Source organism: Barnesiella sp. WM24 (genome assembly GCF_004570975.1).
GTDB lineage: Bacteria > Bacteroidota > Bacteroidia > Bacteroidales > Muribaculaceae > Muribaculum.
On record NZ_SPPC01000003.1, the window covers coordinates 230,119 to 287,789 of the forward strand.

Sequence of the window (57,671 nt, forward strand, 5' to 3'; positions counted from 1 at the left end):
TTACATTCCTGATGCTATGGATGTTTTCGCCCGGGCTTAGGGCCGAAGTGATAACTATAGAGCAATGCGTGGAAAAAGCTGTGGAAAACTATCCTTTGGTAAAAAAATATGACCTTCTTGCCTCGACATGCGACATTGCCTTGTCTGATATAAACAAAGGGTGGCTTCCCCGGATAAATACGTCGGCACAGGCGACGGTGCAGAATGTTGTGCCGTCATTCCCCGATGCACTTTCCGGTATGCTCAGTCAGATGGGGCAGTCGTTTGAAGGTCTTGGCAAATTTCAATATAAGATTGGAATAGATATGTCTCAGAATATTTGGGATGGCGGAGTTTCCAGTGCTCGGCGTCGAGTGCAAAAAGCTGAAACGCAAGTGCGGCAGGAAGCAATGGACGTAGAGCTATATCAGGTAAGGCAACGCGTGGAAAATCTTTTTTTCGCAATACTTTTGTCGGAAGAGCAGATAAAACTCAACCAAAACACCGTGTCGCTACTACGCTCAAATCTTGATAAACTGCAATCAATGTTGCAGAATGGCACTGCGATGCAGAGCGATGTTGACATGCTTGAGGCGCAGGCACTTGTTATCGAACAGAATATTGTAATGGCGCAAAGTTCTGCCGACGGATACCGTAAGGTGCTTGAAATATTTATTGGTGCAAGTCTAAATGATTGCGAACTGGAAAAGCCGTATATGTCAATGCCTGAATCATCTGACTCCAACAGACCGGAACTAAATTTATTTGAAGAAAAACTCAGGTTGGTTGAAGCCGGACAACGTCTCTCCGACACTTCAATTATGCCCAAAATCGGCTTTTTTGCTCAGGCATACTATGGCTATCCCGGCTATGACTACTTTAAGAGCATGATGAATAGGGATTTATCTTTCAATATTTTAGCCGGAATCAAAGTGTCCTGGAATATAGATTCATTCTATACACGGAAAAATAATTCCCTTCGTAATGCCATTGAGATGCAGAACATCCATGCCGATAAAGATGTGTTTCTGTTCAACTCCGATATTCAATCCGCGTCTGTTATGGAAAGCATAAATGGACTGAGGAAGATAATGTCAAAGGACAAGGAGATAATTTCGCTTAGGGAGAAAGTACGCAAATCGGCAGAGTCTCAACTTGAAAACGGCGTGATAGATGCTACGGCGTTTCTTACAAAAGTGAATGATGAGAATCAAGCCGTCCTGACCGCATCATTTCATGAAATAGAGCTATTACAAGAAATATATAATCTCAAATACATCCTTAACCAATGAAGAAGTCTCTGAATCTAATAGCAATGGCTGTACTTATTACCGGCTGCAATAAAGCTCCTGACTACGACGCCACCGGAATTTTTGAGGCAACCACAGTGACTGTATCGTCAGAAACAACCGGAAAAATCCTTTCACTGGATATTTCAGAGGGAGACAGCATTAATAATGGACAGACTATTGCCGTGATTGATACAACCATGCTTGTCCTACAGCAGAAGCAGCTCAACAGTCAAAAACTGTCAGTTGAAAATTCGTCCCCGGATATTGTCGCACAGGTGTCATCGCTACGTGCTCAGATTGCACATCAAAAACATGAGTGCGAGAGATTAGGGCGCCTTCTTGCCGATGGTGCGACGACACAAAAACAATACGATGACGCGCAGTCGCAGTTGAAAGTATTACAGGCACAGCTTGATGCTCTGACATCATCGCTTTCAAACAACCGCAATTCCATTTCAGACAATGCCGTGGCGTTGCAATATCAGCAGGAGCAGCTGGAAGAGCAGATAGAAAAAAGCACGGTGAAATCTCCGCTTACAGGCACAGTTCTCATCAAGTATGCCGAACAAGGAGAATTTGCCACTCCCGGAAAACCTATTTGTAAAATTGCAAATCTCAATGACATTTATCTGCGAAGTTATTTTACTGTGTCACAGCTTTCGGATATACATATCGGACAGGATGTGACCGTGATAGCTGATTTTGGCGTAGATAAGCAATATGAATATCCCGGTACTATCACATGGATAGCTCAGGAAAGTGAATTTACACCGAAATCCATTCAGACCAAAGATTCACGGGCTAATCTTGTATATGCTGTAAAAATCGCTGTCAAAAACGATGGCAGGCTTAAACTCGGTCAATATGGAGAGGTGCGTTTATGAACAAGGCGATTGAAATATCGGAAGTCTCAAAAAGCTATGGTTACATCCATGCTCTTGACCGTGTAAATTTCACGGTTGAGCAAGGAGAACTGTTCGGTCTTATCGGGCCTGATGGCGCCGGAAAAAGTTCGTTATATCGTATAATTGCGACACTTTCTGCTCCGGATAGCGGCACAGCGACAGTGAACGGAATGGATGTAGTACGTGACTATCGAAAGTTGCGTAAAAGAATCGGATACATGCCTGAAAAGTTTTCTCTATATCAGGATATGACTGTAGCTGAGAATATGGCGTTCTTTTCCTCTCTGTTCGGCGTTTCGGCTAAAGAGAATTATGATCTGATTGCCCCTATATTCTCTCAGTTGGAGAAATTTCCCGACAGAATGGCCGGGGCATTGTCGGGAGGCATGAAACAGAAGCTGGCTCTAAGCTGCGCCCTGATTCATCGTCCGGAAGTATTGCTCCTTGACGAGCCTACAACCGGTGTTGATGCCGTTTCAAGGAGTGAATTCTGGGATATGCTTGCAACTTTACGGGAAAAAGGTATTACAATACTCGTTTCCACATCTTATATGGACGAGGCTACACGATGTGAGCGCATAGCGATGATAAACAATGGACGTATTCTTGCAGTTGACACTCCCTCCGCTCTGATTAACAGATTGGATGAGAACCTGTATAATGCGGTCGCCACTGATATGTTCGGACTCCTTTCGCGTCTCAGGTCAAATCCGGACGTGATTGACTGTTACACATTCGGGGCCACTTTGCATGTCGTGGGTAATGATAATTTTTCAGCCGGTCAGGTCGAAGAGGCGCTAAAAAAGACAGGCATGGAGGATGTGAGAATATATCACGCCACCGGCACTATTGAAGATTTATTCATAAAGCAGATTCGTGATGGAAAATAACAATCCGGCCATATCCGTACGTGACCTTACAAAGAAATTCGGAAATTTTACTGCCGTTGACCATATATCGTTTGATGTCGGCAAAGGTGAGATTTTTGGCTTCCTTGGTGCGAATGGAGCCGGAAAAACCACAGCGATGCGCATGCTATGCGGACTTAGTTTTCCTACGTCCGGGCAGGGACAGGTTGCAGGATATGATATTGTATCGCAATCCGAAGATATCAAACGCCACATAGGATATATGAGTCAGAAGTTCTCCCTTTACGGTGAATTGACAGTAATAGAGAACCTTCGGCTGTTTTCGTCCATCTATGGAATGAATCGACAGAGTTTTCGCCACGCTTCATCAAGACTATTGGAAGAACTTGAAATGACCGATATGCAAAACGCGTTGGTAAAAGATATTCCGGTGGGGTGGAAACAGAAACTTGCTTTTCTGTCTGCGACTATTCACTCTCCTGAAATAGTATTTCTTGATGAACCTACCGGCGGAGTTGACCCGGTGACACGCCGTAAATTCTGGGAATTGATATACAAGGCATCATCTGACGGTATGACGGTGTTTGTTACGACCCATTATCTTGATGAGGCAGAATATTGCAATCGTGTTTCCATTATGGTTGATGGTCACATAAATGCCTTGGATGCGCCGGCAGCTCTCAAACAGAGATATAATGTTTCCTCAATGGATGAAGTTTTTAGGATTGTAGCCAAAGATTCGACAAGAAGCGATTAAATACTGATAATATGTCAATACTCCAATCCCTTATAAAAAAGGAAGCTCTACATGTATTCAGAGATCGGCGCACGATGGTAATAACTCTATTGATGCCGGTGCTCTTGCTGTTGCTGTTCGGTTTTGCAATATCAACCGAAGTCAACAATGTGAATGTGGTGGCAGTCGTTGACCGACATACCGATGAAACAAGAGAAATCATAGAGCGTTTCAGTGTCAATCCATACATAACGTTTAAGGGCGTTACAGATAACAGTAATGCTGACAATCTGCTGAGAACCGGCACGACAGATGCTGTGGTAGTACTGAAAACAAGTAATGGCAGACTGTCAACGCAAATCATCGTTGACGCGTCCAACACAACTGTAGCGCAAGCCTCCACGGCCTATATTCGAGGCATAATATCAGGCTCTGACATGATGTCTCCTGTATTGACGCAGACCCTATACAATCCACAGTTAAAAAGTGCATATAATTTTGTGCCCGGAATTATGGGCATGATATTTATCCTTATATGCGCCATCATGACCTCTGTCTCAATTGTAAGCGAGAAGGAAAACGGAACTATGGATTTATTGCTTGTTTCACCGGTCAGACCGGGAACGGTTATATTGGTAAAACTCATTCCATACTTTATCCTGTCATGCACGATTCTTGCCGTGATGCTCATAATTTCCTATACCGTATTGGAATTGCCGTTGTCTTCAAGCATAATAAATGTAATACTGCTTTCCATCATATACATTATATTATCATTGTCAATCGGTTTGCTCGTATCAACTGTTGTCGACACTCAACTTACAGCCCTGATTGTTTCGGCGGTGGTGTTTATGCTTCCGGTAATCATGCTGTCAGGTATGATATTTCCGATAGACAATATGCCGGTCGTATTGCAATGGTTGTCCTGTATTATCCCGGCAAGGTGGTACACAGCGGCTATGCGCAAACTTATGATACAGCAGCTTGAAATAAATTATGTATTACAGGAGATTTCCATATTGCTATCAATGACCGGATTGTTACTTCTGTTCGCTCTAAAGAAATTTAATACAAGAAAATGACCGGACAATGAAATTACAAATATTACTTGCGTTACTGCAAAAGGAAATTGCGCTCATGAAACGCAATCCGATAATTCCAAAGATAGTCTTTGCAATGCCGGTTATGGTAATGCTTATCATACCGCTTGTGGCAAATCTTGATGTGAGAAATGTCAATGTCACAGTTGTCGACAACGACCACAGTCAGTTATCTCGCAGAATTATAGCCGATATTGCCGCATCGGAGTATCTCGATGTCTCATCAGTGTCCAATACACATAGCGAGGCAATGTCAGCCATTGAAAACGGCAATGCTGATGTTTTACTTACAATTCCACCGGATTATTCTGAAAACGCAATGTCAACAATGCCACAGGTTGATGTTGAGGCAAATGGCGTTAATGCTACCAAAGGTATGATAGGCTCTCAGTATGTTGCGCAAGCAGTAGCCGGGACGCTCTCTCAGTGGTATGCAGAAAACGGCATAGAGATGCCCCGCGTAGATCAGAGCGTCATATATCGTTTTAACCCGACACTTGATTTCAGGAATTACATGATTCCGGCATTGATGGTAGTGCTTTTGATTATAATCTGCGGTTTCCTCCCTGCATTGAATCTTGTGAGCGAAAAGGAATCCGGAACTATAGATGCAATGAATGTTACTCCGGTCAGCAGATTTACATTCATTCTTTCTAAGCTCATCCCTTTTTGGGTAATAGGGGTAATTGTTGTAACCGTTGGACTGTTGATAGGCTGGCTCGTCTATGGACTTGTGCCACTCGGAAGCCTTTTTGCAATCTATCTGGCGGCTGTCTTGTTCAGTCTTGTGATGTCTTGCTTAGGAGTTACGATTGCCAACCGGTCATCAACTATGCTTCAGGGCATATTCGTGATGTTCGCTTTCATAATGATTTTCCAGTTGATGAGTGGATTGTTTACCCCTATTGACTCTATGCCACAGTGGGCTCAATACGTAACATGTCTGATTCCGCCGCGCTACTTCATAGAGATAATGAGGTCGGTATATCTCAAAGGAGCAACCGTAATAGAACTTGCTCCGCAATACCTCGCGCTTCTCATCTTTGCCTCGGTGTTGTGTTGTATCGCGTCGATATCTTATAAGAAGCAAGTGTAATATACATTGATAACTAACTAAAAAATAGGGGTATAAGAAAAGCGGCTCGGAAGCCGCTCAGTATGCCCGTGGGGAGTCGAACCCCAATCGACGGAACCGGAATCCGTAATTCTATCCATTGAACTACGGGCACATTTCTGGTTAATTCGCATGCAAAAGTACAAAGTTTTTTGTAGTTTTGCAAATGTAAGTATAGGAACTATCGTAAATGAATGTAAAAATAGATGACACATGGCGCGAAGAGTTGGCTGCGGAATGGGTAAAGCCTTATTTCGTTACGCTTACTGACTTTGTACGCCAGCAATATAGTGATCGTGCGCATCCGGTATATCCTCCGGCTTCAAAGATTTTTGCTGCCTTTGACGAGTGTCCCTTCGATAAGGTGAAGGTTGTGATTTTGGGGCAGGATCCCTATCATGGTCCGGGACAGGCAAACGGTTTATGCTTTTCGGTCGGAGCCGGTGTCCCGTTGCCGCCTTCGTTAATCAATATTTTCAAGGAGGTGCAGGATGACCTTGGTCTTGACGACTGCCCGGTCGACGGTGACCTTTCAAGATGGGCGCGTCAAGGGGTGTTGCTTCTTAACTCTACATTGACTGTCAAGGCTCACCAGGCGGGGTCACATCAGGGACGCGGCTGGGAGACGTTTACTGATGAAGTAATCATGCGTCTCAATAATGACCGTGATAACCTGGTGTTTATCCTATGGGGCTCATATGCGATTAAAAAAGGCGCGTTTATCGACCGTAACAGGCATTGTGTACTTACGTCGCCGCATCCTTCGCCACTTTCCGCTTATCGTGGCTTTTTCGGCTCCAAGCCGTTTAGCCGCGCCAATAAATATCTGATTGAACATAACGAAACACCGATTGACTGGAAATGAATAAAGTGACTCTTGAGGCGCGTTTAGAGCGTGCACGACAGTTGAGAAAGGAGGGATACACATGTTCCCAATGTGTATATATGGTTTTTGATGATCTCCACGGGCTTCCTGAAGAAAAGGCAGCCGCGGTTTCCTGCGGTCTTGGTGGCGGAATAGGCGGTCAACACAATGTATGCGGCACTGTCTCGGCTCTTTCCCTCGTGGCAGGCGATGTTTTCTATGACAATCCTAAAAGCAAGATGGTTGTATATTCGTATATAAAGGATTGCAGTCGTCGTTTCGCTGACGAGAACGGGTCAATAATATGTGCGGAGCTGCTTGCCGATACTCCACGGCGCAAGCCATGTATGAGCTATATTGAAGATTCGATAACGATACTTCATGAGAGCCTTGACAAAGAGTAGCGCGAGTGTGCTGTTATTTGTGGCGTGTATGTTTGTCTCGCCGGGAGCCTTTGCCGAAGATACCCAAACGGGAATCTTTGACCCGGATTTTCACGCTCTTGAGGTCAAGGTTGAGGGCTACGAGATGTATCCTCCGGTAATTTCTGTCGGCAGTGCCGACAGAATTGTAGTCAGCTTTGATGAGATTTCTGATGAACGCAGTTATCTACGCTATTCGCTTGTGCATTGCGATGCTGCATGGAGGCCTTCCGGACTTGTTGAAAGTGAATTTCTTGACGGCTTTAATCAGGGAGAGGTGGAGGAATACCGGTATTCCGATGCTACCACGGTTAATTATATCCATTACAGTATAGTGTTGCCAAATGAGAAGATGCGCTTCACGATATCAGGTAATTACCTTCTTCGCGTCTATGACGAGAATGACCCTGACAAGACCTTGCTTCAGGCGCGCTTTTCGGTCAGTGAAAATGCGGTAAAGATACTCGGAGAGGCAACTTCACGCACCGATATTGACTATAACGGCAGTCATCAGCAACTCAATTTCATGGTGGATGTGGACCGTGAGCCGATACATAACATGTATACCGACCTGAAGATTGTGGTCACTCAGAATGGCAGGGAGGATAACCGGAAGATGCTTACCGCTCCTCAGCGTGTTTCCGGAACTGCAGCTTATTACGAGCATCTGAGAGAGCTCATATATCCTGCCGGTAATGAATACCGACGGTTTGAGACGGTATCGGTCACATATCCAGGCATGAACGTGGCGGAGATTGTATATTCTGACCCGTTTTATCACATGAGACTCTATGATGATGTGCCGAGAGCCGGGATGCCGTTTGTATATGATGTGACACAAAACGGCCGATTCAAAATCAGAGAATATAATTCGGTAGACAGTGATGTTGCCGCTGATTATGTGGTGGTGCATTTCAAACTTGATATGCCGCCTATGACCGGATATGACATATTTATTGAAGGCGACTTGACCAACAGACGCTTTTCTCCGGAAAGCCGCATGCATTACGACTATACCGACAATTCCTATAAAGCGTCTATGCTCCTTAAACAGGGAGCCTACAATTATCAGTATCTTGCCGTGCCGTCAGGGTTGACACAAGGGGCTACCGCTCCTGTGGAGGGTGATTTTTATCCCACGGTCAACGAATATCTGATTGAAGTATATTATCGCGAACCGGGTACACGATACGACCGTCTGCTCGGTTTCACAACCGTATTTTCCGGTAAATAAATGGAAACAGAAGAGATTATGTTACAGATACAGGATGCGCTCGTGTCGCTTGACCTTGCCGAGCGCTTTTTTTGCTGCGATTTGGATAAGTGTCTCGGTGAATGCTGCATTGAAGGTGATGCCGGCGCACCAATCACCAGAGACGAGTATGATAAACTGAAAGAGATACTCCCGTTGGTCTATGACGAGCTGACCCCGGCGGCGCAGCGGGAGATTGACGAGAATGGAGTGGGGTATATCGATGAGGAGGGCGACCTTGTGACATCGATTGTCGATGGCAAAAACTGCGTGTTTACTTGCTATGCTCCGGGAGGCATGTGTCATTGTGCCATTGAAAAAGCTTACAGGGAAGGCCGTATAAGTGACTTCCGGAAGCCGGCTTCCTGTTATCTGTATCCAGTGAGGCTTACCAAGTATCCCTCGTTTACGGCGGTAAACTATCACCGGTGGAAAATATGCAAGGCAGCTGAATTGCTCGGAAAAAAAGAGGGCATAAGGCTGTATAAATTCCTTAAAGACCCTCTTACAAGTTATTTCGGTAAAGAATGGTATGATGAGCTTTCGACAGCCTGCGAGGCTTATCTCGAGCAGTATGGCGATGACGCTCAGTGAGGATTGGCGTAATACTCCAGCAGGCGTGTTCTCAATATAAGTTCGTAGCCTGCCTGTATGCGTTCGGCTGTTGCTCTCAATGCCTTAGTCTTGCTCTGTTCATATTCGCTTGGGGTGGCTCTGCCGAGATTGTATTTCTCTCTCATTGCTTCAAATGCCTTGACCGCAGTTTCCTCAGCCACCTTACCGGCGCTTAGCTTGTGGCGCGCTCCGTCGGCTTGATAATAGACCTGCTGGATTGTCTTGAATAGACGCTGGCAGGCATCGTCATATTGAAGCCGTGCGTTTACGCTCTGCACCTTCGCGCGGTTGATGGAGTTGCGGGTGTTGAATGCGTCAAAAATCGGAATGTTGAGTGAGAATCCGAAATATGTGCTGTAATTATTCTTCATCTGCTTCCCGAAAGTGTCATTGGGGATTCCTGATATTTTGTAGTAGGAACTTCCGAGCCCGGCATTGAAGTTGACGGTTGGGATATATCCTGTCCTGGCGAGTGATATGTTCTTTTCTGAAGCGGTGATGCCGTTTCGGGCGGCAAGTATTGAGTGGTTGTGCTGCAATGCTGCGGCATACACATCGTCGGGTGTCATCATCATAATTGCCGATTCGTCGTCAAGCGGGGCGATGTCAAATCCGTTTATGTCGTCAAGTTCAAGCAATTGTGCAAGATCTACAAGCGCGAGGCGTGTGTCATTGGCTGTCTGCGTTTTATTCAGTTCGTCCTGTGCGAGCTGTGATTTTGCTTCAAGCATGTCAATTTCAGGTATTTTGCCGGCTTCAAGAAGAGCCTCGCGTCTTGACAGCTCATATTGTGACAGCTCAACCTGACCGGAAGCCACCTCGTGCAGCTCTTTGCAGTATAATACCTGTAGATAGGCGGTTATCACATTAAGGGATATGTCATCTTTCGCCGCCTCATATTGCTCGATGACGGTAGCAAGGTTAGCCTTGGCATATGCGACCTGGCGTGTGGTCGACAGTCCTGAAAACACAGGCAGATTGAATGATGCACCCCACTGGAAATTGGATGTGTTTCTGTCAGCATAGGTGTTTTCTGCTGTAAGACCGCGACCTAAATTCCACGATTGTCCGGCGTTGGCGGAAAGGGTGGGCAGATAGCGTGATTTCGCGTCAGTCACACTCTGCTGCGAGGACGCCACGTCGTTGCGACGTGATTTTACGGTTATGTTATGCTCGACGGCATAGCTTATACAGCTGTCCAGACTCCACGTCTCTCCGGCTGCCGAAAGCGCTCCGGCGATTAATGCCGATGTCAATAATAGATGTTTCATGACAGTAAGTTATCAGTCTTTTTTCTCGTTGCCTCTTAATTTTGTTGTCTTCTCAATGCCCGACTTTACCTCGATATTTATTCCGTCGGAGAGACCGGTCACGATACTGCGGCGTTCAAATGTCTGAGTAGGTTCTTCGGCTGTCAGGCAATATACAAAGGTGCTGTCGCCCGCCCATTCGATGACACCCTCCGGAATTGTGAGCACGCTGTCAGCACGGTTAAGGCATATTGACGCATTTGCACTATAACCGGCACGCAGATTTATCGAGTCGGGCACCTCTATCGCAGCTTTAATTTCAAATGTGTTTGAACCGTTTTCTTCGGTGCTTTTGGGAGCGATATATTCGATTACAGCCGCCGGTGTCACATCGGGCAGCGCTCCGATAGAGATTGTCGTAGGCATTCCGGCTTTTAGCAGCCCGACTTCAGTCTCGTCTACTTTTCCCTTGAAAATGAGATTGGTCATGTCGGCGATTTTTGCCACTGTCGTTCCATCGTTCATTGTGTTTGCCTGAATCACTGAGGTACCAACTTTTACCGGTACCTCAAGTATGAGTCCGTCGATTGTGGCGCGTACAAGGGTGTTACTCTGCTGGGCATTGCTTGTCGATATACCGTCTTTCACGATTGACAGTGCGTCAACAGCTGCTTCATACTCGGCACGTGCCTTGTCAAGAGTGACTCCCGACTGCTCATACTCTTCTCGGCTTACAAATTTTTTGTCATACAGTGACTTTGTGCGGTCATGCTCGACCTGAGCCTGATTCATGGAGATACGCGCCACTTCCACTCTGTTCTGAGCCGACGAAAGCTGCGATTCTTCCGGTATCACCTTTATCTTGGCAATAATGTCGCCTTCCTTGACAAGATCTCCCGGCTCTACGTTGATTTCTGATATTATGCCCGATATCTGCGGCTTGATTTCAATCTCGTCGCGAGGTTCGATTTTACCGGTGAGTATCGTGTGGCGTTCGATATTGCCTGTCACCGGTGACACAATTTCGTAGACAGTCTCTTTTGATCTCGAATTGTAGAAAAGATAGACAAATGTGCCTATGAATACCAGGGCTACAAGTGTCCAGATTAAAATGCGGATTACTTTTTTCATTATAGTGATGTTTTATTATTTGTCATTTAAAGCTTCAATAGGTTTTATCCTCATTGCCTTGATTGCCGGGATGATGCCTGCCGCAGAGCCGAGAGTGAGAAACACGGCGAGTATCGTTACCGCATGGCTGAATGAAAGCTGGAATCCTGGGGTGACACCCTCGCTTGTCGTTGCCTGTGCCACGACAAAAAGTATGATTACGGCAAAACAGATGCCTGCTATTCCTGCTACAGTCGTCAGCACAATGCTTTCTGAAAGTATCTGCATGATGATGTCACGCGGCTTGGCGCCTATCGCGCGGCGCACACCTATCTCCTGTGTGCGTTCCTTGACTATTATCCACATGATATTGCCGACTCCGATTATTCCCGCAAGAAGCGAGCCAAACCCGACAAATAGCACAAGTATGTCGACTCCGTTAAACATGTTGTCGACCATGGCAAACTCTTCCGACACGTCCCAAAATTCGATAGCCTGGCTGTCGTCGGGATGAATGGGGTGGCTCGCCCTGATTACGCGCTCCACGCGAGGACGTACCGACGTTGGCGTGACTCCGTTGCGGCAAGAGAAAATCATCATGTCTATGTTTTGCCCCTTGTTGTAAGCATGCTCAAGGATTGAGTGAGGCACAAGAATCATTTCATCGATTTTGCCGTTTATGTTGACTTGTGAAGTCTGTCCCGCCACACCGACAATGTAATAGTAGATATTATCCACCGCGACATATTTCCCTAATGGCGACGCGCTGCCAAACAATTCACCGGCGACGCGTTTGCCTATGACACACACTTTGCGTGCATTGCTGCAGTCGGAATCATTTATAAACCTGCCTTCATAGAGCACCGGCTTATTGATCGAAGGATATTGGCTCTCTATTCCTTGCAGCCTGGTGGCGTAGCTTTTGTGTCCGCGTATAGCTGTGGACGAGATGGTGCTTACGGCAGATGATGCGCTTATCTCGGGGATGCTCCTGCGTATGTTGTCAACGTCACTCTGCGTAAGGGACCACCACATCCCCTTGCTGAAGCCTTTGTAGGGCATACCGGTGTTCCCTGCAAAAACAAGAGCTGTGTTGGTCGAGAATCCGGCAAAGTTTCCTCGCAGCAGGTCCTGCAGCCCTTGTGCGCCTCCCCAGAGCAATGCAAGCATCGCAGTGCCCCAGAATATGCCGAATGCGGTAAGAAATGTCCTGGTCTTGTTTCTGCCGAGGGTGGCGGTGATTTCTTTCCAGTTATCTATGTCAAAAACGGGATTTCTCATCTCTTTTCTTGGGTTATTCGGTTCTTAATGCCTCTACGGGACGTATTTTCAGCGCTCTCATTGCCGGAAATAATCCGGCAAGCGCCCCGGCTATGATTAATACAAGCGTGACTTCAAGAGCGAGGGAGACATCGACCGTAGGGTCTTTGATAAAATCGGAGCCTTCAAATACATGGGCAAGAATCTCTGTGCCGACAGTGCCGAGTAATATGCCGATATAGCCGAATACCGTTGTCATTGCCACGCTTTCAAGAATTACCTGTTTGAGTATTTTAAGAGGCTTGGCTCCGATTGCACGGCGTATGCCTATTTCATGAGTCCGTTCTCTTACGGAGACAAACATGATGTTGCTTACCCCTACAATGCCTGTAATCAGCGTGAGCAGCCCGATGACCCACATCACCGTATTGAGTATGCCCATCGCTTTCTGATTGCTGATATAATTGGAAAAGCGGTTCCAGATCCATACCGCACTTGAGTCGTCGGGGTCAAAAGACTCTGCTTTCCCGAGAGTGGCACGCACGTTTTTCTCAAGCGCCTCCGCCTTTTCCATGGTGTTGATGCCTGTCGCCGAGACTCTTATGGTAGTGACTTTCCCATCATATCCTTTAAGCGCATATGCCGTGGTATATGGGATGTATATGTCGTTTTTCCATTTGTGGTCATATACACCTATTACTGTAAATGTCAGCCCTGCCATATTGACTGTGTTGCCCACAGCCTTGTCGTCACGCCCAAAAAGTATGTCGGCTCTCTTTTTATCGATTACGATTACCTTTCGTTTGGCTTCAAGGTCACGCTGATTTATGAATCTGCCATGACTCATCACCAATTGCTCTTGAGCTTCAGGGAATGCACCTATATATCCTGAGTTCACATAGTCCCGTGATGTGGAAATGACAGTACTTGGCATGTTAATCATTGCTGAGGCATAATCCACTTCGGCTGCGTTCTCGCGCTCAATTTTTTCGAGATCGGAATTACGGATGCTTATAGCCCTGCCTTCTTTAAGCCCGTTGTAAGGTAATGACGCATAACCGGGCCACACTTGCACGATATTGGCTGTCTTTGCAAAGTCACCGTCGGCAAACGAGTTATAGACACCTTTGGCAAGTCCGACAAGCATTATGAGCATAAAAATGCCCCATGCGACAGATATGCCGGTCAATAATGTGCGCAGCTTGTTGGTGCGCATCGTCTGCCAGATTTCGTTGATAAGGTCAAGCATGGGTTCAGTTAACAATAAGTCCGTCGGAAATTCTGATTATACGGTTGGTCTGCGCGCCTACATTAGGGTCGTGAGTGACAATGACTGTTGTCATTCCCTCTTCATTTAATTGCCTGAATATCTTCATTACCTCAACCGAGGTCTTGCTGTCAAGTGCGCCGGTCGGTTCGTCGGCAAGTATTATTGCCGGGTTGGTTATGAGCGCACGCGCTATCGCCACACGTTGTTTCTGTCCGCCCGACAATTCGCTTGGAAGGTGATGTGACCATTCTTTCAGCCCCATGCGTTCAAGCTGTTCAAGTGCCATCTTGTTGCGTTTCCGTCTCGGTACTCCCTGGTAGAACAGCGGAAGTGCGACATTCTCCATCGCATCTTTATAGTTGATGAGATTAAATGACTGAAACACAAATCCTATTAGCTTGTTGCGTAGTTCGGCAGCCCGGTTTTCACTGAGCCCTTTTATCAGAGTCCCGTCAAGTATATACTCACCGGTGTCATAAGAGTCAAGTATGCCTAATATATTTAGTAGCGTGGATTTTCCCGAGCCTGATGCTCCCATGATTGACACGAGCTCACCTCTGGCGATGTCGAGATTTATGCCTTTAAGCACGTGCAGAGGCACAGCGCCCGGATAGGTCTTGTTAATGTCAGAAAGATGTATCATAGCTTTGCTTTTTCTGCTTTTTAACGGTTAGATGACTTGACTCGTCAAAAAGTTGCAATGAAGTATTTATTTTTTATAAAAGTAATGTGACTCTCTTTTGGTGAATTTTTATTTAGTATAAAAAGTTGCAAGATTCTTGTTTAAGCTAATTGAAATCATGCAGCTTTGGCTATTGTCAGACAATCTGCCGAATATTCAGGATAGCTTTTTGATGTATAAAACAATGTATTTCAGTGAATTATTCATCTGGCGGCTACGTATGGTCTTTTAGCTTAAAACCTCTTTATGACAAAAGTAGTAAAGCTTGTCGATAGATATGTGAGAAATATGCTTTAATTGTGTATTTTTAACAGATATTTGCCGTGGCTGTAATCAATTCAATATTTGCCTGACTCTTGGCTAATGGTTATCTTTGTGGCGGAATTAACAAATAACCGATAATTAATGATAGAATATATAAAAGGACGACTCGTAGCTCTGACTCCTACCGACGCAGTGGTGGAGACATGCGGCATCGGCTATCGTCTTGAAATATCGCTCTCGACCTACACTTCTCTTGAGGGTAGCGATGATGCAAGACTTCTTGTTCATGAGGTGATAAGGGAAGATGCCCATGTGTTATTTGGGTTTGCTGAAGAGCGTGAACGCGCCCTGTTCCGCCTTTTGATAGGCGTGTCGGGAGTAGGGGCAAATACGGCGCGTATAATTTTGTCTTCGATTCCTGTTGCCGAACTCGAGATTGTCATAACCTCAGGCGACCATGCGCATTTGAAAAATGTAAAAGGAATAGGCATAAAAACCGCGCAAAGAATAATTGTTGACTTGAAGGATAAAATAAAACCGGGTGATGACACGTTACTAATTCAGCCGTCGGTCAACAACGAGGCGTTTGACGAGGCGCTTGCAGCCTTGTTGATGCTCGGTTTTCCGCGTCCGCAGTCGCAGAAAGTGCTTAAAAAATTGTTTGACTCTGACCCTGCATTGAAGGTTGAGTCGGCAATCAAGAAAGCTCTGTCGATGCTTTGATTCTGTCAACTGTGGATGTCGCGGTGAGAATTTTGGTGGTAATCCACTTGCGATGTTAAGAGTTAGACGTAGATTTACAAGAATATTGCTATGTGCTGTCGTCCCGGGCTTCCTTTTAGGCTCGGTGAATGGCTTTTTTGCCCGTGCGCAATATCATGAGTCCAGCCTGCTCCCACCACCGCCTCCCCCCGGAGGTCCTGTCGTGACCGAAGATTCTACCGGTCTGCCTTTCCCTGTGCAGCCTACAATCCCGCCTGATTATGAGTCGCTTGCGGAGGGTGAGCTCGCCGCCGACCTTGAGACCCCGTCAAATGTCAGAACTGAAGCTGAGTATGACATTGAGTCGGGTTGCTATATAATAAGGACAAAAGTAGGCGATTTTGAAGTGGCTACTCCATTCATGCTCACCCCTGAGCAGTATGCCAACATGGAGTTGCGCAAATCCATGCAGGGATACTTCAACAAGCGCAATTCCGAACTGATGCAAGGCGAGAAAGAGAAGGAGCCGTTTAATGTGCTTGACATGAACTTCGCTCTCGGACCGCTTGAAAAGATATTCGGGCCCGGAGGTGTGCAGTTGAAGACACAGGGATCAGTGCAGATTTCAACCGGAATAAAGAGTAATAAGACCGACAATCCTGCGTTATCGCTGACAGCACGCCGAAAGACATATTTTGACTTTGACCAGAAGATACAGGCGACGGTCAATGCCTCGGTGGGCGACCGTCTGAAATTTAACATGTCCTATAACACTGACGCCACATTTGATTTTGATTCAAAAAACATCAAATTACAGTATGAAGGCACAGAGGACGACATCGTAAAGAGTATTGAGGCGGGTAATGTAAGCATGACTACCGGCTCGTCGCTTATAAGGGGTAGCACGGCGCTGTTTGGTATAAAGTCGCAGCTTCAGTTTGGCAAACTGACTGCCACGGCACTCGTGTCGCAACAAAACAGCGAGTCAAGGACTGTCAACACAAAGGGTGGAGTGCAGACTACTGACTTCAGTATAAATGCTGATGAATATGACCAGAACCGCCACTATTTTCTCGGGCATTTCTTCAGGGACAATTATGATGCGTTTGCTTCAAAGCTTCCTTATGTAAGTTCAGGAGTGAACATTACGCGTATTGAGGTGTGGGTCACCAATAAGAGCGGCAATTACAACCAGTCGAGAAATATAGTGTCGTTTATGGACCTTGGCGAAAACAGGGTGCTTGCCAACAATTATTGGACTACTGACCCTGCATATCCCAATCCAAGCAACAACTCCAATAATCTTCTTTCCGTCATAAAAAACGATTATCCGGGAGCAAGAAACATTAATACCGTGACTCAGGCACTTGAGCCTTTGGCGGCTTATGGCATAGATGGCGGAAAGGATTATGAGAAGGTAGAGAGTGCGCGTTTGCTCCAGTCGTCGGAATATACGCTGAACTCTACACTCGGATATATCTCTATAAAGACTGCGCTGAATGCCGACGAGGTGCTTGGCGTGGCTTACGAGTACACTTATCGCGGACAGGTCTATCAGGTGGGCGAGTTTTCTGCCGACATAACCACTACCGACCAGTCGCTATATGTCAAGATGCTCAAAAGTACCACCGTTGCACCTAAGCTCCCAATGTGGGATCTTATGATGAAAAATGTCTATTCTCTTGGCGCCTATCAGATACAAAAATCCAATTTCCGCCTTAACATAAAGTATCTTAACGATACTACCGGCACACAGATAAATTATCTGCCTGTAGCCGGACTGTCAGATAAATCCTTGCTTCAGGTGATGAATCTGGACCGCATTGACGCAAGCGAAAATTCCAATCCCGACGGATTTTTTGACTTTATTGAAGGCTATACCATCCAGTCGTCGACAGGTAAGGTAATATTTCCGGTCGTTGAGCCGTTTGGCTCTCATCTTGCTGAAGTGATTACTGACCCTGTTGTGAGAGACAAGTATCTGTATCAGGAACTTTACGACTCGACGATTGTGGTGGCACGTCAGTTTGCCGATAAAAACAAATTTATACTTACCGGTGAATACCAGGCGTCAAGCGGCTCGCAGATACGCCTGAACGCGATGAATGTGCCCCGAGGCTCGGTCGTGGTAATGGCTGGCGGTGTCAGGCTTACAGAAAACAGTGACTACACCGTTGATTATTCAATGGGTATAGTCACGATTACCAACCAGAGTATAATAGACTCAGGGCAAAGCATCAGTGTGACGCTCGAAAATCAGTCAATGTTCAGTATGCAGCGTAAGACATTGCTCGGTCTTGACCTGAACTATAAGTTTAACAAGGATTTTAATATCGGCGCGACGATAATGCACTTTTCCGAGAAGGCGCTGACTGAGAAGGTCAATATCGGAGATGAGCTGATCAACAATACTATGTGGGGAGTGAATCTCGCCTACAACAATCAGTTTATGTGGCTTACCAATCTTGTAAACAAGATACCGACAGTCAACGCTACCCAGCCGTCTACCATCAGCCTGCAGGCTGAGTTTGCGCAGCTCGTGCCCCACAAGCAGAAGAGCGGCTCCAATAAGGGTAGTTCATATATTGATGATTTTGAATCGACACAGACGGGCATTGACCTCAGGTCGCCTTATTCATGGGTGCTTGCATCAACGCCCTACGAATCGGGTAAAAACGCGCTTTTCCCTGAAGCGGCACTATCCAATAATGTGGATTATGGAAAAAACCGTGCGCTTCTGGCTTGGTATTACATAGACCGAATGTTTACACAGCGTAACTCTTCGCTTGCGCCGGGGTATATCAGTGCCGACCTGAAGCAGCTTTCCAATCCATATGTCAGGGAAGTCACCTCTACCGAGCTTTTCCCTGACCGCCAGCTCGGTTATGGGGAGTCCAATATAATCCAGACTCTGAACCTGTCATATTATCCTACTGAGCGAGGCCCATATAATCTTGATGCCACCAATATCAACGATCAGGGTGAACTGCTTAATCCGGAATCACGTTGGGGCGGAATCATGCGTAAAATGGATAATACCAATTTTGAACAGGCCAACATCGAGTATGTCCAGTTCTGGCTGATGAATCCGTTTCTTGATCCGGAGAATCCTAATTATGATGGTGGCGACCTTTACCTTAACTTCGGTGAGATAAGCGAGGATATACTTAAAGACGGTCTTAAATCTTATGAAAACGGTATACCCTATGACGGCAATGACCAGTTCCTGACCGAGACAGTGTGGGGTAGGGTTTCAAAGCAAAATTCGCTGACATATGCGTTTGACAATAATGCCGGGGCACGTCTTGTGCAGGACGTCGGTCTTGACGGATTGAAAAATGACGAGGAGTTTCATTTTGACTCTTACTCCACTTATCTTGACCAGTTGCGTGCAAAGCTTGCACCTTCTGCAATAGAAAGAATGCAGGCTGACCAGTTTTCACCATTTAATGACCCTGCCGGTGATAACTACCATTTTTATCGCGGCTATGACTATGATGAAGAGCGTCTATCTATTCTTGAACGCTATAAGCATTATAATGGAGTGGAAGGCAACTCTCTGTCGCCTGACGATGCTCCTGATCCATTATACCAGTCGGCCCGAACATCTCCTGATGTCGAGGATATCAATCAAGACAATACTCTTAACGAGTATGAACGATATTTTCAATACAAGGTGTCGATACGCCCCGAAGACCTCGTGGTGGGTAAGAATTATATAACTGACAAGCAGGTGGCTTTGGTAAGGACCCGTGACGGAAGCGACCAGGAGGTGGAGTGGTATCAGTTCAAGATACCCTTGGATGACTATGAGCGCGTGGTCGGTTCAATCAACGACTTCTCGACCATCCGTTTTGCCAGAATGTTTATGACCGGATTCAAGCAGGTGACACATCTGCGTTTTGCAACTCTGGAGCTTGTGCGTGGCGAGTGGCGTCCCTACGATTTCAATCTGAACAGCCGCGGCGATGCGCCTGCCGAGGGACAGCTTGATGTGTCGGTGGTTAATATTGAAGAGAATGCCGGCAGAGAACCGGTAAATTATGTGTTGCCTCCGGGTGTGTCGCGTATTACCGACCCGGGGCAGTCGCAGATTACCCAGCTCAACGAGCAGTCGATGTCGCTCAAGGTTACCGGGCTTCATGCCGGTGATGCACGTGGTGTATACCGTAACACATCTCATGACCTGCGTAATTACAAGCGCATGCAGATGTGGGTGCATGCTGAAAGCCTCATAGACGACGCGACCAATCTGAAATCGGGGGAATTGTCGTTGTTTATCCGCCTTGGTACTGACATAAAGAATAATTACTACGAGTATGAGATACCTCTTACTCTGACGCCACATATCACATCGGCAAACAAGTATCATGATTCGGGCGATGACCTTTATAAGGTGTGGCCGCTGTCCAATCGTCTTGACTTCGCCCTTCAGAGTCTTGTGAACTTGAAGAAGGAGCGTAATATGGCGCGTCATCAGGCTAATTCCACTGTCAGCTTTACGACGCTTTACACCGGCCGTGACCCTGATAATGAACAAAACCGCATTGCCGTGATGGGAAATCCGTCGCTAAGTGATGTCAGGGTCATGCTTATCGGTGTGCGTAACAACGCCAGCTCTACCCGTGACGGCATTGTGTGGGTCAATGAGCTTAAAGTTACCGACTTTGATGAAAGCGGAGGCTGGGCGGCGAAGGCAAATGTCAATCTCGGGCTATCGGATCTTGCGACTTTCAATTTCGGAGTGCATAAAGAGACTGCCGGTTTCGGAGGTGTGGATCAGCCTTTGAATGCCCGTCGCATGGATGATTACGAACAATATAACTTTGCGATGCAGGTTGATGTGGGTCGATTCATCCCTGAAAAGGCAAAGCTTAAAGCTCCGGTGTATTATTCGATTTCTAAAGAAAAGACATCGCCTAAATATAATCCTCTTGACCAGGATGTGTTGCTGAAGGATGCCCTCGACGAGGCGGCTACCAAGCAGGAGCGTGATTCGATTTCCAATTATGCGGTAGAGCGGTCGACGGTTCAGAGTTTCAGTATCTCGGGACTTAGATTTGATATTCAGAGTGCCAACCCGATGCCTTGGGATCCTGCCAACTTCACGTTTAATTTCTCTTTCAACAAGAGAAACGAGATGAACCCTACGACTGAATACGAGAACACCAATGATTACCGTGGTTCGTTCCAGTATTCATGGACTCCCTATGTCAAGGGATTGAAACCCTTCAGCTGGGTGAAGTCAAAGTCTAAAAACGCAAAGTTTATCAAGGAGTGGGAGATTAATTACCTGCCGGCAAATATATCGTTCCTGACCACCATGTCACGCTACTATTACGAGCAGCAGACCCGCAGCGAGATTGACCAGATGTTTCAGCTTCCGGTGTCGGTTTCCAAGAATTTTATCTGGGACCGTCAGCTTAACCTCTCATGGAATCTTACAAAGTCGCTGAATGTATCATTCTCATCCAATACATCAGCGCGTATCGAGGAGCCGATAGGGGCGGTGAACCGCAAGCTCTTCCCCGACCGGTATAAGGAATGGAAAGACACGGTGTTGAACAGCATATTGCATCTCGGCACCCCCTGGTCCTATAATCAGAGCTTCGTTGCATCTTATCGCGCCCCGTTCAACCGCATTCCTGTAATTGACTTCTTGACCGGTTCGGTCAGCTATAACGCTACATACCGCTGGGATCGCGGGGCGACAGTTGACGGCGTGAACATAGGTAATACGATTGCAAATCAGGCTTCCTGGAATGTTGACGGCAGAATAAATCTTGAGGGGCTATACAATAAGTTTGGCTATCTTAAAAAGGTCAATCAGCGGTTTAGTTCGACAAGACGTGCGCCTGTCTCTACCAAGCCTAAGAAGTTTGAGCGCACATTCAAGCTTCTGCCCGACACTACTCTTGTCATAAAACACAACCTCCGTAATAAGAAAGTAAAGGTCACAGCGACTACAACCGATGGAAAACCTTTTGCAGTAAAGACCGTGGTCAAGGATAATAATACTGTGGAGGTATTGACCCGTGGCGACCAGAATATCAAGTTCACCATTGTCGAGCAGCTAAAAGATGAAAAGTCGACCTGGCGTGAAATCGGCGAGCATGCGACCCGTTTTGCCATGCTTGTAAGGAGTGTGAATGTGCGTTTCCGCACATCTCACTCGCTATCGTTGCCGCTCTTCGCCCCCGAAATAGGTGACGGATTCGGGCAGACACGAAGCTACGGACCTCTTGCCCCGGGTCTTGATTTCGCTTTCGGATTCATCGGAGAGGGTTATGTCGACAAGGCAAAAGAAAGGGGCTGGCTGATATGTAATGATACTCAGACATCGCCATCTATATGGTCCAATACGAATGAATTTAATTTTGAAGTCGACCTTGAACCCCTCCGCGGATTGAAGATTAAGCTTACCAACAATCGCACTGATAACCGTAATTCGCAGACACAGTTCATGTATGACAACATGCCTGTCACACGCAGCGGAAGCTACACAAAGACGCATTGCGCCATAGCAACAGCATTGCGTACAGCAAAGGCTGACGATGGTTATCATAGTGAGGCGTTTGACCAATTCCTTGCCAACATACCTGTAATTGCCGACCGTATCGAGCGCAAATATATCGGTGTAAACTATCCTGTCGGAGGATTCATGAAGGATAATCCAAATGCCGGACGACCCTTTGACCCTGAGGTCGGAGGTGTCAACCGTGCCGGAAGCGATGTGCTGATTCCTGCATTTCTTGCCGCATATACAGGCGTTGACGCGTCAAAAATTTACCTTACGCCTTTCCCGTCGCTTGCTCAGATGCTTCCTAACTGGAGAGTGACCTTTGACGGGTTGATACGTATGGGTAATCTTGGCAATATATTCAAGAGCATTACCTTGACTCATGCCTACCAGTGTACCTACTCTGTAGGAAGTTATTCGTCGTTTCTTAACTGGATGGCTGTTGACGGCGATCTCGGTTTTACTGTCGATGAACTTACAGGAGAGCCTGTGCCCTCATCTCCCTACAATATCTCGTCGGTAGCTATCACTGAGAAGTTTGCTCCTCTTTTTGGAGTGCAGGTGACGCTTAAAAATGACTTGAAATTTAACGCAGAATATCGTGACAGCCGCACCCTCACTCTTAATTCCGATGCCGGGCAGCTGGTAGAGGCGCAGACACGCAATATTACAGTCGGTGCGGGTTACAAGTTTGTCGGATTCAATACCGTGCTTAAAATGAAAGGCTCAGGCAGAGGTGTCAGCAATGACCTTACTCTAAACGCCGACTTCTCCCTTGCCCAGAGTCATGCCTTGATACGCCGTATTGAGAGCAACTATGCACAGGCTACTTCCGGAACACGTTCGATAAGCGTCAATTTTACCGCACAATATATCATGAGCAGGCGTGTTACGCTCGGTGCGTTCTTTGACCACCAGATTAACACCCCGCTTATTTCATCAAGCGCATTCCCCACTACCAACAGTAGCTATGGGCTGACATTCAATCTTAATCTTGCCCGTTAAATCGGTTGCCTGAGAGTAGGGTATGGCGGGAACAATTATAAGGTGAATGGCGTTATTTCAACTGAACAGAAATATGTAGATATGAAAACAGGACCGGTTGAAAAGATATATGAGGCATTTAGCGCCATTGCCGATGATAGGGTTAGATTTATCTCAGAAGAGGGTTGCCTTATGCCTACAGCTCAAGGTGTCGCAAAAGTGACTTCATCCGATGGAAATAAAACCTATACTGTCACCTGGCAAGGTGAAGACTATACATCAAATGATAATGCCACTTATTGGCAAGGTTATGCCGGCTATCCGGTGATAGCTGTTTTGATGCTGCAGGGCAGGCTGCCGCTTGACCGTAGCATTTCCGACCTTTTCAAAGGAATAAACTGGACTGAACTTAACAATGCACATAAGCGGGATTATTCAGCCGCCCTTGACGAGATAATAGACAAGCGTGGCATAGACCGTTCGGTCATTAGTGGGGTGGTCCAGGAGACCTATTCATTGCTTGGCGCACTTCCTGTAAATATCGGGAAAGGTAAAATGAGGTGATATTTGTGACTATATGCTTTTAAAACGTTCGGTTTGCTGTCAATATTTGATTGAAATTGGTAAATTTGGTGCTATTTGCCATAATTATTTTGTTTTTTGAAGAAAATTTTTCAAAAAGCATTGCGGTTTATGACAAAATGTATATCTTTGCATCAAAATACGATTACAATCATGTCGATGAACCCGATTAGATTCACCAAGATGCATGGCATCAGCAACGACTATATATACATCAACTGTATGAATGGTCAGCCCGAGTACCCGCAGCATCTGTCGGTCGAGATGAGTGATCGCCACACAGGAGTAGGAGGAGACGGGATTATTTTGATATGCCCCTCCGAAATTGCCGATTTCAAAATGCGAATATTTAACGCCGACGGTTCCGAGGCAAAGATGTGTGGCAATGGAAGCCGCTGTGTCGGCAAATATGTCTATGATTACGGTCTTACCGACAAAACCCGGATTACACTTGAGACTCTTTCAGGGATAAAGGTGCTTTCGCTGCATCTGCGCGACGGGAAGGTTGATACGGTCACGGTCGACATGGGTGAGCCGGTTCTTACTCCTTGTGAAATACCTGTACGCCATTCTGGCGATTCAATGATTGACCATAAGGTCATATCAGCGGGTAAGGAATACCGGCTGACGGCGGTTTCGATGGGCAATCCTCACGGTGTTATATTCGGAGCCGACCCTGACTCTTTGCCGTTGGAAGCTATTGGCCCCGGACTTGAATGTCACGACATGTGGCAGGACAGGGCTAACATAGAATTTGCGTCGGTCCTATCTCCTTCAGAGATAAAGATGAGAGTATGGGAACGCGGAAGCGGAGAGACAATGGCGTGTGGCACCGGAGCTTGTGCTACGGCTGTCGCTGCAGTGTTGAACGGTCTTACCGGAAGAAGAGTCACCGTCCATTTGCGGGGCGGCGACTTGACTATCGAGTGGCGCCCCGACGACAACCATGTTTACATGACGGGAAGTGCTACTACGGTTTTTGAAGGGACCTATGAAAGACAGATATAATTAATTAGATAAAGATTGTTTTAGTGATGATAAAAGTAAATGATAATTTTTGTAAGCTTCCTGCCGGATATTTATTCTCGGAGGTGGCGCGCCGTATAGAAGCATACCGTAAAGCCCATCCCGATGCCGCCATTATACGTATGGGTATCGGTGATGTCACTTGCCCGATATGTCAGGCGGCTGTTGACGCGATGCACCGTGCGGCTGACGACCAATTGTCGGAATTTACTTTTCATGGCTATGGTCCCGAACAGGGTTATGCGTTTCTGCGTGAAAAGATTTCTGAATATGATTATAAGAAACGCGGAATCAATATCGGGATTGACGAGATATTTATCAGTGACGGGGCGAAAAGCGATACCGGCAATATAGGTGACATACTTTCACCTGACTGTAAGGTAGCTGTCACCGACCCGGTATATCCTGTTTATGTCGATACTAATGTGATGAGTGGCAGAGCCGGAGAGCTTTGTGACAATAAATGGTCGCGCATAGAATATCTGCCCTGCACGGCTGAAAATAATTTTGTCCCCGCTCTTCCTGTCGGGAATCCGGATGTAATTTATCTTTGCTATCCCAATAACCCTACTGGCACAACTCTTAATCGCAAGCAACTTGCAGAATGGGTTGAGTATGCTATCGGTCATAACGCGCTGATTATGTTTGACTCTGCCTATGAAGCGTATATAACGGATGACGATGTGCCGCACAGCATTTACGAGATACCTGGCGCTGAAAAGGTGGCTATCGAGTTCAGAAGTTACTCTAAGACAGCCGGATTCACGGGATTGAGATGTGGATATACTGTAGTGCCTAAGTCGCTGAAAGGTGTTGACTCTAATGGAGCGGAGGTGTCGCTTAATTCATTGTGGAACCGCCGTCAGTGTACAAAATTCAATGGCGCGAGCTATATTGTCCAGCGCGCTGCGGAAGCCCTTTATACACCAAAGGGTCAGAAGCAGGTACGCGAGACTATCGACTATTATATGCGCAATGCTTGTGTGTTAAGAGAGGGATTGACTGAAGCCGGATTGACTGTGTTTGGTGGGGTTAATGCACCTTATATATGGATTAAGACTCCCGGTGACATGTCGTCATGGGACTTTTTCGACTTGCTTTTGGCTGAAAGTAACGTTGCCGGTACTCCGGGCTCTGGCTTTGGACCCTCCGGAGAAGGATATTTCCGTCTTACCGCATTCGGCAGATATGAAAACACGGTCGAGGCGGTTGAAAGGATTAAGAAACTGAAGTTTTAGAACAGCATATTATTCATCATATAATTATTTATTTATGTCAAAGTTGAGATTTAAAGTTGTAGAAGAAGCATTTGACCGTAAGGCGATGCCTGTGGAAATCCCCACGGAACGCCCGACAGAGTATTATGGAAAGTATGTATTCAACCGTCAGAAGATGTTTGAGTATCTGCCCAAAAATACTTATGATGTATTGGTCGATGCCATCGACAACAAAAAATCGTTGCCTCGTGAGGTTGCCGACAGTGTGGCTGCCGGCATGAAGCAGTGGGCAATTGATAATGGCGCGCGCCATTATACCCATTGGTTCCATCCTCTGACCGACGGTACAGCAGAGAAGCATGACGCTTTCATTGAGCATGACGGTAAAGGGGGTGTGGTCGAACAGTTCAACGGAAAGCTGCTTGTGCAGCAGGAACCCGATGCTTCAAGCTTTCCTAACGGAGGTATCCGTAACACCTTTGAGGCTCGCGGCTACTCGGCGTGGGACATTTCGTCTCCCGCGTTTATAATGGACAAGACCCTGTGTATACCTACTATTTTTATCTCTTACACGGGTGAGTCGCTTGACTATAAGACTCCGTTGCTTAGGGCGCTTAACAGTGTTGACAAGGCAGCTACAGCTGTAGCTCAGTATTTTGACCCTGAGGTTAAGCATGTAAACTCTTATCTCGGATGGGAGCAGGAATATTTCCTTGTAGACGAGGCTTTATATTCGGCACGTCCTGACCTGGTAATGACCGGACGTACTCTGATGGGACATGAGAGTGCTAAGAACCAGCAGCTTGAAGACCATTATTTCGGTGCCATACCTTCGCGCGTAGAGGCCTTCATGCTTGATCTCGAGATTGAGTGTCATAAACTTGGCATTCCGGCAAAGACTCGCCATAATGAGGTTGCTCCTAACCAGTTTGAGCTTGCGCCCATATTTGAGGAAACCAATCTTGCCAATGACCATAATCTTCTGTTGATGTCGCTTATCGCTGAAGTTGCCCGCCGTCATAATTTCCGAGTGCTCCTTCATGAAAAGCCATTCTCGGGAATCAACGGCTCTGGCAAGCATAATAACTGGAGTCTCGGCACTGACAAGGGTGTCCTTCTCTTTGCTCCGGGCAAGACTCCTAAAGACAACCTTCAGTTCATAACATTTGTGGCAAATGTCATGGCGGCGGTTTATCGTCACAACGGATTGCTGAAGGCTTCAATTGCCTCAGCCACCAATGCTCACCGTCTTGGAGCCAACGAGGCCCCTCCTGCCATCATTTCAATTTTTGTGGGTACACAGCTTGCTGAAATTCTTGAAAATCTTGAATCGAGCGACAGCAGTGACCTTATCAATCTTGCCGGCAAAAAGGGCTTGAAACTTGATGTGGACCAGATTCCGGAGATTATTGTTGACAATACTGACCGAAACCGCACGTCTCCGTTTGCTTTCACCGGCAATCGCTTTGAGTTCCGTGCCGTAGGCTCATCTGCCAACTGTGCGTCGGCGATGATTGCTCTTAATGCGGCTGTGGCTGACCAGCTTAATGATTTTAAGAAAAAAGTTGACGCGCGCCTTGCTACCGGTGGTGACCTTACTCACGCTCTCCTTGCTGAAATCAAGGAACTTATAAAGTATTCAAAATCTATTCATTTCGACGGCAACGGCTATAGCGATGAGTGGAAGGAAGAAGCCGCACGCCGTGGTCTTGATTGCGAGACATGTGTGCCTAAGATATTTGATGCTTATCTGAGCGAGTCGTCGGTTGACATGTTTAAAGCTACCGGTGTATTTACAAAGGTCGAGCTTGAGGCACGCAACGAGGTGAAGTGGGAAATGTACACCAAGAAGATTCAGATAGAGGCGCGTGTGCTTGGCGACCTTGCTGTGAACCACGTGATTCCGGTGGCGATACGCTATCAGTCGGTACTTACTGACAATGTGTTCAAGCTAAAGACTCTTTTCCCCAACGAGAAGGGCGACAAGCTCGCTCAGCTTGACCTTGACACAATCGAGCGCATGTCGGCTCACATGGCTACCATCATGGAAGAGGTCAAGAAGATGGTTAATGCCCGCAAGTCGGCAAACCGTATCGAGAATGAGCGTGAAAAGGCTATTGCCTATCATGACACAGTAGTTCCGTGCATGGATGTCATCCGTTATCATATCGACAAGCTTGAGCTGATGATTGACGACGAGATGTGGCCATTGCCCAAGTATCGTGAACTCCTCTTTATCCGTTAAGCGATTATTATTAGATAATATTATACAAAATTACCGGCACGCGATGTCGATTTGAGATGTAACTTAACATCGTGTGCCGGTTCTGTTTTTTTTTGGAAGTTTATTACGTATGAGAAGTCCTATTCTTAAACCTGAAGGGCTCTATGACCCGCGCTTCGAGCATGATGCGTGTGGAGTGGGGCTGCTTGTAAACATAAGGGGCATAAAGTCCCACCAGCTCGTAGAGCAGGGTTTGCAAGTGCTTGAACACATGGTACACCGTGGCGCAGAAGGCGCCGACCCCAAGACCGGTGACGGTGCCGGCATAATGGTGCAGATTCCTCATGAATTTATTTTGCTGCAGGGTATAGCCGTTCCTGAAAAGGGACGTTACGGAAGTGGTCTTGTCTTTATGCCTAAAGATGAAGACACTCAGCAGATTATGCTCGACATTATAGAGCGCGAGGCTATTGAGCTTGGCCTGTCGCTTATTGCAGTGAGAGATGTCCCTACCAACAATGAACAGCTTGGTGTTGTGGCGCGAGAGGCGGAACCTGCTATCAAGCAGATTTTTGTCGCCGATGAAAAGACCAATGAAGAGATAGAACCAAGGCTGTATGTGCTTCGTCGCAGTGTAGAGAAAAAGATTGCAGCCTCGTCGCTTTTAGGGAAAGAGGCTTTTTACATCGTGTCACTGTCATCCAAGGTGATTGTGTACAAAGGCATGCTTTCAAGTCTTCAGCTGCGCTACTATTTCCCTGACTTGATGAATCCGCACTTCACAACCGGTATGGCGCTTGTACATTCGAGATTCAGTACCAATACATTCCCGACATGGTCGCTTGCCCAGCCTTTCCGTATGCTCGGTCATAATGGAGAAATAAATACTATACAGGGCAACCGCATGTGGATGAAGGCGCGTGAGTGTGTGCTTCATCCGTCAAAATTCGGTGGTGCCGACCTTACTCCGATTGTCCAGCCCGGCATGAGTGACTCCGCGTCTCTTGACAATGTGCTTGAGTTTTTTGTAATGAGCGGTATGTCGCTGCCTCATGCGCTTGCAATGCTTGTCCCTGAGTCGTTCAATGATAAGAATCCTATATCGCCTGAACTGAAAGCGTTTTACGAGTTCCATTCCATTTTGATGGAAGCCTGGGACGGTCCCGCGACATTGTTGTTCAGCGATGGAAGATATGCCGGCGGCATGCTTGACCGCAACGGTCTGCGTCCTGCGCGTTATCTTATCACCAACAATGACACAATGGTTGTTGCCTCTGAGATGGGTGTGTTGCCGTTTGAGGCTTCGGAAGTGAAGGAAAAAGGTCGTTTGCGTCCGGGAAAGATGCTGATGGTCGACATGGAAGAAGGCAAAATATATCATGATGCCGAACTTAAAGAAAAACTGGCTTCCGAATTTCCTTACCGCGACTGGCTGTCGCGCAACAGGATAATCCTTGATAAGATAAGCAGCGGACGTAAGGTATCGTATGAAGTGGATGACTTCGGGCGACTGTTGCACACATTCTTCTATCATAGGGAGGAAGTAGAGAATATTATAACGCGAATGGTGGTTGATGGAAAAGAGCCTGTCAATTCGATGGGCTGTGACACTCCTCTTGCCGTACTTTCCAAAGAGCCTCAGCTGCTTTATAATTATTTCCGTCAGCATTTTGCCCAGGTGACAAATCCCCCGATCGACCCGCTACGCGAAGAGCTCGTCATGAGCCTTGACAGTTATATCGGCGCTATTGACCTGAATCTTCTTGAGCCGAATCCTGAGTTATGTAAGATGGTTTTGCTAAAGCGTCCTATCATAACCAACCGGGAGCTTGACCTTCTCTGCAATCTTCGCTACAAGGGATTCAATACCCGCAAGCTCGATATGACATTCCCCGTGGCGGAAGGCACTGACGGTCTTGCCGAGGCTATAGACCGCTTGTGTCGTGACGCCGAGACCGCTGTTGACGAAGGCTGTAATTATATCGTGTTGAGTGACCGCAGCGTAAGTGCCGACCGTGCTCCTATACCGTCGCTGCTTGCCACCTCTGCCGTTCATCACCATCTGATAGAGTGCAAGAAACGTGTACAGACCGCGCTTGTCGTAGAGACCGCCGATGCGCGTGAGGTAATGCACTTTGCTCTCTTGTCGGGTTATGGCGCGAGTGCAATCAATCCTTATCTTGCATTTGCGGTAATCAACGACCTTGTAGAGAGAAAGGAGATACAGCTTGACTTCCACACAGCTGAAAAGAATTATATCAAGGCTATCGACAAGGGATTGCTTAAAGTGATGTCAAAGATGGGCATCTCAACGATTACAAGCTACAAGGGTGCGCAATTGTTTGAGGCGATAGGCGTATCTGACGACATGGTGAAGCGTTATTTCGGCAATACCGTAAGCAAGATTTCAGGTATCGAGCTTGACGACCTGTGTCGTGACATCCTAAAGTCTCATTCCGAGGCTTATTCAGAAGATTTCGACAGCGAGTTGCCGTTGCGTCATCTTGGACAGTATTCTTTCCGCAAGGATGGTGAGTCACACGCGTGGAACCCCCTTGCGATTACTACGCTTCAACTTGCCACTCGTCTTGGCAGTTACAAGAAATTTAAAGAATTCACATCGCTTGTCGACAATAAGCCGGAGCCTATATTTATACGTGACTTCCTTGACTTTAAGAAAGGTACACCTGTGCCTATTGATGAAGTCGAGCCGATAGAGGATATAATGCACCGTTTTGTCACCGGAGCGATGTCATTCGGCTCTATAAGTCGCGAGGCTCATGAGGCACTCGGTATAGCGATGAATGCTATCGGTGCCCGAAGCAACACCGGTGAGGGCGGTGAGGATCCTGAACGATTCAAGCAGCGCGAGGATGGTTCGTCGGCGCGTTCTGCTATAAAGCAGGTTGCCTCAGGCCGTTTTGGCGTTACAGCCGAGTATCTTGTGAACGCTGATGAGATACAGATAAAGATTGCGCAAGGCGCAAAGCCGGGAGAGGGCGGTCAGCTTCCGGGATTCAAGGTTGACCAGATTATCGCTAAGACTCGTCATTCTATTCCCGGCATATCGCTTATCTCGCCGCCTCCTCACCATGACATTTATTCAATTGAGGATTTGGCGCAGCTTATATTTGACTTAAAAAATGTCAATCCCGATGCAAAAGTAAGCGTGAAGCTTGTTTCTGAAAGTGGAGTCGGCACTATTGCCGCCGGTGTGGCAAAGGCGAAGAGCGACCTTATAACCATAAGCGGAAGCGACGGCGGAACCGGTGCATCTCCTGCAAGCTCTATCCGCTATGCAGGTCTGCCCGTGGAGATTGGTCTGTCGGAGACGCAGCAGACTCTTGTATTGAATAATCTGAGAGGACAGGTGAAGCTACAGGCCGACGGTCAATTGAAGACAGCGCGTGATGTTGTTATTATGGCGATGCTCGGTGCTGAAGAATATGGATTTGCGACAAGCGCGCTGATTGTGCTTGGTTGCGTGATGATGCGTAAATGTCATCTCAACACGTGTCCTGTCGGTGTCGCCACTCAGAATGAAGAGCTGCGTAAGCGCTTTGTCGGAAGGTCGGAATATGTGATTAATTTCTTCCGTTTCCTTGCGCAGGAAATACGTGAGACTCTTGCGGAGATAGGAGTGCGTCGTCTCGATGAAATAATCGGTCGCACCGATATGCTTTTTGTGAAACCTGACCATTCCACTTACAAGACTTCACATCTTGACTTCTCAAAGATATTATACACGCCTTCTGAGGCAAAGGTTAATGCAATATTGAATGTTGTTGACCAGAAGCACGATATTGCCAATGTGCTTGACCGCAAGCTGATAAGCCGTTCATTCCCTGCAATTGAGTCAAAGATGCCTGTCGGACTCGAGTTCCCGATAGCCAATACTGACCGCTCAGTGGGCGCGATGCTGTCGGGTGTCGTTGCAAAGCGCTTCGGCGACGCGGGATTGCCCGATGACATGATTGCCTGCACTTTCCGTGGGTCGGCAGGACAGAGCTTCGGTGCATTCCTGGCTCATGGTGTTTCTTTCCGCCTTGAAGGTGATGCCAACGACTATGTGGGCAAGGGTCTTTCAGGAGGCAAGATTGTCATTGTGCCTCCGGCAGGAAGCACATTCCCGCCACAGGACAATATTATAGCCGGCAACACCATCCTTTACGGAGCCACTTCCGGTGAGATTTATATCAATGGACGTGTGGGCGAACGATTCTGTGTTAGAAATTCCGGCGCCACCGCAGTAGTGGAAGGCGTTGGCGACCATTGTTGTGAGTATATGACAGGTGGCCGTACAGTAGTGCTCGGAACGACCGGACGTAATTTTGCCGCAGGTATGAGCGGCGGTGTGGCTTATGTGTGGAATCCTGAGGGAGACTTTGACTATTTCTGCAACATGGAGATGGTAGAGTTGTCGCTTATTGAGGATATGTCTGACAATCGTGAGCTTTACCGCCTTATCGGCAACCATTATAAGCACACTCACAGCCCTCTTGCCGGTAGAATGCTTGATAACTGGCAGGAATATGTGGAGCAGTTTATAAAGGTAATCCCTATCGAGTACAAGAAGGTGCTTCATGATGAGAAGATGGCGCGTTTGCAGCAGCGTCTTGCAAACGTGGAGAGAGATTGATGACATTTAATTTTTGAACCGCTTAATATTACAATATATATTATGGGAAATCCTAAAGCGTTTCTGACCATTCCTCGTAAAGAGGCTGGTTACCGACCGGTCAGTGACCGAGTGCGTGATTACGGAGAGGTCGAACAGACACTTAATCCCGAAGACCGCCGTCTTCAGGCATCCAGGTGCATGGAGTGTGGCGTCCCGTTCTGTCACTGGAATTGTCCGCTTGGAAACCGACAGTCGGAATGGCAGGACCGTCTGTATAAGAATGATATAAAGGGCGCGTATGCCTTGTTGATTGCAACTGATGACTTTCCTGAGTTTACAGGCAGGGTATGTCCTGCCGGATGTGAGAAAGGCTGTGTGCTCAACAAGCAGCATGAGCCTGTGACAATACGAGAGAATGAAGCGGCTATCGTGGAGCGAGCCTATAATGAGGGATATGTCTATCCACGTGTGCCGAAGCGTCGCACCGGCAAGAAAGTTGCCGTAATCGGCTCCGGCCCTTCAGGACTTGCCTGCGCCAACCAATTGAATCAGAAAGGTCATTCGGTGACTGTATTTGAGAAAAATGAGAGTGTCGGCGGGCTTCTTCGGTTTGGAATCCCCGATTTCAAACTTAACAAAAGTGTGATAGACCGTCGCATCGACCTGCTTAAAGAGGAGGGCATCGAGTTTAAGACCGGTGTCCTGGTCGGTACTGATGTAAAAGCTGATGACCTGTTGCGTGACTATGATGCAGTTTGTGTGGCTATCGGAGCCGAAGTACCGCGCAACCTTAATGTCGAAGGTCGTGAGCTTGACGGCATTCATTTCGCTCTTGAATTTCTTCAGCAGCAAAACCGCGTAAATGCAGGAGTGGAAGTGCCGCGTGACGAGCGTATCTCGGCAAAAGGGAAGCATGTACTTGTGATAGGCGGCGGCGATACGGGCAGTGACTGTGTAGGAACTGCAAATCGTCAAGGCGCCCTTTCGGTCACTCAGATTGAAATCATGCCTAAGCCGCCTGTAGGGGAGAATCCCGATACCCCGTGGCCTAACATGCCTCTTATATTAAAGACATCAAGCTCTCATCTTGAGGGGTGTGAGCGCCGTTGGCTTCTTGACACCCGCAAGTTCATTGGTAAGGATGGCAAGGTTGACGAAGTTGAAATCGAGGAAGTTAATTGGGAAAAAGACCCTTCCACCGGAAAAATGAACCTTATCCGTACCGGAAAGATAGAGCGGCTGTCAGCACAGCTTGTGCTTCTTGCCATGGGCTTTACCAATCCTGTGGCGGAGGGGTTGCTTGAACAGCTCGGTGTGGAAAAGGATGCAAGAGGCAACGTTAAAGTAAATGCCTCTCAACAGAGTAGTGTCGAGAAGGTATTTGCTGCCGGTGATGCCGCTACCGGGGCGTCGCTTGTGGCTCGTTGCATCGCGTCAGGTCGCAATGCCGCAAAAGGAATTGATAAATTTCTTAAAACAAAATAATGGAACCACTAAAGCACGAGTGTGGCGTTGCGATGATACGCCTTCTCAAACCGCTTGAATATTACAAACAAAAATATGGCACCTATCTTTACGGGCTGAACAAGCTGTATCTCCTTATGGAGAAGCAGCATAACCGTGGACAAGAAGCTGCGGGTGCCGGAGTGATAAAGATGAATTCTCCCGCGGGACACGAATATGTGTTCCGCGAGAGGGCTCTCGGCTCCGGAGCCATTCAGGAGATTTTCTCAACGATAAATAGGCAGTTGGACCAGGTTCATATAAATGATCATTCCGCTGACTGGGTTGATGCCTATGCTCCGTTTGTCGGTGAGATTTACATGGGACACTTGAGGTATTCTACGACCGGTCGCAGCGGTATCAGTTATGTACACCCGTTTTTGAGGCGTAACAACTGGTGTTCGCGCTCACTCATGCTATGTGGAAATTTCAATATGACTAATGTCGACAGCATATTTCAGTCGGTTGTCGACAAAGGTCAGCACCCTCGCATATACTCTGACACAGTCATAATACTTGAACAGCTCGGTTACGCTCTCGACAAGGAAAACAACAGGCTTTATCATCAGTTTACCGAGCAGGGCCTTGACGGCATCGAGCGTGCTGTCGCTATTGAGGATAATATTGACCTTCGTCCGGTGCTGGCTTCTACGGCTCCGGGATGGGATGGGGGATATGTGATATGCGGAGCCCTCGGCTCCGGTGACATGTGGGCTTTGCGTGATCCCCATGGCATACGTCCGGCTTTTTATTATGCCGATGATGAAATTGTCGTAGTGGCTTCAGAGCGTCCGGTCATACAGACTGTCTTGAATGTCCCGCGCCGAGACGTGCATGAGCTCGCACCAGGCAGTGCAATTATCGTGACAAAGAAGGGCGATGTTGCAGTCGAAGATATACTGGGAGAGGGTAAAAACGAGCGTTGTTCCTTTGAACGCATATATTTTTCCCGTGGAAGCGATGCCGAAATCTATCAGGAGCGCAAAGCCCTCGGACGAAATCTTGTCGACAAGATACTCAAGGGGGTTGACTACGATCTGAACCATTCGGTGTTCTCGTTTATACCCAATACTGCCGAGGTCGCGTTTATCGGCATGATAGAGGGTCTTGAAAAGTATCTTGACAGGGCAAAGGCTGACCGCATATATGAGCTGTCGCAAAATGACGCTCTGTCACGTGACGCGTTATTTGACATAATGCGGACAAAGCTGCGCATAGAGAAAGTGGCAATCAAGGATATAAAACTCCGCACATTCATCGCTGAAGGTGAGTCACGTAATGATCTTGCCGCTCATGTCTATGACGTGACTTACGGTATCGTTGAAAATGACAAGGACACCTTGGTCGTGATTGACGATTCTATCGTGCGCGGCACAACTTTACGCCAGTCAATCATAAGGATGCTTGACCGGCTTCATCCTAAAAAAATTGTCATCGTCAGCTCTTCACCACAGGTCCGCTATCCCGACTATTATGGAATAGATATGTCAAGAATGGGAGAGTTCTGTGCATTCCGCGCCGCAGTGGAGCTGCTTAAAGAGAGTGGAAGGGAAGATGTGCTGAACAAGGTCTATGAGAATTGCATCTCCCTTGAGAACGCTCCCGACAGCGAGCTTGTAAACTGTGTAAAAGCTATTTACGAACCATTTTCAGAGGAGAAGATTTCTAAAAAAATAGCGCAGATGCTTACTCCTGATGACACTCATGCCGAAGTCGAGATTATATATCAGACAATTGAAGGATTGCATGAGGCGGTTCCCGGATGTCCCGGTGACTGGTATTTTTCCGGTGACTATCCTACGTCGGGTGGCATCAGGCTTGTAAATAAGGCCTATATCAATTATTATGAGGGAAATGTTGACAAGCGTTAAAATTTCCTATACAAAAATTGTGATTAATAGAATTATTTTAGTTACTTTGCATTATAGAGGTAATCATTATTGCTAACAATAAAACAGTATTCAAGATGGAAAATAATTCAAACAATTGTCCTCCTCCTTATCAGGATAGTGTATTTTCTCCGGGTCCTTCAGGAAAAAGCCGTGGAGTGGCTGCCTTGCTTGCTATATTTCTTGGCACACTTGGAATCCAGTATTTCTATGTCGGTAAGAACACTGCAGGCATAATTACGCTCATAGTGTCACTGTGTACATGTGGTATTCCTTCAATTCTCTGGCTGATTCAGGGTATATTGATGTTCACTATGTCTCAGCAGGATTTTGAACGCAAATATGTGTATTCGACTTCGACATTCCCGTTGTTCTGATTAAAAGTCAAATAAAAAAACTCCGAGGTTCAATAAGAACTCCGGAGTTTTTTTATTTGGGCATACGGGTTGATTAACCGTATTGTATTGTTCCGTCAGAGTTGCGGTAAAGGTCAAAACTCTTCTCATATTGATCCATTGCACGCAGGCTCATACCCATGTTAGAGAATCCTCCGTCGTGATAAAGATTCTGCATGGTCACCTTGCGGGTGAGGTCACTGAACATGACGATACAATAGTTGGCACACTCTTCTGCGTCAGCATTGCCGAGCGGTGACATTCTGTTTGCAAAGTCCATGAGTGAATCCATGCCTTTTACACCGCTTCCAGCCGTGGTCTGGGTGGGTGATTGCGAGATAGTGTTGATTCTCACGTGCTTTTCTCTACCGTAGATGTAGCCGAAGCTGCGGGCGATAGACTCAAGCAGAGCTTTTGCGTCAGCCATGTCGTTGTAGCCGAACATTGTGCGCTGAGCCGCGATATAGCTCAATGCGATAATGCTTCCGTAATCGTTTATGGCGTCAAGCTTCTTTGCCGCCTGAATCATCTTGTGGAATGACACAGCAGAGATGTCAAGGGTTTTATTTAGCAAGTCGTAGTCAATGTCATCATACAGACGCTTTTTACGTACATTAGGTGACATGCCTATAGAGTGAAGCACAAAATCAATCTTGCCGCCGAGAACCTCGGTAGAACGCTGGAACACCATCTCAAGGTCATCCACATTAGTTGCGTCGGCAGGGATTACTTCTGCATTAAGTTTTTCGCCAAGTTTACTTACATCACCCATTCTCACAGCAACCGGAGTATTTGAGAGAGTGATTGTCGCGCCTTCTTCAACAGCCTTTTCAGCTACCTTCCAGGCGATACTCATGTCATTGAGCGCGCCGAATATCACACCGCGCTTTCCTTTCAATAAGTTGTAACTCATTAATCTTCTATGTTATTATTCGGGGGACAAAGGTACAACAAAAAAGTGAAATATGGAAAATATAGCGTTGCTTGTTGGCTGTCACATCCTATGCTCCACGCTTTTTAAGCCATGTGTCATAAAATTTTCCGGTCTTGATGAAATGCGGTATATTTGTCAGGAAAAGTATTATTGTATGTATAACTGGATTCAATTATTGGTTTAAAAGTTTTAGGATGATGAATCATAAGATGCGACGTTTCAAGCAGCTTCTGCCTGAGAGTGATACAATGGATATATTGCGAAAAGGCAAAGTAGCGGTATGGGCTGTGGATGGAGATGAAGGTTACCCATATGCTGTGCCGATAAACTATGTGTATGATGGCAAGTGCATATATGTGCATTGTGCCAAGCAGGGTCATAAGATTGACGCAATCGCGCGTAATCCGAAATGTTCGTTATGTATTATTGACAAGGATGATGTCGTTCCGGAGAAATTTACATCATATTTCAGGAGCGTGATTGTGTTTGGAAAAGCCCGGATTGTGGATGACAGCCGGGAGCGCCTTGATGCCTTGATGATGCTGGCTGAGAAGTATTCGCCGGGGATTGACCCTCACGACGAGATTGAACGCTTTATAAAAGTGGTGTGTGTCGTGTGTATTGAAATCGATTCCATGACGGGAAAAGAGGCGATAGAGCTTACCGGTGACAGAAACCGGTAAACCCTATCGCTTTAGGTTAAGGGATAATGCACTTGGTCACATTATTACCTCGACGGACGATGTATATTCCTCCCGAGGGGTTCTCTACTTTGACTCCTTGTAGATTATAATACTCGACAGTAGAGTCATCGGTTATGGTGACTTCATTTATGCCTGCCACTTCTTTTGCGACAACAGTCTTGTCAGACCAATTGACAGTTATCGTATATGACCCCGGCGCCGACACTGTATATGCACTTGGATCTGACATCTGGTATATGGGTGACGGGGTGCCATTGTCAAGTTTTGTATCTTTTGTAGCTCCATAGCGGTTTCCGCTGTTGTTGAACGCGTTCCAGTCACCAGCCTTTCCAAGAGCCTTGGTGAAGCTGAAATAGCCTTTGACATTTACTTCTGCCACAAATTCAGCTCCTGACTTTTCCATTTTCACGCCTATTGCAGGGTCCCAGGTGTTGCCGTTGACTTCTCCTATGATATAAAACTCATCAGGCATGTCGGCGGGGGTGGGGTCGTCGTCATCACCGGGCTCAAACGGCAGGTCGGCATCATAAATCACGGCAATACCTGTTTCTCCGACACGACCGCTGATTGTCGTCGGCGTAACGGTGAATGTCGAGCCCGACACTTCATCGACATATGTACCCGAGGGAACATAGCCTCCGCCATTTGTTACCGTGACGTCACGGCTACCGCCGGCACCTACCACAATGCACGCTCCACCATCCTTTCTGGTGACACAAGCTATACCGTCGGATGAAGTGTAGTAATCGGGTCTGCCTGTCATGGCATTTTTGAAATGGTTTACTGCGGCAATTTCACGGGAAGTGAAGTGGGTGCTGCCTTTTTGTCCCATTCTTATGTTGTTGCGTTTGGTCGCTGACGGGCGGGAAAAGTAAAGAGATGTCTCTCCGTTACGGCAGGCGCCAATCGCCCACATGCGGTCGATTTTATCTTGAGCCACATTTGAACTGTTTGTCCCGTAGTCTCCGTCATTGGAATATGTGTCGTGGCTTTCTCCCCAATATACGATGCCCGTGGAGGGGACACCGTTTGCGGTCCAGCTTCCATGACCTGAGGGTACATTGCCTGAACATACCTGGTTGTATGTCCATGACGAATATTCCGAGTCGGTCACACTGATATAGTCGGTGTATTCTTTCAAAAGATTGTATTTGTCACCGCCGGGTCCATCAAGAATCTCGCCGTAGTGCCACATATCGGGCACAGAAGTCACTGCCGACCAGAATCCACATCTTTCCGAAGGAAGTCCGATATGCTTGGCTGCATCCCAGCGTATACCGGCAACGCCACATGACTTCAACTCTTCAACAAAAGCCTTGGCTCGTTGCTGTACATCCTCGCGTTCTGAATTTACATCACCGTAATCTCCAAGCTGACCATGGGTTATGCTGTAGCGGCTGTTATAATTTATGCCTCCCTGCCAACGCACGCGGTCATCGGAGTCCCACCATTTGTCATGATAGCCTGAGGCTTTGTTTACATGATTGGCGACCACATCGACCACAATCTTGATGCCATACTTTGCCGCCTCGTCGCATAACGATTTTAACTCTGTCTTAGTCGCGGCTACTCCTGAGGAGCGGAACGCGAAGTCATAGGGCATGTAGGCGTAAAACCATTCGGCGCCTGAATTGCAGTTGCCCTGTACGGGTGACAGCTGCACGGCTCCGAATCCGGCTTCTGCTATTGCCGGTAATTCTTCTTTGACCTGAGAGCAGGTCCAGTCAAAACAATGAAGGATATTGCCTTCCCGGATTTTTTCGGGTAATCCGTAATCGCCTGTCGTAGCAGCGACAATTGCCGGGGATGAGCCCAGCAACATCAATGAATAGAAAATTCCTTTTACCATTTTCAATTAATAAATAAAAAAATAAATCACAGAATTACGTATATAAGCTATAAAACATTCCAAATTTAGCAAATTATTTTAAATGGCGACAAGAAGTGTGTTGTAAAACATAAAATGAGGGATAATTGTTATTGCTATCCATTGCTATCTTTGTGACAATTTTTGTAACCTAAATATTAATGTAAAGATGAAGTACACACCGGAAAATATTACATCACTCGAAGAAGATGATATTTTTGTATTTGGGAGTAATCTTGCCGGAATGCATGCAGGAGGTGCCGCAAGGGTTGCCTATGAGCGTTTCGGTGCAATATGGGGGCAAGGGGTCGGCATACAGGGACAATCTTATGCGATACCTACCATGCAGGGTGGTGTTGACACAATAAAGCCTTATGTGGATGATTTTATCAAGCTTGCACGAGAGTGGGACCAGAATACGTTTTATGTTACCCGCATAGGTTGCGGCATAGCCGGATTTACCGACGAAGAGATTGCCCCTCTTTTTGCCGACGCGCTTGAATTGTATAATGTAAGGCTTCCCGAAAGTTTTGTCAAAATAATAGAAAGAAATAATGACGGAAAAGGATAAGATGCTTGCCGGCATGATATATGATGCCAATTATGACCCGCTGCTTATAAAAGAGCGGCTGAGATGTAAGGAGATGTGTCATGAATACAATAGCATGTCTCCGGGCGATATGCCGGCAAGGGAATCTCTTCTCAAAAGGTTGCTTGGGCATGTAAAGGGATGCTTACTTATAGAGCAGCCGTTTTATTGTGACTATGGCTATAATATAAGCGTCGGCGATAATTTCTATGCCAATGTCAATATGGTGATACTTGACGGAGGTAGAGTGACATTTGGTGACAATGTATTTGTCGCGCCAAATTGCGGCTTTTATACCGCCGGTCATCCTCTTGATCCTGAGGCGCGTAACAAAGGTCTTGAATACGCCCGACCGATAACGGTGGGAGATAATGTGTGGATTGGTGCCGGGGTATCTGTATTACCCGGTGTTACTATCGGCGATAATTGTGTTATCGGTGCGGGGAGTGTCGTAAACCGGGACATACCGTCATGGTCGCTTGCCGTCGGTAATCCATGTCGTGTGGTAAGGACTATCGAGCGAGAAAAGTAAGTTTTTCGGGATTGCTGATGCTGAATCCCTCGTACTCAAACTTAATTAGGCCAGAGATACTGTCGATTCTGTTGAGCAGTATGTAGCGTGCCATTTCGCCACGACACATCTTTGCATATATTGTGACTGTGCATTCTTTTCCTCCTTTCAGTACCTTGAAAGATGGAGTCACCACATTTACTTCTTTTTCAACGCGCTTCCAGTCAAAAAGTCCTTTCATCTCCGCACTTGCGAGATTGACAAGCGTCCCTCCCGAATCATTGACGCTCTTGATAAGGGTGTCGGTCAACAGCGGTCGCCAATACTCTGTCATTGGCCTGCCGTCGGTACAGGGAAGTTCTACATTACCTTCAAGCCTGTAAGAGCTTATTAGGTCAAGTGGACGGAGCATCCCGTAAAGAAAGGAGCAGATAGTAAGATTGTCGTTGGCATAAACAAGATCCTCGTCGTTGAAATTCTCAAGCATCAGTCTTTTGAAAACCATGCCGTTATACATGAACCCGGCAGGATGTCGGGCTGACTTGATGTCAAAATTCCGGTAGCGCATATAGTTTTCAACAGCAATGCTTCTGTTGGTTTTCAATATATGTTGCAATTCATCTACTGTGTAACCGGCAAGCTGTCGCGCTATCATTTCTGCGTTTTTTAGAAATCTTGGTTCGGTAGCGTTGATGACATGTCGGGTGGGAAACACATCGTTCATTAGTTTTGCACAGGCGAGAAGTATATGCATGGTGGTCAATCAGTGTATAAGTTCGACAAAAATAGAGTCAGACACAAGAAATGCCGCCTCATCTATGTAGACGGATGTAGGCGTATCAATTATTTTCCCCGTATTGATGAACTGACGGGACTCTTCCAATAGCGAATTGAGGGCTTTGGCGCCAAACTGATCGGAGAAGTGCTGTTTATTGATTCCTTCTGCTGTGCGCAATGCTGTGATTATATAATCATTATACAGCTCGTCGGCCGACTCTGTCTCTACGTCATAAAATGGATTGCCTGCCGAGATTGCATTTATATATGCTCCTATCCCTCGTCGGTTGGCTCGTCGGGTCGTTCCGTCGAAGCTGTGTGCCGCAGTGCCAAGTCCGAGGTATGGGGTGAAATGCCAGTATGAACTATTGTGGACCGCTCTTTTCCCCGGAAGAGCGAAATTTGAAATCTCGTAATGCTCATATCCTGCCTTCCGCAATGTTTCTGTCAGGCGAAGATACATCTCATTGACTGTTTCTTCATCGGTCTCAATTATTTTTCCTGACGATAACATTGCGTGAAGCCGCGTCCCCGGCTCGTAAGACAGTGAGTAGGCTGATATGTGTTCGACACCGCTGTCAACAAGACGGTCAAGCGATTCTTGCCATGAGCTGATTGTCTGTCCCGGAAGACCGTATATGAGGTCGCCGCTTATGTTTTTTATCCCTCCGCGACGCAGGGCGAGTAACGCTTCTTCTGCATCCTTTCCTGAATGACGGCGGTTTATCATTTTTAATTCCGTGTCGGAAAATGATTGTATGCCGATGCTGACCCGATTTATTCCAAGATTACTGATAAACCGTGTATAATCGATTGTCACGTCTTCCGGATTTGCCTCGATAGTGAACTCGGTCAAGTTGTCACATGGCAAGCTTTCAACAAGCCGCTTCAACTTCTCGGGAGGAAGTATTGACGGGGTTCCGCCACCTATGTACACAGTAGTGAAAGGTGCCGATATTTCACTTTTGCGCATGTGCCACTCCTGTATCAATGCATCCACATAGGCATCGGTGTGTTTGGTGTAGGGCATTGAATAGAAGTCACAATAGCTGCATTTTGAATGACAGAAAGGGATATGTATGTAAAGGCCTGCCATATGATGATTTATTGTGCTTGTCCACATATCTCTTTGTAATTGCAGAAATGACAATGTTCCGGGCTCGGGTCAGGTTCAAAAGGCTTATCCCGGTCAAAAAGTCCGGAAAGCCTTTCCCGTAACATCCCCATTACCTCGTCGTTCAGATTATGGTAATCAACAAGGTCGTCAGAGCCATATTTGACAGGTTGTATGCCATCGGTGCTGAATTTTTTGAAAAGATACAGAATCGGTTGCATGGGGCTGTTGTCTTTTTTTTCATAAGCAAGTCCGTTGCAATACAGGAAGAGCTGTAAAATTGCTTTTTTCTTTGAAAATATCTCATCAATATCTTTGAACGTTGAATCATCGCCACCTGTCTTATAGTCGATTATCCTCAGTGTCCTGCGGTCGGCGAGCATGTCGATGCGGTCAATCGAACCTCCGATATTGAATGCACGGTCATCATCAATCGGGATGCGTGCTTGAAATTTGTGTTCGCCCTCAATAAAATAGAAGGGGACAAGTGACTTTTCAAGATCAAACATCTTGATGATAAACTCGCGGATTACTTCTCCTATTACTTTAGCCTCACCGTGAAGCGGGGTGAGATTGATGTAGGGTTTGTCATCAGGAGCTTGTGAGGACAGATGATGGTAATGCTGATTGGTCGCGGAAGTTATGAGCTTTTCAAGCTCTGTGACCTCGCTTTTTAGACGGTCAAGAATCTCAGCGGTCACTTTCAACTCGGGCAAATTGCCTTTTAGACGATTATAAGAGTGTTCCGACACCTGATGGACTATTGTTCCGAATGTACTTTCATCCATATAATCGGTGATTTCATCTTCCGGGCGTATATGCTCGATGTAGTGGAAATAAAACTCAAGAGGGCAGTTGAGATATTTTTTTATCGCCGATGCCGACAATGACTTACGGTCACTGCCTGTTGACAGGTAACAGTTGAGCCTTGCCATGATTTCCTCATTTTTCTCAACGCTCAGACTGCTGTCGGGATTGGACGGAGGCATGTCATAATATGCGTTTCTCCTCACGATGTTTCCGCTGTCACACAGATATAGAAGCTGGTACAGGTAACGTGACATCTCACCGCCTTTAAGACCCGATGTCCGTGAGTCATATAACAGCTTCACTTTTTTTGCACGTGCTATGAGGCGGTAAAAGTAATAGGCATATATGCACTCCTGAAACTCAAGCGTGGAGAGTCCGAAACTGCGTCGAAGCACATCGGGGATGAAAGAGCGCGTATAGTGTTTACGGGGGAATATGCGCTCATTCATGGAGAGCAGAATAACGTTGTCAAAGTCAAGGGCGCGGGTTTCAAGCACTCCCATTATCTGTAGCCCTTTCAACGGTTCACCGATGAAATTGACACTTTCAGCGTTAATGGTGCGGTCGATGAGATGAAAGAATGTGTTTTCTTTCATTGTAATGCCATAACGAGATATGGCATTATGCAATAAGTCAAGAGAGATACGGTAACGGGTCAGGAAACCAAGCTCCATTGAAGTAGACCCGTTGTCATCAAGCTGTTTAAGGCGCCCGGCTATGAAATCCACAAGCCTGCACTGGTAATCAAACACGGAGTCGCCAGTGTGCTGTTCTTCCACGGGGAAAAACACGGTTGACAGCCCGTCGAAATTACTGTTTATCCAGTCAACCGGAATGGTAAACATTTTGTTAAAGTCAATCTGGTTGACAATATCCTTGCATAATTCCGGGGCTATAGCCTTGAGAAGGGGGTGAGATAACACATCCTTGACATCCTCATAGAAAAAGCTCCATATGTCGCGCACCTTTCTCGCTCTCATATGCATCATTGTGATATTGCGCATCAATGTGGCGATGGAGGTCAGCCGCAATGGGTAGCCCATCGTTATGTTGACTGAGTTTATTGATTCCGGAACTGAATGTAGCAGGTCGATGAATAAATTCTCAGACGGCAGTACAATGGCTGTGTCTATGGCATTGCCGCTATCGGCTATGTCGCCGCTTTCACTCATCTCTTCAAGCAGTTTGCCGGTGAGCTTGACCTGACCTATATTGGACGGCACACTTATAATCTCGATTTCCGGCATGTCCACCTCCGGCAGAGAAATGTCATAGAGCGACCGGAATTCTTTGACATATTTTTTCAGGAAAAATGTCGCTGACCTGTTGTCCTTGAACGCTTCCGGCAGGTCATAATCCCAATAAAAATCACCGATGCCAAGGTCACGCAATCGCTCGAATATCTTTATCTCGCTCATTGAAAGCACGTTGAAGCCTACAATGATGATGCGTTTATAGGGGAAGTCTTCAGCCTGCATTGTTTTAAAGCGCTCGGCGACTTCCTTATATTGCATGCCGGAGTAACATAATCCCCGGTCGGCAAGACTCTTGCGGTAGCCGGAATAAAGAGGGTAGAGTATCTCCCACAGCTTTACAAATGAATCGCGATTGGTTCTCGGTTCGCCTTTTTCATTAAGATGAGTCCAGAATGACTCCGGATTGCCTAACGGCAGGTCGACTCCCCAATATTGCTTGATTATTAGTTTCTGTTCATCAGTAAGGAAGTCAGTGCTTATCTCGTTATAGTCGGTGATGTTTTTGAATAGCATGGGAGCGTCTGCCATATAACGGTCAACATCGTTGAAATCAGATATAAGCATGTCGCCCCAGAATACAAAGCGGTCAAAGTCCTCGATTTCCTGCGACAGCTTTGCATATTCGTTGTACATAGTGAACAGCAGGTCGTAGCGGCTTGCCTCCACATAGTCGGAGAAATCGGCGATGAAATCACTGATAGTAGTGATTTTGGGCTCGAACACCGGCGTCGGGCCATCATTAAGCTCACTGAGAAAGTGCTGGAAAAAAGTGCCGCTTCTCTTGTTGGGAAAGATGAAGCAGTAATCGGCAAGCTTTTCTTTTTCGGCTTGAAAATATATGTCGGCAATACGTTGGAGAAATGACGTCATGATGTGTTGGTCTAAAAAATGGGTCGCTGGTATGGGCTGTCTTATTGCTTCAGAAGCAGAATCATGTGTACGGCAAGGTCAAACATCACAATTTTCCCGTTGGCGTTTCCGGCTATGTCTATAGCTGCCTTGTCAAGTTCAGCTGCAATCTGCAATACGTTGCGCTCATTGATGAATCGCGCAAAATTGCGGCTAAATGCCGCTTCATCGCGATTCAGGTAATTAAGCTCGCTTATGTTAAGATTGTAGATAAAGTTTTCGCGTATAAGCCTTTGGCAATATTCAAGAAAGCGGATTTCGCTTTCCCTGCCCATTGAGGCAACATCGCCCGCCCACTCTTTAAGTTCCTTGACGTTACGTTGATAGGCGAGGCGCATCAGAGCCATGAACCGGTCAAGATAATCGCGGTTTTCTTTGCTTAGACTCAGACTGTTGACCGCAGTTATTATGTTGCCTTCCGCGATGTGTGCTATTGCCGTTGCATCGGTGATTTCGATAGAGAAATTGTCGCTGAGATATTTTGCCACAATATTGTCGGGAAGACGCTTTAGCTGCAGCCGCTGGGTGCGCGAGTATATAGTCGGCAATATTTCCGACGGCTTATTGCTGACAAGTATAAATATTGTGTCGCTATATGGCTCTTCAATCTGTTTAAGCAGTTTGTTGGCGCCCGTGATATTGAGCCTCTCAGGAAGCCACATGATTGCAATCTTGTAGCGCGAGCTGTGGGAGGTGAAACTGAGCTTGCGTATTAATGCGTCAGCTTCGTCGGCATATATCTGAGGCTGAGTCGTGGGGGAGCCGAGAGCAATGAGCCATTTTTGAAAATCCATATAGGTATTTTCCATGAGATAGTCGCGCCACTCGCCGATGAAATCGTCGCAGTAAGAAGCCCTGTCGCTCTTCTTCTTTATAATAGGGAAGGCGAAATGGGTGTCGATGTGGTTAAACGACTGATGTTGCAGGCACGAAGGACACACCCCGCAACTGTCGCCTCCGCTACGATGTTCACAATGAATATATTGTGCCGCAGCACGGGCAAGTGCAAATTTGCCAATCCCTGCAGGACCTTCTATCAGCAAGGCATGAGGTATGCGGTCACTGTCAATCATTGACCTTAGTCGCTCTTTGGCATTATCATGATATGGTATGTCGGCAAATTTCATGGATTAAAAATTTCTGGATATATTGGTCAATAAACTGCCCTTGCCACCTGTTCAACGCTCTTTGTGGCATTCAGCGAATAGAAGTGTATGCTCGGTATGTTATGGGCAATGAGGTCGGCAGCCTGCATCTTGCACCATTCCACGCCTACTTGCTTTGCATCAGCGTCGCTCTTGCATTTCATCAGTTCGGTAGCAAGCTCCATCGGTAAGTCCACATGAAACACTTTCGGCAAAAGATTAAGCTGATTCATGGTGGTAATCGGTTTGAGTCCCGCTATTATCGGCACATTGATTCCGGCTTTGCGGCACCGGTCAACAAAGTCATAATATTTCTGGTTGTCAAAGAACATCTGTGTGACTATATATTCCGCCCCATTATCGATTTTCTGGCGGGCATATTGGATGTCAATGTCAATATTTGGCGCTTCTTCATGCTTTTCCGGATAGCCTGCGACGCCATAAGAAAACGGTTCGCCGGTCACTATGTCCATCTTGGTGCCGTCAATGAAATAACCACGGTTAAATTCATTGACCTGAATCTGTAGCTCTGTAGCATGGGAATAGCCGTTGTCGTTAGGTATAAAACGGTTTTCATGCTTTGCTTTGTCACCGCGCAGCAACAATATATTGGTGATTCCTAAGAAATTGAGGTCAATGAGAGCATATTCGGTCTCTATCCGCGAGAATCCGCTGCAGATTATATGTGGGACGGCCGGTATGCCATATTTCTGTTGTATCGCGGCTGCGACCGCCACTGTGCCCGGGCGGCTGCGTTCACTCACTTTCTGGTATAGCCCGTCGGGAGTGTTCTTATAGACCATCTCGCTGCGATGGGTGGTTATGTTGATATAGAGCGGATTAAACTCTTTCAAGACGTCAATATTGCGGAATAATTGAGATATGCCTCTTCCCTTAAGCGGAGGCAGCACTTCAAATGAGAATCCGGTTTTGCCATTGGAGGCTATTAAATCGGTGACTTTCATTGACAGAATATATAATGTGATGTTATTTACTTAATTTTGACTTTGCAACTGTAGCCTGGAACTCTTTTAGATAAGCCGGTGTGGAGTAGGCGAGATCAAGGAAGTCTTTATTGAGATAAGCCTTGTCGGCAAGTGCCATCATATTGGCTGCGGTAGGGTGTATCTCTGTGATGAAATTAGCGTTGGGGTGACCTTCAAGGAGCTGTCTCGCCTTGTCGCTGCCGTTTCCGAAAAATATTACTGGACCGCGGTCAAGATACTCGCGGTAGCTTTCCTCATCAAGTATGAGCGGCTTGGACGCGAGTACGGGACGAAGGGCATAGTCATACACGGCAGTGAACACTTCCATGCGGCGGGCGTCAATCATCGGTGCAAACATCACGTCTTCATCAAAGAAGTCACTGAACATGACTGCGACTGTCATTATCTGAAGGGTGTCTACCCCGATTAACGGCACGTCAAGAGCATAGGCAAGCCCTTTCGCTTCCGACAGCCCTATGCGCAGTCCCGTGTAACTTCCCGGTCCTATGCTCACTGCGACAGCGTCGATTTTGAGCTTTTTCTCTTTTGCCTCCTCCAGGCAATCCTTGATATATCCGCTTAGCAAGGTGGCATGGTTGTGACCTTGATAATCTTCTCTTTGAGTGATGATATGCCCGTCATATGTCAGTGCTGTTGAGCACACATTGGTAGAAGTCTCTATGTTAAGTATTACCGCCATTTCAAGATTTTTTTATAATACAAAGATACGATTTTTTGCGTGAAACATCTGTATTATCGGGAGATTTTGTAATTTTGTAGAAAATATCTGTCCATGTTACTATCAATGACCGGATTTGGAAAATCTGTAGCACAGATTCCAAATAAGAAAATCACAGTGGAGATTAAATCGCTGAACAGCAAGCAGCTCGACATATCGTCGCGCGTGCCTGCCGCTTTCCGTGAAAAGGAACTTGAATTCCGTAATTTGATCGCTTCCCGTCTTGAAAGGGGAAAGGTCGATTTCCAGATATATGCTGAATCAGTGGGCGTAGAGACCACTGTGTCACTTAATATTCCGCTCATGGCGGCTTACAAGACACAAGTAGAGGAGATGGCAAGGCAGCTTGGACTTGCTTGGCCTGATGACTGGTACAGTGTCTTGTTGCGCTTTCCGGAGACGGTGAAAAGCGAGCTGCCGGCGTCTCTTTCAGAAGAAGATTCTGCTGTGCTTATGTCGGCTGTCGGCAATGCCATTGACGGCTTGATGCAGTTCAGGGCAAAAGAGGGCGTGAAGCTGACCGAGTTTTTTACACGACGCATTGAAAACATACGCGCTCTGCTTGATAACGTCGAGCCATTTGAGAAGGAGCGTGTCGCAAAGATTCGTGCCCGCATAGAGGAGAATCTCTCGAAGATTGACGGTGTCGCGTTTGACAAAAACCGTCTTGAGCAGGAGATGATATTCTATATCGAGAAGCTTGATGTAAACGAAGAGAAGCAGCGTCTTGCCCAGCATCTCAACTATTTCATGGAGACAATGGACGGCGCGCCGGGTCAAGGCAAAAAGCTCGGATTTATCAGCCAGGAGATGGGACGCGAGATTAACACGCTCGGTTCCAAGTCCAATCATGCTGAAATGCAGAAAATTGTCGTAAAAATGAAAGACGAGCTCGAGCAGATAAAGGAGCAGGTGCTTAACGTCATGTAATCGCTCTATGGCAGGTAAGATAATTATTGTGTCGGCGCCGTCAGGATGTGGCAAATCGACCATTATCAACGCATTGCTTGAGCGTGGTGATATAGACATGCAGTTTTCCATATCGGCGACAAGCCGCAAGCCGCGTGGCGAAGAAAAGCATGGAGTTCACTATTATTTCCTTACGGAAGAAGAGTTTCGTGAACGTATCTCGCGTGACGAGTTTGTAGAGTATGAGGAAGTCTATGCCGGACGTTTTTACGGTACTCTCAAAAGTGAGATTGACCGCATCACCGGCGACGGGCATAATGTCGTCCTTGACATAGATGTGAAAGGCGCCATGAATGTCAAGCGTATATATGGCGACATGGCTCTTGCGCTGTTTATCATGCCGCCGTCTATCGAAACGCTGCGCAGCAGGCTCGAAGGCAGGGCTACCGATGCTCCTGAGGTAATTGAAGAGAGGGTGCGTAAGGCATCATATGAAATAGGTTTTGCCCCTCGATATGACGTTACCGTTGTCAATGACGATCTTGCCACAGCAATAGCCGATACTCACAGGGTTATAACGGATTTCCTTTCAAAATGAAGGCATCGTCGGTTGTCGGTGTGTTTGGCGGCTCGTTCAATCCGGTTCATTCCGGTCACATGATGCTCGCTTCCTACATAGCTCAATTTGGGGATGTCGACTCTGTTATGTTGATGCTGTCGCCGTGCAACCCTTTGAAAAAGGGGAAGAGCATGGCATCGGATTCCGACCGGTTCAATATGCTTCTTACGGCTTGTAATGATTCCGGCTGTGTATATGCATCTGACCTGGAGTTGTCTATGCCACGTCCGTCCTACACAATAGATACGCTCCGACGGCTTGAGCATGACAACCCCGGAGTAAGATTCAAGCTTATAATAGGCAGTGACAATTGGGCGATATTCAATCAATGGCGTGCTTCAGAAGAGATTCTTGACCGTTTCGGCGTGATTGTGTATCCGCGTCGTGGTTATCCGGTCTCCGGTACAAATGATTCGCGTGTGCAGTTAATAGATGCGCCCATGATTGACATATCATCGACATTTATAAGAAACAGCATATCACTCGGAAAAGATATGAACTATTTTCTTCCTTCCGGGGTATATGATTATATATGCCAACACAATTTATATCAGTCTGAATTATGAGTGATTCGATAATTAATAATAATGCGCTCGCCTTTATGGCGCTTTGTAATGAGTATTGTCATGAGGTGGAAAGTGCCCGCGAGACAGAGCACGATGCCTTTGTCGCCGCGATGCTTCGCCTGTTACCGCGTATTTATATCTCTGCAACCGATGTAAAGACCGATTTTACTCCGGTTGAAGAGCCATATATCGCCGGGGTGCTTGAAGAGGATTATTATGAGGCGGTAAGGCGCAGCATTGAGAATCTGCTCGGCCCCGACGACACATATCTGGAAGTGTTTGAAGAAGACATGAAGTATTCCGACACTCCTATTGCGGCATCGATATCAGAAGGTCTTGCCGATATATTCCAGGTGCTATATAATTTCCTTGAGGCGGTGAAAGATGTCCCGGAAGAGCTTGTGGCAATGGGGCTCGTCGCCATAAAGGAAGATTTCGGCGCATATTGGAGCCGGATACTGTGTAATGTGCTCCGTGCGCTGAATCATGTACGCTACAACAGTGTTGCCGATTAGACGATTGTCTTGCCGAAAGGCATGAACGCAAGCCCGGCAAGCTTAAAATGCTGGACTCCAAATGGAATGCCTATTATGGTGATGCAGAACAGCAGCCCGAATCCTATGTGGGTAAGCGCAATCGGAATTCCTCCGACAAACCACCAGATTACATTCATTATCAGGTTGAGGCATCCGCTTGAGGTGGGTGACGGGAGCACTTTTGTGCCAAAAGGCACAAGCGCGACACCAGCAAGTTTAAGGGTCTGAAGTCCGAAAGGGATGCCTATAATCGTAAGCATCATTGCGAGGCTCGACACCACATATTCGACTGCCACGAAGAATCCACCGAATACAATCCAGATTATGTTGAGAAACAGATTCATATAATATTGTTGTTAATCATTAGGCTGCAAAGATAGCTAAAACTTGTCGGTACCGACAAAAAATCTTGCCTCGAAAGTTGCAAAATTCAACAATATGAATTAACTTTGTGTTATAACAATGAAGGCAAGAGAGCCGAAGATATACCACATCAAAGTTGATTGGGAAACTCATCAAATTTATATGAAATACCGAGACAAGCTTAGTCGACTGATGGCGGGCCCCGACCGCTTTTCGGAGCGGTGGCTAATAACCCAGGCGGATTACAAAGGTTGGCGAGCACTCAAATCCTGTCATTCGGAGTTTCATCGCATCCTTTGGTGTGGTCCTATAAAGAAGAGACTGTCGCGTAAATCATTTACGTTGCAGTCTCTTTCTTTTTGCATGTACGCTCGTCTATACAGGAATAAAAAAATAAGCGGCATTTTGCCGCTTATTTTATCAGTTACATTTATGGTTGTTTATTGCAGAGAGCCGTTCTCAGCCTCCTTCACCATTTCAGGACTTGCGGTGATGTAGATTTCAACTCGACGGTTCTGAGCCCTGCCTGCTGCGGTCTCGTTGGATGCAACGTAGTCAGCCATAGGAATGCCCTTTGCGGTTAAGCGGGTAGGGCTTACTCCTGAATTTACGAGGTAGGTCAACACTGCGTCAGCACGCTCGTTAGAGAGCTTTTCATTTACAGCATATGAACCTGTGTTGTCGGTAAAGCCGAGAATCTGCACGTCAGTAAGAGGATTCTGCTTCAAAGATACTGCAAACTGGCTGAGATCCTGCTGTGCCGAAGTGTTAAGTGTATATTTACCGGTCGGGAACAAGATACCTCCGTCAAATGTAACCTTGATTGCCTGCAATCCATTTTGGTCGGTGGTCTGTTCGACCTGGGCATCGGGGAGGGTGGCAGCAAGTTCTTTCTGCTGATTATCCATTTTCTTACCGATAAGCGCGCCTGCGCCCGCTCCTACGGCAGCACCGATTGCACTACCGATACCTGCGCCTTTGCCGCCTCCGATAAGAGCGCCAAGACCTGCGCCGACGGCAGCACCGCCGCCACCACCGATAAGAGCGCCCTTGCCGGTATTGGTCATTGAGCTACAACCCGAAGAGAGAAGCATACATGCAGCGAGAAGAGCCGCACCTGTTAATTTAAGAACTTTCATCGTCGTATATTTAATTAATTTAATAAAATTTAAACCACAAAGTTAATAAATGCGTTTAATATAAAAAAGCGAATCGACGCTATTATTTTTAATACAAGATAAACGGAAAAAATGTTTTTAGACTTGCAGGATTTTCAGTAAGTTTGCATACATATTCAATATATAAGGGAGATGATGGATAGAAAATTCAGCATAGGTCGAGGGACTCTCGTGTGGTTTCATCTCGGCGCATTACTGACTATAATAGCTTGGGGTGTATCATTTGTTTCAACAAAAGTCCTGCTTGAACATGGATTGCAGCCTACAGAAGTGTATGTGTACCGTACATTGCTTGCCTATATGATGGTGTTATGTGTATGTCACAAACGCATTTTTTCAAATTCACTGCGTGACGAACTTCTCTTTGTCGTATGTGGACTATGTGCAGGTTCTCTATATTTTATCGCGGAGAACACGGCTCTTGAATATACGCTTGTATCAAATGTGTCGCTTATTGTGACTCTTGCCCCTCTGCTTACCACGCTTCTTGTCGGAGCCATATATAAAAGCGAAAAACCCGGCAAGGGGGTCCTTGTCGGGTCTCTGGTGGCTTTGACCGGTGTGGGGTTTGTTATCTTCAACAGCAGTTTTGTGCTTGACGTCAAGCCTCTCGGTGATCTGTTGTCGCTTGCCGCCGCACTCTCATGGGCGGTGTACTCGCTCGTATTACGTAAGTTGAATGCATTCTATTCCGTAATGTTTATATCACGTAAGACATTTTTTTATGGAATGCTTACAGCTGTGCCGTTTTTGTTTATGCAATCAAGCCATACACCTGTTTCGGTGTTTATGGAATTTGATGTATGGTCCAATTTCATGTTCCTCGGACTATTCTGCTCGATGCTCGCTTTTATAATATGGGCATGGGTCAACAAAGGGCTTGGCGCAATCAAAGCTAACAATTATCTTTATTTCCAGCCGATTGTGACACTAATCGCATCAGCATTGCTCCTTGGCGAGAAAGTGTCGATAATCGGCTATACCGGCTGCGCGCTTATACTGCTTGGCGTGTGGGTCAGCGACCGATGGGGAACAGGCTCTAATCATTAGAGCCTGTTATAAAGTCAATCTCTTCTACAAGCGCTGAGGCGATGCCGGCGGTAAGCGGATTTTTTCGCTCCAGTTCGGCCGCTGCATATGCGCGTGTTTCCGCAAGCCTTTCGGGCAGAAGGTTAAACATCAGCCGTAAAGCCGTGTATCTGTACATTTCACGGTCGGAGAGTATAAGCTCCTCGGCAAGAGTACATGCCCACGGCATTTTTTTCAATAGCTTCAGGCATAAGATGTCAGCTACTTCAGTCGTGGCGATTGTTTCGACCCATTCACGTGCCACTGATATGTCAAACTGCTCAGGCGGATACACCATTGGCGCCAATAGCCGGCTTTCGCGTGTGGAATCGTTATGCCAAAGCTCGTCGGCTATCTGTGGCGACGGAGGTATCTCTGCCGCCAATGCTGTAAGCTGAGGCAGGTTTAGTCCGAATATAATCTTATATGGAGCGCCCATCCGGCGCATTGCATCAGCGACAGCACCGTTGCGCAGTGAGTACATGCGGTGTTTTATCTCCTGAATAGGGTTGTTAAATCGTGTCATTTGAATCAAATATTTTATCCCAGTCTTTCCATACAGCCTCGTAGCCGAGACGGCGTATTCCTCCGACAACGGCTTCCGGACTTCTGTCATCGCTGACCTCAAACTGCTCCAATGAGTCGGGCGAGACAGCATATCCTCCCGGGTCGGTCTTGCTTCCCGCGCTCATCGAGGTCACACCGAGCTTCATCATGTTCTCGCGGAATACCGGGTTTTCTCGTGTTGAATAGCTAATGTCGACATCATGGTCAAAGATACGAAATGCAAATGTCAGTTGAGCGAGCTCTTTGTCGCTCATCACTACATTGGGCTGGAAATGTCCTTCAGAAGGACGCATGCGAGGAAAATTGACCGAGAATTTTGTCTGCCAATAATTCTTTCGCAGGTATCGCAGATGGCGTGCCATCATTGTTACATCGGTACGCCAGTCTTCCAGCCCGATCAATACACCCATGCCTATTTTGTGCACGCCGGCCTGCCCCATGCGGTCGTAGCCGTTAAGTCGCCAGTCGAAGATTGATTTCATGCCTACGGGGTGATACTTCTTATAGTTTGCCTCGTTGTAAGTCTCTTGGAAGCACACTACGCCATTCAGCCCCGACTTCGTGAGCCTGTGATACTCTTCTGCTTTCATCGGCTGCACTTCGATTGACAGATTACTGAAGTAGGGACGGCAGGTGAGCAGGGCCTGTTCAAAATATTCTACTCCGGCTTTAGCAGGATTTTCTCCGCTTACAAGCAGTAGATTCTCAAACGGCCCAAGCTTGCGTATCGCCTTACATTCCTCTTCAATCTGCGGCATCGTGAGAATCGTGCGCTTGAACGGATTGTTATGGTTAAATCCGCAATATACACATGCGTTAGTACACGAATTGGTTATGTACATCGGGATGTACATGCTTATGGTGTTGCCGAATCGCTCTCTTGTGTATCGGCGGCTCAACTGAGCCATTGGCTCAAGATAGTCGGCAGCCGCCGGAGAAATCAGCGCCATAAAGTCATCGATGTCGAGATTGGTCTTTCCGAGAGCAATCTCGACATCCGCTTTCCGCTTTGACATTATGCACCGGGTAGTGTCATCCCAGTCATAATGCTTAATCTCGTCGTAAAACATGATTATTTGGAACAATTGTCGATTACTGACTGAGAAATACGCATGGCGCAGAAGTTGGGTCCACACATCGTGCAGAAATGGTCGTCATCCTTATGGCTTTCCACGTAGTAACGTCGGGCGCGCTCGGGGTCAAGCGACAGATTGAACTGGTCTTTCCAGCGGAAATCAAAGCGAGCCTTACTCATGGCGTTGTCTCTTACGACAGCTCCCGGATGTCCCTTTGCTATGTCGGCGGCGTGGGCTGCAATCTTGTAGGCGATTACTCCGTTTCTTACATCCTCAAGGTTGGGTAGGGCAAGATGCTCTTTCGGAGTGACATAGCATATCATTGCAGTTCCCATCCATGCTATCTGGGCGGCGCCTATAGCCGAGGTTATATGGTCATAACCGGGCGCGATGTCGGTGGTAAGCGGTCCGAGTGTATAGAACGGAGCCTCGTGGCAAGATGAAATCTGTCGGTCCATATTCTCCCTGATTTTTTGCATAGGCACATGTCCCGGTCCTTCTATCAGTACCTGTACATTGTGTGCCCACGCTTTCTCCGTAAGTTCGCCAAGCACGTCAAGTTCAAGGAACTGCGACCGGTCGTTGGCATCATGAATGCTTCCCGGTCTCATGCCGTCGCCGAGCGAAACTGCAACGTCGTAACGGGCAAGAATCTCGCATATTTCATCAAAGTGAGTGTAGAGGAAATTTTCCTGATTGTGCATTACCGCCCATTGGGTCATGATTGAGCCGCCACGGGAAACAATTCCGGTAAGGCGTTCGCCCACAAGATCGGCATGGGCGCGGAGCACTCCTGCATGTATGGTGAAATAGTCGACGCCTTGTTCAGCCTGCTCGATAAGTGTGTCACGATAAATTTCCCATGTAAGGCTGCCGACATCACCGTTTACCTTCTCAAGAGCCTGATATACCGGGACTGTGCCCATCGGCACAGGGCAATTACGTATAATCCATTCGCGGGTCTCGTGAATATTGTCACCTGTCGACAGGTCCATAAGTGTGTCACCGCCCCAATAGCAGCTCCACACCGCTTTGTTGACCTCTTCCTCGATGCCCGACGACAAGGCCGAGTTACCGATGTTGGTGTTCAATTTCACAAGAAATTTTGCCCCGATTATCATCGGTTCACTTTCCGGATGGTTGATATTGGCAGGCAGCACGGCGCGACCGGCGGCAATCTCATCGCGAACAAATTCGGGTGTTATGTGGCTGTCTATGCCGAGAGCCTCATTGTTCATGTTTTCGCGTATTGCCACATATTCCATTTCCGGAGTTATTATGCCTTGACGGGCAAGCGCCATCTGCGTGATTGCTTTGCCTTCCTTTGCGCGGCGCGGCGCGTGACGGTGGCTGAATCTTATAGCGTCGAGCGACTTATCGGCTTCGCGCTCTTTACCGTAATCTGATGATATACAGTCGAGTTGCTCTATATCGTCACGAAATGCTATCCATTGTTCGCGGGTACGTGGTAATCCACTGTTGATGTCAATTTTTATCTGCGGGTCAGTATAAACTCCGCTTGTGTCATAGACATATACAGGCGCGTTTTCATGAACCATGCGCTCTCCGTTGATTACTTTTACCGTGGGGGTGAGATTTATGCGGCGCATAGGCACATTTATGTCATGAATCTTACCTTTTATATAGATTTTTTCCGAGCCAGGATAAGACTGGACGTTTATATCGTTGATTTCCATTGATTGAAATGATTTTTTATCCGAGAAATGAAGTAAGAGGCGAGGTTGCTTCAGCAACATTGTTTTGAGAACCAAGACCGGCACGGTAGGCAATTCTTCCAGC

General features: G+C 46.8%; 47 protein-coding genes and 1 tRNA gene (2 of these 48 only partly in view). 28 read left to right on the forward strand and 20 right to left on the reverse strand.

All coding sequences use genetic code 11. The annotated features are described in order from the left end of the window. The 6 genes in view from E4T81_RS04290 to E4T81_RS04315 are tightly spaced (at most 11 nt apart) and all read left to right on the forward strand, a layout consistent with a single transcriptional unit that may run on beyond the window. On the forward strand, positions 1-1,271 hold the 3' portion of the coding sequence (locus E4T81_RS04290) for a TolC family protein (protein WP_135041745.1). The gene continues 16 nt to the left of window position 1, outside the view; 1,271 of the gene's 1,287 nt are visible here — the last part of the coding sequence; the start codon falls outside the window, past its left edge; its stop codon occupies positions 1,269-1,271. Beyond that, positions 1,268-2,155, forward strand: coding sequence for an HlyD family secretion protein (locus E4T81_RS04295; RefSeq protein WP_135041747.1), 888 nt, complete (start codon positions 1,268-1,270; stop codon positions 2,153-2,155). The genes E4T81_RS04290 and E4T81_RS04295 overlap by 4 nt, the downstream gene beginning before the upstream one ends. Next, on the forward strand, positions 2,152-3,066 hold the full coding sequence (locus tag E4T81_RS04300; protein WP_135041749.1) for an ABC transporter ATP-binding protein: 915 nt from the start codon (positions 2,152-2,154) through the stop codon (positions 3,064-3,066). Before E4T81_RS04295 ends, E4T81_RS04300 begins: the two co-directional genes overlap by 4 nt. After that, positions 3,056-3,802, forward strand: a complete 747-nt coding sequence (locus E4T81_RS04305) for an ABC transporter ATP-binding protein (protein ID WP_135041751.1) — start codon at positions 3,056-3,058, stop codon at positions 3,800-3,802. Before E4T81_RS04300 ends, E4T81_RS04305 begins: the two co-directional genes overlap by 11 nt. 11 nt (positions 3,803-3,813) lie before the next feature. Beyond that, positions 3,814-4,863 carry an ABC transporter permease gene (locus E4T81_RS04310; RefSeq protein ID WP_135041753.1) on the forward strand — a complete coding sequence of 350 codons (1,050 nt, stop codon included), beginning with the start codon at positions 3,814-3,816 and terminating at the stop codon, positions 4,861-4,863. A 7-nt stretch (positions 4,864-4,870) separates the two neighbouring features. Then, positions 4,871-5,977, forward strand: coding sequence for an ABC transporter permease (locus E4T81_RS04315; RefSeq protein WP_135041755.1), 1,107 nt, complete (start codon positions 4,871-4,873; stop codon positions 5,975-5,977). 61 nt (positions 5,978-6,038) lie between these two features. Here the strand turns inward: E4T81_RS04315 and E4T81_RS04320 are convergent. Continuing rightward, a tRNA-Arg gene (locus tag E4T81_RS04320) sits at positions 6,039-6,110 on the reverse strand. A 75-nt stretch (positions 6,111-6,185) separates the two neighbouring features. Between E4T81_RS04320 and ung the strand changes: the two genes are divergently transcribed. Genes ung through E4T81_RS04340 form a run of 4 tightly spaced genes read left to right on the forward strand, consistent with a single transcriptional unit; the run spans position 6,186 to position 9,128 of the window. After that, positions 6,186-6,860 carry a uracil-DNA glycosylase gene (gene ung / locus E4T81_RS04325; protein ID WP_135041757.1) on the forward strand — a complete coding sequence of 225 codons (675 nt, stop codon included), beginning with the start codon at positions 6,186-6,188 and terminating at the stop codon, positions 6,858-6,860. After that, entirely contained in the window at positions 6,857-7,264 is a 408-nt protein-coding gene (locus tag E4T81_RS04330; RefSeq protein WP_135041759.1) for a C-GCAxxG-C-C family protein, read from the forward strand. Before ung ends, E4T81_RS04330 begins: the two co-directional genes overlap by 4 nt. Then, on the forward strand, positions 7,242-8,516 hold the full coding sequence (locus E4T81_RS04335) for a DUF5103 domain-containing protein (protein ID WP_135041761.1): 1,275 nt from the start codon (positions 7,242-7,244) through the stop codon (positions 8,514-8,516). Before E4T81_RS04330 ends, E4T81_RS04335 begins: the two co-directional genes overlap by 23 nt. 18 nt (positions 8,517-8,534) lie before the next feature. Continuing rightward, positions 8,535-9,128: a DUF3109 family protein gene (locus E4T81_RS04340; RefSeq protein ID WP_135041763.1), complete on the forward strand. Its 594-nt coding sequence runs from the start codon at positions 8,535-8,537 to the stop codon at positions 9,126-9,128. Here the strand turns inward: E4T81_RS04340 and E4T81_RS04345 are convergent. The 5 genes from E4T81_RS04345 to E4T81_RS04365 are packed head-to-tail and all read right to left on the reverse strand — an operon-like array spanning position 9,122 to position 14,682. After that, the gene (locus E4T81_RS04345; RefSeq protein WP_135041765.1) at positions 9,122-10,420 is read right to left on the reverse strand and encodes a TolC family protein; all 1,299 of its coding nucleotides are present in this window, start codon (positions 10,418-10,420) and stop codon (positions 9,122-9,124) included. The two genes, E4T81_RS04340 and E4T81_RS04345, sit on opposite strands and share 7 nt — an antisense overlap. A 12-nt stretch (positions 10,421-10,432) precedes the next feature. Then, positions 10,433-11,530 carry an efflux RND transporter periplasmic adaptor subunit gene (locus E4T81_RS04350; protein WP_135041767.1) on the reverse strand — a complete coding sequence of 366 codons (1,098 nt, stop codon included), beginning with the start codon at positions 11,528-11,530 and terminating at the stop codon, positions 10,433-10,435. Between the two features lie 15 nt (positions 11,531-11,545). Next, the gene (locus E4T81_RS04355; protein ID WP_135041769.1) at positions 11,546-12,790 is read right to left on the reverse strand and encodes an ABC transporter permease; all 1,245 of its coding nucleotides are present in this window, start codon (positions 12,788-12,790) and stop codon (positions 11,546-11,548) included. A gap of 13 nt (positions 12,791-12,803) precedes the next feature. After that, positions 12,804-14,033, reverse strand: coding sequence for an ABC transporter permease (locus tag E4T81_RS04360; protein WP_167761682.1), 1,230 nt, complete (start codon positions 14,031-14,033; stop codon positions 12,804-12,806). Further along, positions 14,023-14,682, reverse strand: coding sequence for an ABC transporter ATP-binding protein (locus tag E4T81_RS04365; RefSeq protein ID WP_135041773.1), 660 nt, complete (start codon positions 14,680-14,682; stop codon positions 14,023-14,025). The genes E4T81_RS04360 and E4T81_RS04365 overlap by 11 nt, the downstream gene beginning before the upstream one ends. A gap of 444 nt (positions 14,683-15,126) precedes the next feature. On the opposite strand from E4T81_RS04365, the gene ruvA reads away from it, so the two are divergent. The 10 genes from ruvA (at position 15,127) to E4T81_RS04415 (ending at position 36,630) form a co-directional block, all read left to right on the forward strand. Further along, the gene (gene ruvA, locus E4T81_RS04370) at positions 15,127-15,708 is read left to right on the forward strand and encodes a Holliday junction branch migration protein RuvA (RefSeq protein ID WP_135041775.1); all 582 of its coding nucleotides are present in this window, start codon (positions 15,127-15,129) and stop codon (positions 15,706-15,708) included. A gap of 52 nt (positions 15,709-15,760) precedes the next feature. Continuing rightward, the gene (gene sprA / locus E4T81_RS04375) at positions 15,761-23,212 is read left to right on the forward strand and encodes a cell surface protein SprA (RefSeq protein WP_135041777.1); all 7,452 of its coding nucleotides are present in this window, start codon (positions 15,761-15,763) and stop codon (positions 23,210-23,212) included. An 81-nt stretch (positions 23,213-23,293) separates the two neighbouring features. After that, positions 23,294-23,755: a hypothetical protein gene (locus E4T81_RS04380; RefSeq protein ID WP_135041779.1), complete on the forward strand. Its 462-nt coding sequence runs from the start codon at positions 23,294-23,296 to the stop codon at positions 23,753-23,755. A gap of 177 nt (positions 23,756-23,932) precedes the next feature. Next, on the forward strand, positions 23,933-24,781 hold the full coding sequence (gene dapF / locus E4T81_RS04385) for a diaminopimelate epimerase (RefSeq protein ID WP_209308154.1): 849 nt from the start codon (positions 23,933-23,935) through the stop codon (positions 24,779-24,781). A gap of 26 nt (positions 24,782-24,807) precedes the next feature. Further along, positions 24,808-26,037: an LL-diaminopimelate aminotransferase gene (locus E4T81_RS04390; protein ID WP_135041781.1), complete on the forward strand. Its 1,230-nt coding sequence runs from the start codon at positions 24,808-24,810 to the stop codon at positions 26,035-26,037. Positions 26,038-26,071: 34 nt separating this feature from the next. Then, positions 26,072-28,261: a glutamine synthetase III gene (locus E4T81_RS04395; protein ID WP_135041783.1), complete on the forward strand. Its 2,190-nt coding sequence runs from the start codon at positions 26,072-26,074 to the stop codon at positions 28,259-28,261. 109 nt (positions 28,262-28,370) lie between these two features. Continuing rightward, positions 28,371-32,879, forward strand: coding sequence for a glutamate synthase large subunit (gene gltB / locus E4T81_RS04400; protein WP_135041785.1), 4,509 nt, complete (start codon positions 28,371-28,373; stop codon positions 32,877-32,879). Between the two features lie 42 nt (positions 32,880-32,921). Beyond that, positions 32,922-34,346, forward strand: coding sequence for a glutamate synthase subunit beta (locus E4T81_RS04405; protein ID WP_135041787.1), 1,425 nt, complete (start codon positions 32,922-32,924; stop codon positions 34,344-34,346). Then, the gene (locus E4T81_RS04410) at positions 34,346-36,235 is read left to right on the forward strand and encodes an amidophosphoribosyltransferase (RefSeq protein WP_135041789.1); all 1,890 of its coding nucleotides are present in this window, start codon (positions 34,346-34,348) and stop codon (positions 36,233-36,235) included. The genes E4T81_RS04405 and E4T81_RS04410 overlap by 1 nt, the downstream gene beginning before the upstream one ends. A 95-nt stretch (positions 36,236-36,330) precedes the next feature. Beyond that, entirely contained in the window at positions 36,331-36,630 is a 300-nt protein-coding gene (locus E4T81_RS04415; RefSeq protein ID WP_135041791.1) for a TM2 domain-containing protein, read from the forward strand. Between the two features lie 73 nt (positions 36,631-36,703). Here E4T81_RS04415 and E4T81_RS04420 read toward each other — a convergent pair whose 3' ends face one another. Next, positions 36,704-37,561: an enoyl-ACP reductase gene (locus tag E4T81_RS04420; RefSeq protein WP_135041793.1), complete on the reverse strand. Its 858-nt coding sequence runs from the start codon at positions 37,559-37,561 to the stop codon at positions 36,704-36,706. A 218-nt stretch (positions 37,562-37,779) separates the two neighbouring features. Here E4T81_RS04420 and E4T81_RS04425 point away from each other — a divergent pair, with 218 nt between their 5' ends. Further along, positions 37,780-38,265, forward strand: a complete 486-nt coding sequence (locus tag E4T81_RS04425) for a pyridoxamine 5'-phosphate oxidase family protein (protein ID WP_135041904.1) — start codon at positions 37,780-37,782, stop codon at positions 38,263-38,265. Positions 38,266-38,281: 16 nt separating this feature from the next. Here the strand turns inward: E4T81_RS04425 and E4T81_RS04430 are convergent, their stop codons facing one another. Then, positions 38,282-40,135, reverse strand: coding sequence for an alpha-amylase family glycosyl hydrolase (locus E4T81_RS04430; protein ID WP_135041795.1), 1,854 nt, complete (start codon positions 40,133-40,135; stop codon positions 38,282-38,284). Positions 40,136-40,322: 187 nt separating this feature from the next. Here E4T81_RS04430 and E4T81_RS04435 point away from each other — a divergent pair, with 187 nt between their 5' ends. Together E4T81_RS04435 and E4T81_RS04440 are read left to right on the forward strand one after the other, a co-directional pair. Continuing rightward, positions 40,323-40,724, forward strand: coding sequence for a hypothetical protein (locus tag E4T81_RS04435; protein ID WP_135041797.1), 402 nt, complete (start codon positions 40,323-40,325; stop codon positions 40,722-40,724). Next, entirely contained in the window at positions 40,708-41,274 is a 567-nt protein-coding gene (locus E4T81_RS04440) for a sugar O-acetyltransferase (RefSeq protein WP_135041799.1), read from the forward strand. The genes E4T81_RS04435 and E4T81_RS04440 overlap by 17 nt, the downstream gene beginning before the upstream one ends. On the opposite strand, the gene E4T81_RS04445 is transcribed toward E4T81_RS04440, so the two are convergent. Genes E4T81_RS04445 through tsaB form a run of 6 tightly spaced genes read right to left on the reverse strand, consistent with a single transcriptional unit; the run spans position 41,255 to position 48,950 of the window. Further along, a complete protein-coding gene (locus E4T81_RS04445; protein ID WP_135041801.1) occupies positions 41,255-42,007 on the reverse strand; it encodes a YaaA family protein in 753 nt (250 codons plus the stop codon). The genes E4T81_RS04440 and E4T81_RS04445 overlap by 20 nt on opposite strands. Before the next feature lie 9 nt (positions 42,008-42,016). Then, positions 42,017-43,126 carry a radical SAM family heme chaperone HemW gene (hemW, locus tag E4T81_RS04450; protein WP_167761685.1) on the reverse strand — a complete coding sequence of 370 codons (1,110 nt, stop codon included), beginning with the start codon at positions 43,124-43,126 and terminating at the stop codon, positions 42,017-42,019. Positions 43,127-43,134: 8 nt separating this feature from the next. Next, positions 43,135-46,080, reverse strand: a complete 2,946-nt coding sequence (locus tag E4T81_RS04455; RefSeq protein ID WP_135041805.1) for a PD-(D/E)XK nuclease family protein — start codon at positions 46,078-46,080, stop codon at positions 43,135-43,137. Positions 46,081-46,121: 41 nt separating this feature from the next. Continuing rightward, positions 46,122-47,246 (reverse strand): DNA polymerase III subunit delta, encoded by a 1,125-nt coding sequence (locus E4T81_RS04460; RefSeq protein WP_135041807.1) that lies wholly within the window; start codon positions 47,244-47,246, stop codon positions 46,122-46,124. Between the two features lie 26 nt (positions 47,247-47,272). Then, positions 47,273-48,229: a methylenetetrahydrofolate reductase [NAD(P)H] gene (metF, locus tag E4T81_RS04465; protein WP_135041809.1), complete on the reverse strand. Its 957-nt coding sequence runs from the start codon at positions 48,227-48,229 to the stop codon at positions 47,273-47,275. Positions 48,230-48,251: 22 nt separating this feature from the next. Continuing rightward, the gene (gene tsaB / locus E4T81_RS04470; RefSeq protein ID WP_135041811.1) at positions 48,252-48,950 is read right to left on the reverse strand and encodes a tRNA (adenosine(37)-N6)-threonylcarbamoyltransferase complex dimerization subunit type 1 TsaB; all 699 of its coding nucleotides are present in this window, start codon (positions 48,948-48,950) and stop codon (positions 48,252-48,254) included. 93 nt (positions 48,951-49,043) lie between these two features. Between tsaB and E4T81_RS04475 the strand changes: the two genes are divergently transcribed. Genes E4T81_RS04475 through E4T81_RS04490 form a run of 4 tightly spaced genes read left to right on the forward strand, consistent with a single transcriptional unit; the run spans position 49,044 to position 51,598 of the window. Further along, a complete protein-coding gene (locus E4T81_RS04475; protein ID WP_135041813.1) occupies positions 49,044-49,919 on the forward strand; it encodes a YicC/YloC family endoribonuclease in 876 nt (291 codons plus the stop codon). Positions 49,920-49,926: 7 nt separating this feature from the next. Further along, the gene (gmk, locus tag E4T81_RS04480; RefSeq protein WP_135041815.1) at positions 49,927-50,496 is read left to right on the forward strand and encodes a guanylate kinase; all 570 of its coding nucleotides are present in this window, start codon (positions 49,927-49,929) and stop codon (positions 50,494-50,496) included. Continuing rightward, positions 50,493-51,083 (forward strand): nicotinate (nicotinamide) nucleotide adenylyltransferase, encoded by a 591-nt coding sequence (gene nadD, locus E4T81_RS04485; protein WP_135041817.1) that lies wholly within the window; start codon positions 50,493-50,495, stop codon positions 51,081-51,083. Before gmk ends, nadD begins: the two co-directional genes overlap by 4 nt. Further along, entirely contained in the window at positions 51,080-51,598 is a 519-nt protein-coding gene (locus E4T81_RS04490) for a DUF5063 domain-containing protein (protein WP_135041819.1), read from the forward strand. The genes nadD and E4T81_RS04490 overlap by 4 nt, the downstream gene beginning before the upstream one ends. Here E4T81_RS04490 and E4T81_RS04495 read toward each other — a convergent pair. Both E4T81_RS04495 and E4T81_RS04500 read right to left on the reverse strand, forming a co-directional pair. Next, positions 51,595-51,963, reverse strand: a complete 369-nt coding sequence (locus E4T81_RS04495) for a YccF domain-containing protein (RefSeq protein ID WP_135041821.1) — start codon at positions 51,961-51,963, stop codon at positions 51,595-51,597. The two genes, E4T81_RS04490 and E4T81_RS04495, sit on opposite strands and share 4 nt — an antisense overlap. Positions 51,964-52,422: 459 nt before the next feature. Beyond that, complete coding sequence (locus E4T81_RS04500; RefSeq protein ID WP_135041823.1) at positions 52,423-53,121, reverse strand: OmpA family protein; 699 nt, start codon at positions 53,119-53,121, stop codon at positions 52,423-52,425. A gap of 171 nt (positions 53,122-53,292) precedes the next feature. On the opposite strand from E4T81_RS04500, the gene E4T81_RS04505 reads away from it, so the two are divergent. Further along, a complete protein-coding gene (locus tag E4T81_RS04505; protein ID WP_209308155.1) occupies positions 53,293-54,210 on the forward strand; it encodes a DMT family transporter in 918 nt (305 codons plus the stop codon). On the opposite strand, the gene E4T81_RS04510 is transcribed toward E4T81_RS04505, so the two are convergent. The 4 genes in view from E4T81_RS04510 to E4T81_RS04525 are tightly spaced (at most 16 nt apart) and all read right to left on the reverse strand, a layout consistent with a single transcriptional unit that may run on beyond the window. Then, entirely contained in the window at positions 54,200-54,754 is a 555-nt protein-coding gene (locus E4T81_RS04510; RefSeq protein WP_167761687.1) for a DNA alkylation repair protein, read from the reverse strand. The two genes, E4T81_RS04505 and E4T81_RS04510, sit on opposite strands and share 11 nt — an antisense overlap. Next, positions 54,741-55,865: a 2-iminoacetate synthase ThiH gene (gene thiH, locus E4T81_RS04515; RefSeq protein WP_135041827.1), complete on the reverse strand. Its 1,125-nt coding sequence runs from the start codon at positions 55,863-55,865 to the stop codon at positions 54,741-54,743. The genes E4T81_RS04510 and thiH overlap by 14 nt, the downstream gene beginning before the upstream one ends. Positions 55,866-55,867: 2 nt before the next feature. Next, positions 55,868-57,568: a phosphomethylpyrimidine synthase ThiC gene (gene thiC, locus E4T81_RS04520; protein WP_135041829.1), complete on the reverse strand. Its 1,701-nt coding sequence runs from the start codon at positions 57,566-57,568 to the stop codon at positions 55,868-55,870. Between the two features lie 16 nt (positions 57,569-57,584). Beyond that, positions 57,585-57,671, reverse strand: partial view of a thiazole synthase gene (locus E4T81_RS04525; protein WP_135041831.1) — the 3' portion only. Its footprint extends 687 nt past the window's final position; 87 of the gene's 774 nt are visible here — the last part of the coding sequence; the start codon falls outside the window, past its right edge; it ends in the stop codon at positions 57,585-57,587.

Coding starts and splice junctions, on each gene's coding strand:
- E4T81_RS04295 (WP_135041747.1), top strand. CDS start 1,268: ATGAAGAAGTCTCTGAATCTAATAGCAATGGCTGTACTTATTACCGGC.
- E4T81_RS04300 (WP_135041749.1), top strand. CDS start 2,152: ATGAACAAGGCGATTGAAATATCGGAAGTCTCAAAAAGCTATGGTTAC.
- E4T81_RS04305 (WP_135041751.1), top strand. CDS start 3,056: ATGGAAAATAACAATCCGGCCATATCCGTACGTGACCTTACAAAGAAA.
- E4T81_RS04310 (WP_135041753.1), top strand. CDS start 3,814: ATGTCAATACTCCAATCCCTTATAAAAAAGGAAGCTCTACATGTATTC.
- E4T81_RS04315 (WP_135041755.1), top strand. CDS start 4,871: ATGAAATTACAAATATTACTTGCGTTACTGCAAAAGGAAATTGCGCTC.
- ung (WP_135041757.1), top strand. CDS start 6,186: ATGAATGTAAAAATAGATGACACATGGCGCGAAGAGTTGGCTGCGGAA.
- E4T81_RS04330 (WP_135041759.1), top strand. CDS start 6,857: ATGAATAAAGTGACTCTTGAGGCGCGTTTAGAGCGTGCACGACAGTTG.
- E4T81_RS04335 (WP_135041761.1), top strand. CDS start 7,242: ATGAGAGCCTTGACAAAGAGTAGCGCGAGTGTGCTGTTATTTGTGGCG.
- E4T81_RS04340 (WP_135041763.1), top strand. CDS start 8,535: ATGTTACAGATACAGGATGCGCTCGTGTCGCTTGACCTTGCCGAGCGC.
- E4T81_RS04345 (WP_135041765.1), bottom strand. CDS start 10,420: ATGAAACATCTATTATTGACATCGGCATTAATCGCCGGAGCGCTTTCG.
- E4T81_RS04350 (WP_135041767.1), bottom strand. CDS start 11,530: ATGAAAAAAGTAATCCGCATTTTAATCTGGACACTTGTAGCCCTGGTA.
- E4T81_RS04355 (WP_135041769.1), bottom strand. CDS start 12,790: ATGAGAAATCCCGTTTTTGACATAGATAACTGGAAAGAAATCACCGCC.
- E4T81_RS04365 (WP_135041773.1), bottom strand. CDS start 14,682: ATGATACATCTTTCTGACATTAACAAGACCTATCCGGGCGCTGTGCCT.
- ruvA (WP_135041775.1), top strand. CDS start 15,127: ATGATAGAATATATAAAAGGACGACTCGTAGCTCTGACTCCTACCGAC.
- sprA (WP_135041777.1), top strand. CDS start 15,761: ATGTTAAGAGTTAGACGTAGATTTACAAGAATATTGCTATGTGCTGTC.
- E4T81_RS04380 (WP_135041779.1), top strand. CDS start 23,294: ATGAAAACAGGACCGGTTGAAAAGATATATGAGGCATTTAGCGCCATT.
- dapF (WP_209308154.1), top strand. CDS start 23,933: ATGAACCCGATTAGATTCACCAAGATGCATGGCATCAGCAACGACTAT.
- E4T81_RS04390 (WP_135041781.1), top strand. CDS start 24,808: ATGATAAAAGTAAATGATAATTTTTGTAAGCTTCCTGCCGGATATTTA.
- E4T81_RS04395 (WP_135041783.1), top strand. CDS start 26,072: ATGTCAAAGTTGAGATTTAAAGTTGTAGAAGAAGCATTTGACCGTAAG.
- gltB (WP_135041785.1), top strand. CDS start 28,371: ATGAGAAGTCCTATTCTTAAACCTGAAGGGCTCTATGACCCGCGCTTC.
- E4T81_RS04405 (WP_135041787.1), top strand. CDS start 32,922: ATGGGAAATCCTAAAGCGTTTCTGACCATTCCTCGTAAAGAGGCTGGT.
- E4T81_RS04410 (WP_135041789.1), top strand. CDS start 34,346: ATGGAACCACTAAAGCACGAGTGTGGCGTTGCGATGATACGCCTTCTC.
- E4T81_RS04415 (WP_135041791.1), top strand. CDS start 36,331: ATGGAAAATAATTCAAACAATTGTCCTCCTCCTTATCAGGATAGTGTA.
- E4T81_RS04420 (WP_135041793.1), bottom strand. CDS start 37,561: ATGAGTTACAACTTATTGAAAGGAAAGCGCGGTGTGATATTCGGCGCG.
- E4T81_RS04425 (WP_135041904.1), top strand. CDS start 37,780: ATGAATCATAAGATGCGACGTTTCAAGCAGCTTCTGCCTGAGAGTGAT.
- E4T81_RS04430 (WP_135041795.1), bottom strand. CDS start 40,135: ATGGTAAAAGGAATTTTCTATTCATTGATGTTGCTGGGCTCATCCCCG.
- E4T81_RS04435 (WP_135041797.1), top strand. CDS start 40,323: ATGAAGTACACACCGGAAAATATTACATCACTCGAAGAAGATGATATT.
- E4T81_RS04440 (WP_135041799.1), top strand. CDS start 40,708: ATGACGGAAAAGGATAAGATGCTTGCCGGCATGATATATGATGCCAAT.
- E4T81_RS04445 (WP_135041801.1), bottom strand. CDS start 42,007: ATGCATATACTTCTCGCCTGTGCAAAACTAATGAACGATGTGTTTCCC.
- hemW (WP_167761685.1), bottom strand. CDS start 43,126: ATGGCAGGCCTTTACATACATATCCCTTTCTGTCATTCAAAATGCAGC.
- E4T81_RS04455 (WP_135041805.1), bottom strand. CDS start 46,080: ATGACGTCATTTCTCCAACGTATTGCCGACATATATTTTCAAGCCGAA.
- E4T81_RS04460 (WP_135041807.1), bottom strand. CDS start 47,246: ATGAAATTTGCCGACATACCATATCATGATAATGCCAAAGAGCGACTA.
- metF (WP_135041809.1), bottom strand. CDS start 48,229: ATGAAAGTCACCGATTTAATAGCCTCCAATGGCAAAACCGGATTCTCA.
- tsaB (WP_135041811.1), bottom strand. CDS start 48,950: ATGGCGGTAATACTTAACATAGAGACTTCTACCAATGTGTGCTCAACA.
- E4T81_RS04475 (WP_135041813.1), top strand. CDS start 49,044: ATGTTACTATCAATGACCGGATTTGGAAAATCTGTAGCACAGATTCCA.
- gmk (WP_135041815.1), top strand. CDS start 49,927: ATGGCAGGTAAGATAATTATTGTGTCGGCGCCGTCAGGATGTGGCAAA.
- nadD (WP_135041817.1), top strand. CDS start 50,493: ATGAAGGCATCGTCGGTTGTCGGTGTGTTTGGCGGCTCGTTCAATCCG.
- E4T81_RS04490 (WP_135041819.1), top strand. CDS start 51,080: ATGAGTGATTCGATAATTAATAATAATGCGCTCGCCTTTATGGCGCTT.
- E4T81_RS04495 (WP_135041821.1), bottom strand. CDS start 51,963: ATGAATCTGTTTCTCAACATAATCTGGATTGTATTCGGTGGATTCTTC.
- E4T81_RS04500 (WP_135041823.1), bottom strand. CDS start 53,121: ATGAAAGTTCTTAAATTAACAGGTGCGGCTCTTCTCGCTGCATGTATG.
- E4T81_RS04505 (WP_209308155.1), top strand. CDS start 53,293: ATGATGGATAGAAAATTCAGCATAGGTCGAGGGACTCTCGTGTGGTTT.
- E4T81_RS04510 (WP_167761687.1), bottom strand. CDS start 54,754: ATGACACGATTTAACAACCCTATTCAGGAGATAAAACACCGCATGTAC.
- thiH (WP_135041827.1), bottom strand. CDS start 55,865: ATGTTTTACGACGAGATTAAGCATTATGACTGGGATGACACTACCCGG.
- thiC (WP_135041829.1), bottom strand. CDS start 57,568: ATGGAAATCAACGATATAAACGTCCAGTCTTATCCTGGCTCGGAAAAA.